The sequence below is a fragment of the Enterococcus spodopteracolus genome, from assembly GCF_030441955.1.
Lineage (GTDB): Bacteria > Bacillota > Bacilli > Lactobacillales > Enterococcaceae > Enterococcus_B > Enterococcus_B spodopteracolus.
Genome location: NZ_JARJHD010000001.1, coordinates 1 through 57,671 on the forward strand (window position 1 = coordinate 1; position 57,671 = coordinate 57,671).

At 38.0% G+C, this 57,671-nt stretch carries 52 protein-coding genes, 1 rRNA gene, 1 other RNA gene and 1 other annotated feature (1 of these 55 running past the window's edge); of the genes, 40 read left to right on the plus strand and 14 right to left on the minus strand.

Annotation, left to right across the window (positions count from 1 at the left end; translation table 11 throughout):
- Positions 1-11: 11 nt before the first annotated feature.
- The 4 genes from rrf to P3R27_RS00020 all read left to right on the plus strand — a co-directional run bounded on the left by rrf (position 12) and on the right by P3R27_RS00020 (position 5,196).
- Positions 12-127 (plus strand): 5S ribosomal RNA (rrf, locus tag P3R27_RS00005).
- A gap of 206 nt (positions 128-333) precedes the next feature.
- Positions 334-1,548, plus strand: a complete 1,215-nt coding sequence (locus P3R27_RS00010) for a metallophosphoesterase family protein (protein WP_126134361.1) — start codon at positions 334-336, stop codon at positions 1,546-1,548.
- Positions 1,545-4,268, plus strand: coding sequence for an ATP-binding protein (locus P3R27_RS00015; RefSeq protein ID WP_034690618.1), 2,724 nt, complete (start codon positions 1,545-1,547; stop codon positions 4,266-4,268). Before P3R27_RS00010 ends, P3R27_RS00015 begins: the two co-directional genes overlap by 4 nt.
- On the plus strand, positions 4,252-5,196 hold the full coding sequence (locus P3R27_RS00020) for a 3'-5' exoribonuclease YhaM family protein (RefSeq protein ID WP_034690621.1): 945 nt from the start codon (positions 4,252-4,254) through the stop codon (positions 5,194-5,196). Before P3R27_RS00015 ends, P3R27_RS00020 begins: the two co-directional genes overlap by 17 nt.
- 343 nt (positions 5,197-5,539) lie before the next feature.
- On the opposite strand, the gene P3R27_RS00025 is transcribed toward P3R27_RS00020, so the two are convergent.
- The 3 genes from P3R27_RS00025 to P3R27_RS00035 all read right to left on the minus strand — a co-directional run bounded on the left by P3R27_RS00025 (position 5,540) and on the right by P3R27_RS00035 (position 7,509).
- Positions 5,540-6,553, minus strand: a complete 1,014-nt coding sequence (locus P3R27_RS00025) for a peptidylprolyl isomerase (protein WP_301356772.1) — start codon at positions 6,551-6,553, stop codon at positions 5,540-5,542.
- A 181-nt stretch (positions 6,554-6,734) separates the two neighbouring features.
- Entirely contained in the window at positions 6,735-7,082 is a 348-nt protein-coding gene (locus P3R27_RS00030) for a YtxH domain-containing protein (protein WP_034690625.1), read from the minus strand.
- The gene (locus tag P3R27_RS00035; RefSeq protein WP_010734190.1) at positions 7,075-7,509 is read right to left on the minus strand and encodes an HIT family protein; all 435 of its coding nucleotides are present in this window, start codon (positions 7,507-7,509) and stop codon (positions 7,075-7,077) included. Before P3R27_RS00035 ends, P3R27_RS00030 begins: the two co-directional genes overlap by 8 nt.
- 135 nt (positions 7,510-7,644) lie before the next feature.
- On the opposite strand from P3R27_RS00035, the gene P3R27_RS00040 reads away from it, so the two are divergent.
- The 4 genes from P3R27_RS00040 to trmB all read left to right on the plus strand — a co-directional run bounded on the left by P3R27_RS00040 (position 7,645) and on the right by trmB (position 11,432).
- Complete coding sequence (locus tag P3R27_RS00040; protein WP_034690628.1) at positions 7,645-8,382, plus strand: ABC transporter ATP-binding protein; 738 nt, start codon at positions 7,645-7,647, stop codon at positions 8,380-8,382.
- Complete coding sequence (locus tag P3R27_RS00045; RefSeq protein ID WP_034690631.1) at positions 8,375-9,586, plus strand: ABC transporter permease; 1,212 nt, start codon at positions 8,375-8,377, stop codon at positions 9,584-9,586. The genes P3R27_RS00040 and P3R27_RS00045 overlap by 8 nt, the downstream gene beginning before the upstream one ends.
- A gap of 301 nt (positions 9,587-9,887) precedes the next feature.
- Complete coding sequence (locus P3R27_RS00050; RefSeq protein ID WP_301356774.1) at positions 9,888-10,667, plus strand: phosphotransferase family protein; 780 nt, start codon at positions 9,888-9,890, stop codon at positions 10,665-10,667.
- Positions 10,668-10,781: 114 nt separating this feature from the next.
- Positions 10,782-11,432, plus strand: a complete 651-nt coding sequence (trmB, locus tag P3R27_RS00055) for a tRNA (guanosine(46)-N7)-methyltransferase TrmB (protein WP_034690637.1) — start codon at positions 10,782-10,784, stop codon at positions 11,430-11,432.
- Between the two features lie 52 nt (positions 11,433-11,484).
- Here the strand turns inward: trmB and ade are convergent, their stop codons facing one another.
- The gene (ade, locus tag P3R27_RS00060) at positions 11,485-13,224 is read right to left on the minus strand and encodes an adenine deaminase (protein WP_034690638.1); all 1,740 of its coding nucleotides are present in this window, start codon (positions 13,222-13,224) and stop codon (positions 11,485-11,487) included.
- 130 nt (positions 13,225-13,354) lie between these two features.
- Here ade and comGA point away from each other — a divergent pair, with 130 nt between their 5' ends.
- The 9 genes from comGA (at position 13,355) to P3R27_RS00105 (ending at position 19,424) form a co-directional block, all read left to right on the plus strand.
- Positions 13,355-14,281 carry a competence type IV pilus ATPase ComGA gene (gene comGA, locus P3R27_RS00065; protein ID WP_034690640.1) on the plus strand — a complete coding sequence of 309 codons (927 nt, stop codon included), beginning with the start codon at positions 13,355-13,357 and terminating at the stop codon, positions 14,279-14,281.
- The gene (gene comGB, locus P3R27_RS00070; protein WP_034690641.1) at positions 14,238-15,287 is read left to right on the plus strand and encodes a competence type IV pilus assembly protein ComGB; all 1,050 of its coding nucleotides are present in this window, start codon (positions 14,238-14,240) and stop codon (positions 15,285-15,287) included. The genes comGA and comGB overlap by 44 nt, the downstream gene beginning before the upstream one ends.
- Positions 15,284-15,565, plus strand: a complete 282-nt coding sequence (gene comGC, locus P3R27_RS00075) for a competence type IV pilus major pilin ComGC (protein ID WP_034690642.1) — start codon at positions 15,284-15,286, stop codon at positions 15,563-15,565. The genes comGB and comGC overlap by 4 nt, the downstream gene beginning before the upstream one ends.
- Positions 15,546-16,013 carry a competence type IV pilus minor pilin ComGD gene (comGD, locus tag P3R27_RS00080; RefSeq protein WP_051536349.1) on the plus strand — a complete coding sequence of 156 codons (468 nt, stop codon included), beginning with the start codon at positions 15,546-15,548 and terminating at the stop codon, positions 16,011-16,013. The genes comGC and comGD overlap by 20 nt, the downstream gene beginning before the upstream one ends.
- A 58-nt stretch (positions 16,014-16,071) precedes the next feature.
- Positions 16,072-16,305, plus strand: a complete 234-nt coding sequence (locus P3R27_RS00085) for a hypothetical protein (RefSeq protein WP_034690645.1) — start codon at positions 16,072-16,074, stop codon at positions 16,303-16,305.
- Positions 16,289-16,714 carry a competence type IV pilus minor pilin ComGF gene (gene comGF / locus P3R27_RS00090; protein ID WP_268745035.1) on the plus strand — a complete coding sequence of 142 codons (426 nt, stop codon included), beginning with the start codon at positions 16,289-16,291 and terminating at the stop codon, positions 16,712-16,714. Before P3R27_RS00085 ends, comGF begins: the two co-directional genes overlap by 17 nt.
- Positions 16,686-17,039 (plus strand): competence type IV pilus minor pilin ComGG, encoded by a 354-nt coding sequence (comGG, locus tag P3R27_RS00095; RefSeq protein ID WP_034690647.1) that lies wholly within the window; start codon positions 16,686-16,688, stop codon positions 17,037-17,039. Before comGF ends, comGG begins: the two co-directional genes overlap by 29 nt.
- A gap of 171 nt (positions 17,040-17,210) precedes the next feature.
- Positions 17,211-18,218 (plus strand): class I SAM-dependent methyltransferase, encoded by a 1,008-nt coding sequence (locus tag P3R27_RS00100; RefSeq protein WP_034690649.1) that lies wholly within the window; start codon positions 17,211-17,213, stop codon positions 18,216-18,218.
- Between the two features lie 24 nt (positions 18,219-18,242).
- Positions 18,243-19,424 carry an acetate/propionate family kinase gene (locus P3R27_RS00105; protein ID WP_034690651.1) on the plus strand — a complete coding sequence of 394 codons (1,182 nt, stop codon included), beginning with the start codon at positions 18,243-18,245 and terminating at the stop codon, positions 19,422-19,424.
- Positions 19,425-19,658: 234 nt separating this feature from the next.
- Here the strand turns inward: P3R27_RS00105 and P3R27_RS00110 are convergent, their stop codons facing one another.
- Both P3R27_RS00110 and P3R27_RS00115 read right to left on the minus strand, forming a co-directional pair.
- On the minus strand, positions 19,659-20,642 hold the full coding sequence (locus P3R27_RS00110; protein WP_034690654.1) for a LacI family DNA-binding transcriptional regulator: 984 nt from the start codon (positions 20,640-20,642) through the stop codon (positions 19,659-19,661).
- 12 nt (positions 20,643-20,654) lie between these two features.
- The gene (locus P3R27_RS00115; RefSeq protein WP_034690655.1) at positions 20,655-22,133 is read right to left on the minus strand and encodes a sucrose-6-phosphate hydrolase; all 1,479 of its coding nucleotides are present in this window, start codon (positions 22,131-22,133) and stop codon (positions 20,655-20,657) included.
- A gap of 227 nt (positions 22,134-22,360) precedes the next feature.
- On the opposite strand from P3R27_RS00115, the gene P3R27_RS00120 reads away from it, so the two are divergent.
- The gene (locus tag P3R27_RS00120) at positions 22,361-24,313 is read left to right on the plus strand and encodes a sucrose-specific PTS transporter subunit IIBC (RefSeq protein WP_034690658.1); all 1,953 of its coding nucleotides are present in this window, start codon (positions 22,361-22,363) and stop codon (positions 24,311-24,313) included.
- 48 nt (positions 24,314-24,361) lie between these two features.
- On the opposite strand, the gene P3R27_RS00125 is transcribed toward P3R27_RS00120, so the two are convergent.
- From P3R27_RS00125 to P3R27_RS00140, 4 genes are all read right to left on the minus strand, one after another.
- A complete protein-coding gene (locus tag P3R27_RS00125; RefSeq protein ID WP_010734215.1) occupies positions 24,362-24,835 on the minus strand; it encodes a universal stress protein in 474 nt (157 codons plus the stop codon).
- Positions 24,836-24,906: 71 nt separating this feature from the next.
- The gene (locus tag P3R27_RS00130) at positions 24,907-25,194 is read right to left on the minus strand and encodes a hypothetical protein (protein ID WP_034687203.1); all 288 of its coding nucleotides are present in this window, start codon (positions 25,192-25,194) and stop codon (positions 24,907-24,909) included.
- A gap of 91 nt (positions 25,195-25,285) precedes the next feature.
- Positions 25,286-25,480: non-coding RNA, 6S RNA (gene ssrS / locus P3R27_RS00135), on the minus strand.
- A gap of 77 nt (positions 25,481-25,557) precedes the next feature.
- Positions 25,558-26,838 carry a replication-associated recombination protein A gene (locus P3R27_RS00140; RefSeq protein WP_034687200.1) on the minus strand — a complete coding sequence of 427 codons (1,281 nt, stop codon included), beginning with the start codon at positions 26,836-26,838 and terminating at the stop codon, positions 25,558-25,560.
- Between the two features lie 206 nt (positions 26,839-27,044).
- Here P3R27_RS00140 and P3R27_RS00145 point away from each other — a divergent pair, with 206 nt between their 5' ends.
- The 8 genes from P3R27_RS00145 to P3R27_RS00180 all read left to right on the plus strand — a co-directional run bounded on the left by P3R27_RS00145 (position 27,045) and on the right by P3R27_RS00180 (position 34,963).
- Entirely contained in the window at positions 27,045-27,713 is a 669-nt protein-coding gene (locus P3R27_RS00145; protein WP_034687199.1) for a DNA-3-methyladenine glycosylase, read from the plus strand.
- A complete protein-coding gene (locus P3R27_RS00150) occupies positions 27,682-28,170 on the plus strand; it encodes a DUF3013 family protein (protein WP_034687196.1) in 489 nt (162 codons plus the stop codon). Before P3R27_RS00145 ends, P3R27_RS00150 begins: the two co-directional genes overlap by 32 nt.
- Before the next feature lie 12 nt (positions 28,171-28,182).
- The gene (prmA, locus tag P3R27_RS00155) at positions 28,183-29,130 is read left to right on the plus strand and encodes a 50S ribosomal protein L11 methyltransferase (RefSeq protein WP_034687194.1); all 948 of its coding nucleotides are present in this window, start codon (positions 28,183-28,185) and stop codon (positions 29,128-29,130) included.
- On the plus strand, positions 29,131-29,892 hold the full coding sequence (locus tag P3R27_RS00160) for a 16S rRNA (uracil(1498)-N(3))-methyltransferase (RefSeq protein WP_034687192.1): 762 nt from the start codon (positions 29,131-29,133) through the stop codon (positions 29,890-29,892). It abuts the gene before it with no gap.
- Between the two features lie 229 nt (positions 29,893-30,121).
- Positions 30,122-32,335 (plus strand): RelA/SpoT family protein, encoded by a 2,214-nt coding sequence (locus P3R27_RS00165; RefSeq protein WP_034687190.1) that lies wholly within the window; start codon positions 30,122-30,124, stop codon positions 32,333-32,335.
- Between the two features lie 11 nt (positions 32,336-32,346).
- Complete coding sequence (gene dtd / locus P3R27_RS00170) at positions 32,347-32,793, plus strand: D-aminoacyl-tRNA deacylase (protein WP_034687188.1); 447 nt, start codon at positions 32,347-32,349, stop codon at positions 32,791-32,793.
- Positions 32,794-33,406: 613 nt separating this feature from the next.
- A complete protein-coding gene (locus tag P3R27_RS00175; RefSeq protein WP_034687185.1) occupies positions 33,407-34,666 on the plus strand; it encodes a cytochrome P450 in 1,260 nt (419 codons plus the stop codon).
- Positions 34,667-34,834: 168 nt separating this feature from the next.
- Positions 34,835-34,963, plus strand: a complete 129-nt coding sequence (locus P3R27_RS00180; RefSeq protein WP_235186268.1) for a DUF6290 family protein — start codon at positions 34,835-34,837, stop codon at positions 34,961-34,963.
- 157 nt (positions 34,964-35,120) lie between these two features.
- On the opposite strand, the gene P3R27_RS00185 is transcribed toward P3R27_RS00180, so the two are convergent.
- Complete coding sequence (locus P3R27_RS00185; protein WP_034687182.1) at positions 35,121-36,071, minus strand: aldo/keto reductase; 951 nt, start codon at positions 36,069-36,071, stop codon at positions 35,121-35,123.
- Positions 36,072-36,200: 129 nt separating this feature from the next.
- Positions 36,201-36,412: a binding site (T-box leader), on the plus strand.
- A 65-nt stretch (positions 36,413-36,477) separates the two neighbouring features.
- On the opposite strand from P3R27_RS00185, the gene hisS reads away from it, so the two are divergent.
- From hisS to P3R27_RS00220, 7 genes are all read left to right on the plus strand, one after another.
- Positions 36,478-37,785, plus strand: coding sequence for a histidine--tRNA ligase (gene hisS / locus P3R27_RS00190; RefSeq protein WP_034687180.1), 1,308 nt, complete (start codon positions 36,478-36,480; stop codon positions 37,783-37,785).
- Positions 37,785-39,551: an aspartate--tRNA ligase gene (gene aspS / locus P3R27_RS00195; RefSeq protein WP_034687178.1), complete on the plus strand. Its 1,767-nt coding sequence runs from the start codon at positions 37,785-37,787 to the stop codon at positions 39,549-39,551. Before hisS ends, aspS begins: the two co-directional genes overlap by 1 nt.
- A gap of 206 nt (positions 39,552-39,757) precedes the next feature.
- Positions 39,758-40,633, plus strand: coding sequence for a YitT family protein (locus P3R27_RS00200; RefSeq protein WP_010734230.1), 876 nt, complete (start codon positions 39,758-39,760; stop codon positions 40,631-40,633).
- Positions 40,634-40,882: 249 nt separating this feature from the next.
- A complete protein-coding gene (locus tag P3R27_RS00205; protein WP_051536081.1) occupies positions 40,883-41,074 on the plus strand; it encodes a hypothetical protein in 192 nt (63 codons plus the stop codon).
- A 12-nt stretch (positions 41,075-41,086) separates the two neighbouring features.
- The gene (locus P3R27_RS00210; protein ID WP_034687173.1) at positions 41,087-41,371 is read left to right on the plus strand and encodes a hypothetical protein; all 285 of its coding nucleotides are present in this window, start codon (positions 41,087-41,089) and stop codon (positions 41,369-41,371) included.
- 240 nt (positions 41,372-41,611) lie between these two features.
- Entirely contained in the window at positions 41,612-41,845 is a 234-nt protein-coding gene (locus P3R27_RS00215; RefSeq protein ID WP_235186267.1) for a hypothetical protein, read from the plus strand.
- A gap of 481 nt (positions 41,846-42,326) precedes the next feature.
- On the plus strand, positions 42,327-44,258 hold the full coding sequence (locus tag P3R27_RS00220; RefSeq protein ID WP_034687170.1) for an acyltransferase family protein: 1,932 nt from the start codon (positions 42,327-42,329) through the stop codon (positions 44,256-44,258).
- 124 nt (positions 44,259-44,382) lie between these two features.
- Here P3R27_RS00220 and P3R27_RS00225 read toward each other — a convergent pair whose 3' ends face one another.
- The gene (locus tag P3R27_RS00225) at positions 44,383-44,670 is read right to left on the minus strand and encodes a GIY-YIG nuclease family protein (RefSeq protein ID WP_034687168.1); all 288 of its coding nucleotides are present in this window, start codon (positions 44,668-44,670) and stop codon (positions 44,383-44,385) included.
- On the minus strand, positions 44,660-45,394 hold the full coding sequence (locus P3R27_RS00230; RefSeq protein WP_034687166.1) for a tRNA1(Val) (adenine(37)-N6)-methyltransferase: 735 nt from the start codon (positions 45,392-45,394) through the stop codon (positions 44,660-44,662). Before P3R27_RS00230 ends, P3R27_RS00225 begins: the two co-directional genes overlap by 11 nt.
- A 131-nt stretch (positions 45,395-45,525) precedes the next feature.
- Here P3R27_RS00230 and P3R27_RS00235 point away from each other — a divergent pair, with 131 nt between their 5' ends.
- The 4 genes from P3R27_RS00235 (at position 45,526) to P3R27_RS00250 (ending at position 53,794) form a co-directional block, all read left to right on the plus strand.
- Positions 45,526-46,161, plus strand: a complete 636-nt coding sequence (locus P3R27_RS00235) for a lysophospholipid acyltransferase family protein (protein WP_010734236.1) — start codon at positions 45,526-45,528, stop codon at positions 46,159-46,161.
- A gap of 163 nt (positions 46,162-46,324) precedes the next feature.
- Positions 46,325-47,443: an exonuclease SbcCD subunit D gene (locus P3R27_RS00240; RefSeq protein WP_034687164.1), complete on the plus strand. Its 1,119-nt coding sequence runs from the start codon at positions 46,325-46,327 to the stop codon at positions 47,441-47,443.
- A 6-nt stretch (positions 47,444-47,449) separates the two neighbouring features.
- The gene (locus P3R27_RS00245) at positions 47,450-50,581 is read left to right on the plus strand and encodes an AAA family ATPase (protein WP_034687162.1); all 3,132 of its coding nucleotides are present in this window, start codon (positions 47,450-47,452) and stop codon (positions 50,579-50,581) included.
- Positions 50,582-50,599: 18 nt separating this feature from the next.
- Positions 50,600-53,794, plus strand: coding sequence for a DEAD/DEAH box helicase (locus tag P3R27_RS00250; protein WP_034687160.1), 3,195 nt, complete (start codon positions 50,600-50,602; stop codon positions 53,792-53,794).
- Between the two features lie 136 nt (positions 53,795-53,930).
- Here P3R27_RS00250 and P3R27_RS00255 read toward each other — a convergent pair whose 3' ends face one another.
- Positions 53,931-54,653: an HAD family hydrolase gene (locus P3R27_RS00255; RefSeq protein ID WP_034687158.1), complete on the minus strand. Its 723-nt coding sequence runs from the start codon at positions 54,651-54,653 to the stop codon at positions 53,931-53,933.
- Between the two features lie 754 nt (positions 54,654-55,407).
- On the opposite strand from P3R27_RS00255, the gene spxA reads away from it, so the two are divergent.
- The 3 genes from spxA to P3R27_RS00270 all read left to right on the plus strand — a co-directional run.
- Complete coding sequence (spxA, locus tag P3R27_RS00260; RefSeq protein WP_019723016.1) at positions 55,408-55,806, plus strand: transcriptional regulator SpxA; 399 nt, start codon at positions 55,408-55,410, stop codon at positions 55,804-55,806.
- A 162-nt stretch (positions 55,807-55,968) separates the two neighbouring features.
- Entirely contained in the window at positions 55,969-56,619 is a 651-nt protein-coding gene (locus tag P3R27_RS00265) for an adaptor protein MecA (protein ID WP_034687155.1), read from the plus strand.
- A gap of 119 nt (positions 56,620-56,738) precedes the next feature.
- A protein-coding gene (locus tag P3R27_RS00270; RefSeq protein WP_126134356.1) for a competence protein CoiA crosses the window boundary here: on the plus strand, positions 56,739-57,671 show its 5' portion. It continues 63 nt past the right edge of the window; 933 of the gene's 996 nt are visible here — the first part of the coding sequence; it begins with the start codon at positions 56,739-56,741; its stop codon lies beyond the right edge, outside the window.

The following is a 57,671-nucleotide window of genomic DNA, read 5'->3' on the forward strand; positions in this document are numbered from 1 at the left end:
ATAACACCAAGTGTGGTGGCGATGGCGAGAAGGATACACCTGTAACCATGCCGAACACAGAAGTTAAGCTTCTTAGCGCCGATTGTAGTGAGGGGTTGCCCCTTGTGAGAGTAGGACGCCGCCACGCAAATGAAAACAGTTGAACGAAAGTTCAGCTGTTTTTTTTGTCTGGATGCGAACAAATTTTCGGTTTTTTGCTGAAAAAAAGCAATGGAAATGTTATGATAAATCATATATAAACAAAAAAAGCCAACAGATATCGTTCTGTTTTAGTAAAGCGACACAGACAAACTCGTATTTTATTTATCTTATATATAGGGAGGCAGTAGCTTAATGGTCAAATTTATTCATGCGGCAGATTTGCATATGGATCGTTCATTTGAAGGATTAGTGGGAATCGATGGAAAAGTTCAAAAGAAATTATTACGGGCTAATTTGACCGTACTTGAAAATATTGTGGAACAGGCAATCAAACATCAGGTTGATTTTGTTTTACTGGTAGGGGATAGCTTCCACCAGAATCGTCCTTCGCTAAAGATCCAAAAACATTTTTCGGAACAAATCAAGCGCTTAGGAGAACACAATATCTCAGTTTTTTTAACATTTGGTAATCATGATTTTTATCAAAAAGAGAGATATTGGTTTGAATTTCCCGAGAATCTTTCTTTGTTTACTTCGGAAACTGTAGAGACACTGCAAATGACGACGGATGCTGGCGAAACGATTGCACTCAGTGGTTTTAGTTACATAAAACAATGGATCACTGAGGAAAAAGTGCCTGAATTTCCCCAACGTTTTGCTGTCGACTACCATATTGGACTCTATCATGGTGAAATTGGGTCAACTCATGGGAATTATGCACCATTTCAAGCAAATCAAATGGAAGCAAAAGGCTATGACTACTGGGCATTAGGCCATATCCATGTTCCAACTAAATTAAATGAAAAAGGAACCATTCTTTATCCTGGTGCACCACAAGGACATACAAAAAAAGAAGAGTCCGCGACTTCAATCGTTTTAGTTGAACTTCAAGGAGCATCTTGTCGAACAACACCTATAAAAGTTGCAGAAGTTTATTGGAAACGTCAGCAAATTTCTCTCAGAGAAGTGAAACAAACGACGGATGTATTGAAGAAAATTCAACAAGAATTAGTTGAACCCAATAAGATGACACTCGTTGAATTTGAGATCATTGATTATGAACACTTAGATCAGGAAGTATTGGATCGTATTTATTCTGGAGAATTATTAGATTATTTGAAGGAAGAAACAAACAGGGAATTTTCGAATTTAGTTATTTGGCGTATCTCTACTTTAGAAAGAGATAACAAGGTAAAAATTTCTTTGTCTGCTTCAACATTGATGTTTGAACAACTATTCGAAAATTACCAAACAAAAGAAGATTTTCAGCATATATTACAAGAAGCCTACACAAATCAAGAGGCAATCAAAGTGTTGGATCTGTTACCGGATTTTCAAGAATCTACGATAAAAAAGGCCCAAGAAATCATTCGGCAAGACTTTTTGTTTGAGGAGGGTACTGAATGAATATTTTAAAAATCGAAATAGCAGCTTTTGGAAAGTGGCGACAGGAAACCTTTGATTTTACCTCTGGGAATCAGTTGATTTACGGTGAAAATGAAGCGGGAAAGTCAACGATTTATCAATTTATTCAAGCAATCCTTTTTGGTTTTCCATCAAAAGGGAAGAAAAAGAAAGATTACACACCGAGAGACGGTTCTGCATACGGTGGAAAATTATGGCTGAATCATCCTGTACATGGAGAAATTTATGTTGAGAGATATAAACAACAAAATAGAGGCAAATCGAAGGTCACATGTAATGGCCAAAGTGGAAGTGATGAACTCTTAGAAAAACTACTTTCACCTTTGACGAAAGAGTTATTCCAGCAAGTTTTTACATTTCAACAAGAACAACTGAGTGAACTTGCTCATTTAACAGAAAAAGAATTACATGATGCGTTGATTTCATTAGGAATCACTGGAAGTTCTCATGTCTTTCAAAAAAGACAAGAATATTATCAATCAGCTGATAAGTTGTTTAAAAGAAAAGGTCAAAAATTAGTGATTAATCAGCGACTAAATGAATGGAAACAACTACAAGAAAAGATTCATCAAAAGCAAGAGCAAGAGGCGATCTATAGTGAATGGATCATGGAGGAACAACGACTAGCAGAACAACAACAGCTCTTATTGCATGATATCGAACAAATCAATCAAAAACTTACGCTGTATCATCAACAAGAATTGAATTTCTCTTTATATGAAGAGTGGCAATCACTGAAAAAAAATATGCTAGCTGAAGTACCGAATGAATCACTAATACAAGATTTAGAAGTATTTACCAAACGTTATCAACAAATGAACGAACGTCTGGAAGAACTTGAGGCTTCGTTAGAGCGACATAGTGGGATGGATCAGCACTCTGCACGTTATTATTTTTATTTAGAACAAGAACAAGAGTTGAAAGCACTACAGCAAAAGCAATTTTCAACGGAGCAATTAATGGATGAATGGCAAAGACTGCAAGTAGAGACAAGGGAAACAGCGTCTGAATTGAAAATCTTGGAACAACGTTGGCGCTGGGATCGATTGCAACGACCACAGGAATTTATTGATGATCCAGAGTGGCGTTCTTTGTATACGATGGCGCAACAATTGAATGATGAACACAGTCAGTTAGCGATTCGTTTTGATATTGTGAAGGAACAGCAACGAACACTAGAAGCAGAGATCAATGAATTAGAACTAGCTCACCCAACGCTGATCCAAACAAGACCGATCCAAGATGTTCCAGAAAAACAATCCTTTTTCAAATTTTACGTTAGTGCGTTAGTGTTAGCTGTGATTGGTTTAATCTTACCTATGCCTGGAAAAATATTGGGGCCATTGCTTGCTTTGGGAGTGGTTGGCTATACGTTTACTCGTAGAAAATCTAAGAACACAATAGACCAAAATTTGCCAGAAATCAAAGGAAAATGGCAAGAGAAACTAGGGCAACTGGATATTGTATTGGCACAATCAGAAGAGATTACTCAAACAATCAATGAGAATAAACGAAAGCAACAAAAATTGGAACAATCAGTAGCTGATTTTGCCTATCATCACTCATTAGGAATAATGAACACGCTTGAAACGATGAAAAATGAGGGCCAAGAAGTAACAGATTATCAAAAGCTTTATGCTGTTTTCCAAAAAAAGCAACAACGAGAACGAGAGATACAGGAACAACTCTTACAGATAGACGGGGAACTTGACCTAGCAAAAGAATGGCTACCGCTCCAACATAAATCTCTCTCGGAAAAAATGGCTCTATTAACCACGTTCATCCAAGAGATGGAACAAATGAAATATGCTAGAAGTTATCAACAGAATACTTTATTGAAACAAGAAATCAATGCATTGAAAAAGAAACAAAAAATGTGGTTAGAAGAATACAAGGAACAATTTGCTAGAGCAGAACTTTCTTACCCATCAGAAGTACCGATTTTTCTACAAAAGGCGAAGCAAACAAAGCAACAACAAGCGCGTTTTGAAGAATTGGCGAATATTCTTTCTCCAATTTTTAAAACTGTCATTACTTATAGTCAGTTGCAGACTCAGATTGCTCGTGAATCCGAACGATTGCAAGAACTAAAGAGGGAAGAAGGTAGGAAGAGTGAGCAACGTCAACGTTTGCAGTTGCAAATTGAGGGATTACAACAAGACGGGACATTAGATGAATTATATCAACAGGAAAGTCTACAAAAAGCACAACTACAAACTTTATTTGAAGAGTGGGGAGGCTTAGTGATTGCTGGGACATTTTTAGGTGATCTTTCGACAGAATTAAGTGAACGGCAATTACCACAGTTACTCAAATTAGCTGGAGACTATCTAAGTATCCTAACTGATCGACAGTACCAAGAAATACAATTGAAAAACGATACATTGACATTAACAAATGGTACAGATGAGTTTCCAATTTATGAACTATCGACAGGGACAAAGGATCAGATGATTATGGCGATGCGTTTTGCATATCTTGCTTTGGAAGCGAAACGGTCGATCTGTCCAGTGATCATTGATGATGGCTGGCTACACTACGACCATAAGAGAAAATACCGTTTAGCTAAACTACTAGCTGAATTTAGCAAAACCTATCAAGTAATCTGCTTGTCTTCTGATCAAGAAATGGTAAGCTATTATCATGAGCTAGAACAATCTGTGAGAAAGTTAGAAGGTGCGAATAGTGAAAAAAATACGTGAATTAGTCGTTGATGAACAATTCGAACAATTCGTTTTGATCAAAAATGCAGATGTAAGAATCGCTAAGAATGGTAAGAAATTTATCGCTTTTACATTTCAAGATACATCAGGAACAATTGATGGCAAATATTGGGATGCATCAGAGGACGAGATCAAAAAATTTACACCGGGAACAGTTGTTTTTTTAAATGGTAAACGCGAGGTCTATCAAGGAAATCCTCAAGTTAAAATTTTGCATATGCGTTTAACAAAAGTTGAGGAACCGAGTGATCCAAGTTTGTACATGGAAAGAGCACCATTGAGAAAAGAAGAAATGGAAGAAGAAATCAACCAACTGCTATTTGAGATCACAAATGCACATTGGAATCGCATCGTGCGTTATTTACTCAATAAATACCAAAAACAATTTTTTGAATATCCAGCAGCAAAACGAAATCATCACGCATTTGCTAGTGGATTGGCTTATCATACAGTGTCGATGTTACACTTAGGTAAAGCGATTGCTGATGAATACCCTGAATTGAATCGTCCGCTACTTTATGCGGGGATTATCTTACATGATTTAGGGAAAGTAATCGAGTTGTCCGGCTCAATGGCAACAGAATACACATTAGCAGGTAATTTAGTAGGGCATTTAGTTTTAATTGATGAAGAAATAACAAAAGCTTGTTTAGCGTTGAAAATCAGTGAGGAAGAAGAAGATGTGCTGATCTTACGCCATATGGTTCTATCACATCATGGATTGTTAGAATATGGTTCGCCTGTTCGTCCTCGAATCATGGAAGCTGAAGTATTACATCAAATTGACACGATCGATGCTTCAATGCAAATGATGACTACTGCGATTCGTCAAACAGAGCCAGGGAAATATACAGATCGAATATTTGGTTTAGATAATCGTAGTTTTTATGTACCAAAACAGAAATGATGGTAATTGTTGGGTAGGTATTGAAAGATACGTAATAATGTATTGATATCATCTCACTAGTTTTAAAGAGGTCAAGACGAAAGTATTTAGCCTCGATAAATAAGACAACATCCATGAAAGTTGTTTTTCAAACTTTTGTGGATGTTGTCTTATTTCCGAAGAGAACTATGTCCCTAAACATTTTTTTATGAAACCAAAGAATGTTTTACTTTCCGTTAGCAGAGATGGATAATGAGAAATTATCGTTTTCAAAAAAGTGGTTTAGGAAGAATTTTCTCTTCCTAAACCACTTTTTAAATACTTTTTCTAGTATTTATTTTTAATGTCTAGAAGCGTCTAGTGTTTATTCGTTTGTTGATTCAGTCGTGCTTTGCTCTGTTTCAGATGCTTCAGTAGAATCAGTTGATTTTGTTTCAGAACTCTTTGTTTCTGAGTCTTCAGTTGAAGATGTGCTTGTTGTAGCTGAAGTAAATGGTGTCAAGATGTTTTGGAATGCGTCATCTTTGATTTTTACATTCGCTTCTTTTAGTTCTTCACCGATTACTTTTGTTGTAAATTCGCTGTCATTTACTTTTGCTTGAGTCGCAATTTCTTCTAATTGATCTTTGAATTTATCCATGTCGTTTCCTTTATCTTGGTTTTTCACCATTTTAACGACATAGTATTCTGTTGCGTAAGTAGAAGGATTTGTTGCAGTGATCACATCTGAGATCTCACCGTCTTTAAGTTTGAAAGCAGCTTCTTTTACTTCAGATGGAACAGTTTGTGTTTCTGAGTCAAACTTGATATTACCACCATCGTCTTTAGTTGTATCTGTTGATTTTTCTTTTGCTAGTTCTTCGAAATCTTTACCGTCATCAGCTGATTTCTTAACTTCTTTTGCTTCGTCTTCACTAGCAACTTTGATGATTTGTGCTTCTACTTCTGGATGGAATGTTTCCCACGTTTTCTTCAAGTCTTCATCTGTCAATTTCACATGAGATTCGATCCCAGCTTTAAAGACAAGATTATTACGAAGGAATTCTTTATAGCTTTCTTCTGTAAATCTAGCAGATTCTAATTGTGTTTCGAAGCTGTCACCATAAGATTCTTTTGTTTTATTATATTCAGCATCTACTTCTTTATCTGAAACTTTATCATTGTATTTGCTATTGAATACATCATAGATCACCATTTGTTGAAGTAATTGTTGGTTAGCGGATTCAGATTTTGCTTTTTCATAAAAATCAGCGACGGTGATTGTGCCGCCTTTCATGGTTACGATATCCTTGTTTGTATCCCCGCCACCAGAACAAGCTGCTAGTGTTAGAATAGCTAACGCACTTGTCGCAGCTAAAATTATTTTTTTCTTTTTCATTTAAGTTTTGCACTCCTGTAATTTATTATTGGTTTTCACATATATTACTATACCATATCCATTAGCGAATAAAAACGTTCTGACTGATAGTTTCAAACAAAATTCAAATTTTTGTCACATTCCATACATCTAGGTACATGAAAAAGACATATAGTTATCAAAAGTGCTTAATTTTTGATCATTATTGCACGTCTGTCAAGCTTTCAGGAAAATGTGCCGAAAGTTTTTCTACTTGTTCTTGGATTTGTGTAACTCGTGGTTCTGCTTGAAATTTGAAATTTTCAAGGTCTTTTTCGATTGATTCTTGAAAAGATGGGATAACAGTTTCAGCTGTTCTTTTTGTTTCAGATAACGCTTGTTTAAAATTGTTTAAACTGTTATTTAATTCGTTGGTTAATTCAGTTGCTTCATCTAATTCTGCAATCAATTTCTCTCTGGTCTCATTTCCACTACGTGGTGCAAATAATAATCCTGCTGCTGCACCGGTAACAGCACCGAATACTAATCCTTTTAGAAAATTTTTAACCATGAATCGTCACCTGCTCTTTGATTTTTTCTTGGATAGCAGTCATTTCTTCCGTTGTATAATCTGCTTGATGGTTTCCAAAGTGAATGGAGAAGTCATCTTGTTTACTATAACGCGGAATTAAATGGATATGGGAATGAAATACGGTTTGATAGGCTAGTTCTCGATTATTATTGATTATATTTAAACCTTCCATTTCCGGGAATGCTTTTTCGATGGAACGAGCGATTTTTGGGATACGGGCAAAGACATCACTGGCTAATTCTTCGTTGTAATCAAAGATATCAGTTACGTGTTCTTTAGGAATGATCAATGTGTGTCCTTTAGTTGATTGAGAGATATCTAAGAACGCATAGATTTTCTCGTCTTCATAGATTTTATAGCTAGGGATCTCTTGATTGATGATTTTACAAAAAATACAATTGTCCATATAAAAACACCTTTCTTCTATTCAAGTTTCGTTACCTCAACTTTAACATAAGTTCATGAGAATGCACGTAAAAAATAATTGGACGTGATTTGCTTCGTGGTATAATGAAGACAATATAATAGCGGAGGAAGAAATATGAGTTTAAAAATCGAACATGTTACAGGTGGCTATGGTCATTTACCTGTTTTGAAAGATATCAGTTTTAACGTTCAGCCTGGAGAAATGGTTGGGTTGATTGGTTTGAATGGAGCAGGAAAAAGTACAACGATCAAACATATTATCGGATTGCTTGAACCAACGAAAGGCAAAATCGAGATCAATCAATTATCCCTTAAAAAGGATGTAGAAAATTATCGTAAACAAATTGGTTATATTCCAGAAACACCTTCATTGTATGAAGAACTTACTTTAAAAGAACACATTGAAGTAACGGCGATGGCTTATAACATTCCAATGGATATCGCGATGAAACGGGCAGAAAAGTTGTTACACACGTTTCGATTGTCCAATCGGTTAGAGTGGTTTCCAGCGAATTTTTCAAAAGGGATGAAACAAAAAGTCATGATTTTGTGTGCTTTTTTGATTGAACCATCTTTGTATATCATTGACGAACCTTTTCTAGGGCTAGATCCGTTGGCAATCAATGCCTTGTTGGAATTAATGGTCGAGATGAAAAATGAAGGATCGGGTATTTTGATGTCTACGCATATTTTAGCTACTGCTGAAAAATATTGTGACCGTTTTGTTGTTCTTCATGAAGGAGAAATCAGAGCAGATGGCACGTTAGAAGAGTTGCAAACTGCTTTTAGAATGCCGGATACATCCCTAGATGAAATCTACATCGCATTGACGAAGGAGCAAGGTTATGAATGATTTTTTTCAAAAAAGACTAGCAAAACATCATAAAAAAATGATGAAATATTTACGCTATGTATTCAACGACCATTTTGTATTAGTCTGTTTATTTCTGATTGGAGGTCTAGGCCTCTATTATTCTAACTGGCTAAAAACACTCGAGGCTCCTTTTTCGATGGGAGGTATTATCGTCTCATTGATTTGGATGGTTTGCTTGATTGTCGGGAAAATCGCGACTTTTGCGGAGCCGGCAGATTTAGTTTTTCTTTTACCGAAAGAAAAAGAAATGAAAGGCTATTTACAACGAGCTTTTCGTTATTCTTGTATTTTTCCTATGATTTTTCTAGGATTAGTGTGTGGATTTGCGATGCCGTTAGTTGTGGTTTCAACGCAACAACCATTTTCGCTGTTTTTTGTTTATCTACTTATACTATGGAGTTTGAAGTCTAGTCATTTACAAGTGAAGCGAGCAGATTTTTATCGTATGGAAGAAACACGTAAAAACCTGTTTAAATATGGTTGGTGGTTCTCGTCATTTGGTATCTTACTTCTTTCTTTTTATGGGAGTATTTGGTTGGGCTTGATTCTTTCATCTGTTCAAGCTGGAAGCTATTATTGGTTCTTATGGAGAAATCTATCTGTTCATTTAGAATGGGAAAAAATGATCCAATTAGAAAAACAACGGTTGCACCAAATCTATCAGTTCATTAATTTGTTTACAGATGTGCCAGAGATCACCGCAAAAGTCAGAAGGCGCCGTTATCTTGATCCGATGTTACAAGGAATCAAGAAAGAAACGAAAAATACGTATCTTTATTTATTTGTTCGTCGTTTTGCTAGAGGATCAGACTTTATTGGCTTGTACGTACGTTTGACAGTGATTGGCTCGATCATTATCGCCGGAATCAACGATTTATATTTTACTTTAGGTATTGGCTCATTATTTCTATATTTGATCGGCTTTCAGTTATTACCTTTATATAGTCAGTTTCGCTATATGATCTTGGTCCAATTGTATCCTATCCCAGAGAGTCAAAAAAGTGAAGCACTCCAACGTCTTTTAACATGGTTATTGACTTTTGTTGCTGTTTTATTTGGGGGAATCGCTGCTGTTGTTCTTGATGGAAATGAGAGATGGCTACCTATCTTGGTCTATCTTGTTGTCAACGGACTCTTGATCAAATGGTACGTGCCATCGCGGATCAAGAAGATTGCGGAGTAGCATTGAGAAATCAAGCAGAAAAATTTTATTATTTTACGAGAATAGATCACAAGAATTGTGGGGAAGTCCGAAATTACTTTATGTTTTTTCGAACTTTCCTATTCTTTTCCATGGTCGAAAAAGGATGTACTAAACCTTATGAATAGGAAGAAATCACTAGGGACTTTTTTTATTTTGATAAAAGTTGGTTTTTTAGAAGGCAAAACATAGAAAAAGAACGTATATGTGCTTGACGTTCAAGACTTGGGCGACTAGAATAATAGATACTGCAAACATATAGTAGAGGACGGGAGAATGCGCGATGGAGTTTCAGTTAGACCAAGAGTGGCGATTACGCCCCATCAAAGGTGACACAGGAAAAACATACATAGGCATGCGTGATAAAGACAAAGTTTTTATCAAGAGGAATACAACGCCAATGCTCGCTGCACTCTCTCGTGAAGGCATTACGCCTAAATTAGTGTGGACTAAGCGAACAGGAGATGGCGATACCTTGACCGCACAAGAATGGCTGGAAGGCCGCTTGTTGACGCCTAGTGAGATTGGTCAAAGAAATGATGTCATTGATGTACTCTATCATCTACATCATTCAACGTCTTTAAAAACCATGCTTTCTCGAATTGGTGGTAGGATATTGATACCCCATAAAATGCTGCAATATTATGAACAAGATTTGCCTGACAGCTTAAAAAACAACCAATTTTTACAACTCGTTTATCGCTATTTGTGCCAACAAATTCCTTCGGTGGAAAAGGAAAAACTAGCGGTCGTGCATGGCGATGTCAATCATCGGAATTGGTTAGTCTGTAAAAATTATTTATATTTAGTTGATTGGGATTCAATCATGTTCGCTGATCCAGCGGTAGATATTGCGACTATTTTAGGAAATTACGTACCATTGTCTAGTTGGAATCAGTGGTTGATCAGCTATGGTATCCGACCAACAGATGAAATTTTAGAAAAATTACATTGGTATGCGGTGATGAACCTATTACAAGAAATCACACGCTACTGCAAACGTGAAGATTATCGACGAATGAATGAAGAGATTTTACAACTCAAACGAATTTTTAGTGGTTAAGCTCGGATATTCAGTTGATTTTTTTATTTTTAGGGGTAATACCAATAGCGGTTTACAATAAATTCAGTGAAATACAAGGAACAATCTTTTGTAGGAACAGAGAGGAAGAAAAAGATGCGTGTTCGCAACCGACCAAATGCAGCAGAAATGCTAGCTGCTCATCCAGAGATCGTCATCAGTGAGCCAACAAAATGGCGTAGAAAATGGAAAGAATTATTTGGCAATGACCAACCAATCCATATTGAGATCGGCATGGGAAAAGGACAGTTTATTACTGGGATGGCCAAAGCTCATCCAGAAATCAATTATATCGGGATCGAAATGCAAGTAAGTGTCGTGTCTATTGCTTTAGATAAAGTATTGGAGGAACCGTTACCTAATTTAAGATTATTGCACGTGGACGGTTCCGCTTTGACTGAGTACTTTTCAGAGAATGAGATCGATCAGATTTATTTGAATTTTTCAGATCCATGGCCTAAAAAGAGACATGAAAAACGGCGCTTGACGTATCATACATTTTTAGCTGTCGATGAAGAGATCTTAAAACCAAATGGTGAAATTCATTTCAAAACAGATAATCAAGGATTATTTGAATATTCGTTGGCTAGTTTTTCACAATACGGCATGCGACTAAAAAAAGTCTGGCTTGATCTACATCAAAGTGACTTTGACGACAATATCATGACAGAATATGAAGAGAAGTTTTCTTCTCGAGGACAACGGATCTATCGTGTAGAAGCACAGTTTGTGGATAAAACCGAATAGAAAAAAGAAGAGAGTAGGAACTGTAAGTTCTTGTCTCTTCTTTTTTATTTTTTTAGTCTTGTTGACCACAGACGGGAATCAAGTCAAATTTTGAAAAAGAGAACAGCCCCATATCAGTGATTTTCAATTCAGGAATAACTGATAACGTTAAAAATGAAAGTGTCAAGAATGGATCGAATGCTTCACTTGCGCCTAAATGATGCGCTTGGTCAGTCAAGTTCAGTAATTGCTGATTAACTGTTTCATAAGGTTCGAGTGACATCAAACCGCCAATAGGTAATGGTAAACAAGCTAATTCAGTTTGTTGATCTACAACAATCATCCCGCCGCCTTTTTTGACTAATTGTTCAGCAGCGTAGCACATATCTTCATCATTGGTTCCTACAACGACGATATTATGTGAATCGTGAGCCACAGTAGTAGCTAAGGCTCCCTTTTTTAGTTGGAATCCTTTGACAATTCCTAGACCAATATTCCCTGTAGCATGATGTCGTTCGATGACAGCAATCTTTAGTTGATCATCTGCCACTGAAGGAGTGAAAGAACCATTATCGACTTGAACTTGCTCCAATAAATCGTTGGTCAACAAACTATTTGGAATGATCTCGATGACATGAGCGGTTGTTGAATCTAAAGCCAATTTCAATGAGTTTGGATCAAATGGTGCAACTGTCATTTTTGGTAATGCATCAATCGCTGGCTGAATTTTTAATTTTATAACTTCAGGGACCAACTGTCCATCTATCACAACCGTTTCTCCTTGATGGAACACGGTATTGATCGGCAACTTTTTTAAGTCATCAGTTAAGAAAAAGTCTGCCTGATAGCCTGGCGCAACTGCTCCTAAATGTTGTAAACCAAAACATTCTGCCGCATTCAATGAAGCCATTTGGATGGCTTGTAGTGGGTCCATGCCCGCCAAGATCGCTTCACGGACAATATGATCGATGGAACCTTCTGTTACAAGATCATTGATCAATTTGTCATCAGTCACGAATAAACAGCGACGTGAATTGTCTGGTGTGATAGCAGGTAAGAGTGCCTGTAGATCTTTTGCTACGGTTCCTTCTCGAACCATCAAATACATTCCTAGCGATAAACGCTCCTCCGCTTCTTGGGCGGTCGTTGCTTCGTGGTCTGTCCGAATGCCAGCAGTTAAATAAACGTTTAAGTCGTCCCCGTTGATTCCTGCGGCGTGGCCATCGATTTTTTTGTTCGTTTGATGCATCAGCTGTAATTTATCGACAATCGTTTGCTCATTTGAAGCGACTGCCTGATAGTTCATTACTTCAGCTAGACCAAGTACTTCAGGATACTCAAGAAAAGGAGCAAGTGCTTTTGCATCTAAGACAGCGCCACTTGTTTCAAATGGTGTGACAGGCACACAAGAAGGTAGCATGATGAATATATTCATTGGTGTCTCTCTTGCATCTGCCAGCATAAATTCAAGACCCAAATTTCCGGCGACATTACCGATTTCGTGAGGATCAGTTACTACTGTTGTCACACCATGTAATAGAGAGATTTTAGCAAACTCTTTAGGTGCTAACAGAGAACTTTCGATATGCACATGACCATCGATCAGACCAGGAACTAAATACTGTCCTTTTGCATCATAGATGGTCGTACCTTCGTATTTCCCAATACCTACGATCCTTCCATCGCAGACAGCGACATCACCCTCGATGATCGTTTTCGTAAAGACGTTGACAATTTTTGCATGTTTAATAACTAAGTCAGCGGGTTGTTTTTTTCCTGCAACTGCAATGTGTTTGTTTAAGTGCGAATCCACTCTGAAACCTCCCCAAATAAATTTTTACTAGTATAACATAAATTCGGATTTAACCTATGATTTTCATTAAATTTTGTAAAAATAAACGATTCATCTTAAAAAGACGTATATTTTCTTGGAGGGCGAAGAAATGAAGATAAAAGATTTAGCAAATGAGATCATTTATGGAGGAGCTAAAAATAAAGTGCAAGATATCTATATTTTGCCATATGTAGAAGATTTTAAGGTTTATTTTCGTACAGGTAAAAGACGAACATTCCAAAAATCGATCTCCCTTGAGATTGGACAACAATTGATCGCTAGTTTTAAGTACCTGGGACAAATGGATATCGGTGAAAGAAGAAAAACACAACTAGGCTCACTGACTTATTTAGTGGACCAACGAAAGATAAGACTAAGACTCTCGTCAGTAGGTGATTATTTACAAAGAGAGAGCTTGGTCATCCGGATACTCTATGCGTTGAGCGAAAAAAGTTTGCGCTGTTTTGTTCCCAAAGACTTGCAAATTATTGAGCGGAGTACGAACAACCGTGGATTATTTTTGTTTAGTGGACCGGTCGGTTCTGGTAAAACGTCATTGATGTATCATCTTGCTCGTAGGAATGAGGAACAAGTAATTACGATCGAGGACCCAGTAGAAATTGAAGAGCCATTGTTTTTACAGTTACAAGTCAATGAAAAAATCGATCAGACTTATGATCAGCTATTAAAACTAGCCTTACGTCATCGGCCTGATTTATTGATTGTCGGTGAAATCAGAGATAAAAAGACAGCAGATGCAGCGATTCGGGCAGCGTTGACGGGCCATCGTGTATTTGCTACAGTCCATGCACGAGATCTCAAGGGTACTGTGGCAAGGATGAAAGAACTAACGAGAAACGATGGATTTGACGAATGTTTGTCCGGCGTTATCTATCAAGAGTTGTTGCCTGATTTTAATGAACAACCGACGGCATTGTGGTCTTATTGTTTTTCTGACAATGAAATCGAAAGCAAAGAATGGAGAGCTAGCTATGAAGAGGCACAAAAAAATGTTTGGCAATCCTATCCATTTTAAAAAGATGGATCACAAACAACAAACTCTTTTTATCCAAACGATCGGTGAGTTACTCTTGAATGGCTTTAGTTTACAGCAAGCAATTGATTTATTGGAATTACTGCAACTGATACCACAAGTCCATGTCCATTTTGCTAAAAGAAATCTTCAAGCTGGCGAATCTTTTCATTTTGTCCTTCAGCAATTGGGATTTAAGCAAGAGCAACTCGTACAGGTGGAACTGGCCGAAGTCCATGGAAATTTAGTCGAAACTTTAAAGGGCATCGCTGAACAACTTCAATTGATTGAACAATTTCGAAAAGAATTAAAAAAGGTCATGAGCTATCCACTGGTATTGTTGGTCTTTTTAGTCGGCATTTTAGTTAGTCTACGTGAGTTCGTCTTGCCACAATTCCTTCAGAACGACATGGTCACCACGACACATTGGGGGATTCGATTGCTTCAATCAAGTCATTGGTTATTCTTAGGTACCGTTGGTAGTAGTATTTTTTGTGGTTCAGTGATTTTTTTTCGCTTGAAAAAGTGGGAAGTTGTCAAGAGAAGTGAGTGGATCAGTAAGCAATGGATGATAGGAAAGATCTATCGTTCCTATCAATCAGCTTATCTAGCACTAGAAATAGGCAAACTATTTTATGAAGGCCTCGACTTGAAACAAATTATTCGCTGTTTGAAAGAAACTAAAGAAGGAAGTTTGGTTCAGTCTTTAGCGTATCAATTAATGGAAGGACTCGAACTAGGTATTCCTTTAGCACAACAATTTGAGCAATACCATTTTTTGACGACCGAATTTAGTCAAATCGTACTACAAGGAGAAGCCAAAGGAAATTTAGGCAAAGAATTATTGTTTTACAGTGATTTGACACGTAAAGAATTTTTTCAAAAGATCCATCGTTGGTTGCATTGGGTCCAACCAGTCCTTTTCTTAGGGATTGCTGCATTGATTTTACTGATTTATGCGGCTATCTTGTTGCCGGTATATGGAAATATCGAGGAGGTTCTAATATGAAGAATAGAAAAAGAATGGCTCGTCTAAAAGGTTTTACACTGATTGAAATGTTGATCGTCTTACTCGTCATTAGTGCGTTAGTTTTACTATTTATCCCAAATATTTCTCGTTATCGTAATCATGTCAATAAGGAAGGTCGTGAAGCAGTTATGCAACTGATTGATGCCCAAAGTGAACTTTACGCATTACAAAATGAGGGAAAGATTCCAAGTATTGATGAGCTGTTACGAGAAGGATACATCAAACAGGAACATGCCGATGTGTATCGCAAGAACTAATAAATACCTCACCGAAGCTTACACTTTAGCAGAAACGATCATTGTCTTGATTGTCTCCCTTGCTTTCTTTATCTTTCCTGTCCTCTCATTCCATTCTTTAGAAAAAGAACAATCGATCCATCGTTTTTTTGGTCAGCTAGAAAAAAGGATCGATCTCGTACAACAAAGTGCTATTATCCATCAACAAGCTACTCGTTTTTATTATGATCCAAAGCGCCATAGTCTTTTATTTGAGGTGCCTCCTTACTCATCAATGGAGTGGCAAGTGTTGCCGATCCCTGAAGCTTTGACCATCCAACGTCATGCACCGATTACTTATGCTGCGAAGACAGGGAACGAAAGCTCGTTGAAGGCGTATGAATTTTATTGGACAGAGAAGAAACAAAGAATCATTTACCAATTCCAACTAGGAGGTGGTCGTTATATTAAAAGAATCCAATCTAGCTAGCTTTGTACTCCTGGAATCATTAACCGCGCTAATGATCACAGCCATGAGTATTTATATTATGAGTTCTGGTAATTTGTTCTTGGTCCAACAAGAACAAACCAAAGACCGAGAAATTCTTCTATTGAGGACATTGTATGAAGACGTGAGAAACTATCGTAGGTATGGAGAGTTGCCGACAAGACCAACAGAGTGGGAGCAGGGAACTACAGTAATCGATATGCAAAGCCAGAGAATAAGAAAAGTTTCAATCAGTGATGGAAATGAAGTGATCGCCATTGAACGGAAGAAATAAAGTATTTGCTTTTACAATGATTGAATGTCTGATTGCATTACTTATTCTAAATACGATTCTTTTATCATTTGGTCTCTTTATTCGACAAAGCGAAAAGTTGAATACATTTTTTCAAAAAGACGAACAAACAGAATGGTTGATTTTCTTAGCTCAATTCGAAAACGAACTTGCTTCAAGTAAACGTATTTCGATCATTGAGAATCGGTTATATTATGAAAACGAGAAAACGTTCGTCATAGAAGGTTATCAGCAAATGATCAGAAAACGTGGAACTGCTGGTGGCCATCAGCCTATGCTGACAGGTGTTAAGGGTGTCCAATTCAAAGAAGAAAATCAAGTGATTTTACTGCATGTTGAATTTATGAATGGAGACAACAATTATGGTATTTGGACAAAGAAAAAAACATAAGCGGGTAAAAGGAAATGTGTTGTTTTCGACCTTGGCTCTTTTTCTATTGAGTATATTCTTCATGCAAGGATTACTTGAAAGTTATCGTCTAAAAATAGACAGTTATTTACGCATCAAAAAATATTACCAAGCAAAGATCATCAAGCAAATGTTTATGATGGAATCCAATCAGTTGGAAGAGCAAGACAAAGGGGAGTATGATTACAATGTAGGCACGGTCCAGTATACAGTCAAACAGGACCTAGTGGAGCTAGTAATAACTGTTTCACCTTTCCGATTTGAATTTAAAGAGCGAGTCATTGATACAGATAATAATACAGATTAAGAGGTTCCAAAGCAATAACCGTTCTTTTCTGTAATACAGCTGTTTTGAAGGCGTTGAATGTTCGCTATTTCACAAAGAAAAAGGATGAAAACGATTGAAATTTCAGCGATTGTTCGTTAGAATTAAACAGGTAAAATAATTGTTATAATATATCTAGAAATGAGGCGCACGATGTTACCAGAAAAAATGGAACAAGGGTTTGAGCAAAACCTGGAAGCTATTCAGCTTTTACAAAACGCATTGGGAACTTCTTTTTTAGAAGCTTATGTTGAAAATGCCGAAAATTTAAGAGACAACTATCAAGTTCGTGTAGTAGATGGTGTACCAAATGTAAAGACAACCCAACAGATCTCAGAGCTTTATCAAAAACTGAGTGAATTATCATTTGAACCGGAAGAGTGGCGTCGTTTGTCGCAGTTGCTTTTGTTAAAGGGAAGTCAAACGGAGCACTTACAAGCAAACCATCAATTGACACCAGATAGCATTGGTTTCTTGTTTGTTTTCTTGATCGAACAACTCTTCCCTGATCATAAAGAAAAAATCGGTGTCTTGGATATTTCAGCAGGAATGGGCAATTTGCTATTAACAGTTCTTTTAAACCTAAACATTGCTGGATATCATACAGAAGGTTTTGGTGTGGATATCGATGATACACTACTGTCTGTCGCGGCTTCTACAAGTGAGTTGACGCAAGCGATTGTTCAATACTTTCACCAAGATGGATTACAAGACTTATTGATCGAACCAGTTGATGTCGCTATTAGTGACTTGCCAATCGGATTTTATCCGAATGATCAAAAAGCGCAAGACTTTTTGACACGCGCGACAGAAGGTCACAGTTATGCTCATCATCTTTTATTGGAACAGGCAATGAAATACGTCAAGCCAGATGGTTTCGGTTTGTTCTTGATGCCAAGCAATTTCTTGGAGACAGAGCAAAGCGAGTACATTAAAAAATGGTTTAAAGAAGAAGGCTATCTTCAAGGTATGATCCAATTGCCGGATGAGTTGTTCCGAAATAAGCAATCACAAAAAAGTATTTTGATTTTACAGAAAAAAGGCAAACAAGCAAAACAAACCAAAGAAGTACTGCTTGTTAAACTTGATTCACTAAAAGAACCAGAGAAGGTGACGAAGTTTTTTAACGAATTTAAAAACTGGAAATCAGCTTCCTTATAACTATTTACCAAAAAGGAGAGTAACATGTCAAAAACAATTGCAATCAATGCTGGAAGTTCAAGTTTAAAATGGCAGTTATACCAAATGCCAGAAGAAACTGTAGTCGCTAAAGGAATCGTTGAAAGAATTGGATTAAATGATTCAATTTTTACAATCAAGTATGGTGAAGGCCAAAAATTTGAACAAATCTTAGATATTGATGATCATGAAGTTGCTGTAAAAATGTTATTGGATCAATTGATCGAATTAAATATTTTAGGCGCATATGATGAAATCACAGGTGTCGGACATCGTGTCGTTCACGGTGGAGAAACTTATGATGACTCTGTAGTCATTGATGAAGAAGTAATGGCACGTATCCAAGAATTAGCAGAATTTGCGCCATTGCATAATCCTGCCAACTTAATGGGAATCAAAGCATTTAAGAAAATTTTGCCAGATATCCAAAGTGTAGCTGTCTTTGATACGTCTTTCCATGCGACTATGCCGAAACACAATTACTTGTACAGCTTACCAATCGCTTACTACGAAGATTTTAAAGTGAGAAAATATGGGTTCCACGGAACAAGTCACCGTTATGTTTCTGAACGTGCGGCAGACATGTTAGGTAAACCAATCGAAGACTTAAAAATCATTACTTGTCATTTAGGAAATGGTGCTTCAATTACTGCTGTTGACGGTGGTAAATCTGTTGATACATCAATGGGCTTCACGCCATTAGCAGGTGTAACGATGGGTACTCGTTCTGGTGATATCGATCCAGCGATCTTACCTTATCTAATGGAAAAATTATCAATCGATATCAATGAAATGGTTGATATCTTAAACAAAAAATCTGGTCTTTTAGGATTAACAAATCTATCTAGTGATATGCGTGACCTTGAAAACAATTACGATAAAGAAGAAATCCGTTTGGCTTATGATGTGTTTGTTGACCGTATCCGTAAATATATCGGTGGCTATGTAACAACAATGAACGGCGTTGACGCAATCGTATTTACTGCGGGTATCGGAGAAAACGATGGTCATGTGCGTAACGAAGTGATCAAAGGTATGACATGGTTTGGCTGTGAGATCGATCCAGAATTGAATAAATTACGTGGTGAAGAGTTAGACATCTCAACAAAAGACTCAAAAGTCAAAGTGTTAGTCATCCCAACAGATGAAGAATTAATGATTGCACGTGACGTAGAACGCTTGCGTTAAGTTGCTTCAAATAAAGAAGTAATGGATGTTTGTCTGCGTGATTTGGATGACGCTAAGAAATTAGCCGGTATAATATAAGGGTTCAAAAAAAGAGTTGGACATTGTCCAGCTCTTTTTGGTTTTTTGCCTGATTTAAATCAGAGGAATGAAGCTAGAAGCGACGCCTTCAAAAAAAGTATATCTTCTAATAATAGAAAATTAGAAGATACACTTTCATTCAAGTAGCTGGTCATCCTATGTCGTGCTTCCTTGAATCAATTTCACAGGTAACACATAGTTGGATTCAAGTGGTTTCTCTGGATCTTGGATCCGTTGGAGCATTAGGTCGACTAAGATGTCAGCAATATCTGTAATTGGTTGTGCGATGGTCGAGAGCTGTGGAAAATAATTTTGAATCAATTTTGTTCCATCATACCCGATGATTTTTATTTCTTCAGGAATTTTAATGTGCAATTCTTGACAGAGATTATAGGCTAAAATAGCAGTTAAATCGTCTGTACAAAATAAAGCATCAATTGTTTTCATTTCTAAAATCCGTTTGATCTCTAAATTTTTTAAAGCTGTTGATCGGGCAGTAGAATGAAAATGAAACACGTGCGGCTCTAATTGGAATTCTTCCATAAATGCCAAATAGCCATTCAATCGTTGATTGGTCGGTGAATTTGATTCTTGGGAGCCAGTTAAGATGGCAATGTTTCTGGCACCTTTTAAATAAAGGTTTTCGGTAGCTAAGTATCCACCACGTAAATTGTCACTACTGATAATTGGAATTCCTTCTGCTAAATAGCGGTCGAAGGAGACAATGGGTAGTTCAATATTTTCGTATTCTTGGATACCCAGATTATGCGCTCCAGCAAGGATACCATCTACTTTGTTTGCAGCTAACATATTGAGGTAGTTTCGTTCTTTTTCTTTATTGTTTGCACTATCGCATAATATTGAACGGTATCCTAAATCAAATAGCTTACTTTCTAATTGTTCGACTAATTCACCAAAGAAAGGGTTGGCAACTGTAGGAAAAATCAAGCCAATCAATTGGGTGTTTTTTCCTTGAAGAGAACGAGCCAATGAATTGGGGTGATAATTCAATTCTTTCATTGCTTGATTTACTTTATCGATTGTTTTTTGGCTCAATGAGCCGTAGTTATTGATGACACGTGATACAGTGGTTGGTGAGACTCCAGCTTTTTTGGCTACATCGGTTAATTTAACAACCATTTTACTTACCCTCTATTCATTCATTTTACGTAACTTCCAAAGCGTTCCTGAGAAGGCATGGTCACATTCAATCAAGAGTGTGGTCTGTTCGCTTGAAGGGAAAATTCGGGCAGTAGCCGTTTGTTTACCGTCATTGATAAAGATTTCGACTACAGAAATATCAACAAAGATTTGTAAAGACAAAGGCTCTTGTGAAATTGTAAATTCTCTTGTGACACCATAATCTTCTGCAAATACTTCTCCTGATAAGCTACGATCTATTTTCATTTTACCATGCCTGCGATCGAAAGAGAGGATCAATCCGTTATTTCCAAGGGGATCACTACATAAATAGATTTTTCCACTTTGATTTTCTTTAAACTCTAAGTTGATTTCGTAGCGATTTTGCTCGGTATTTATCTGTGAGACTGATTGATTCAAAGAACATGGCGGATTAATTCGTAATTGCCTCATTTCTTTTACAGGACGTTGATGGAGTGTCCCATTTTCGATCGTCAACTCTTTGACGATACTTAGACAATGGGCCCAGCCAAATGGATCAGTCGGATAACTGATTTCAGGTAACCCGATCCAACTAACTGCTAAGGCACGACCATCAGGAGTGTTGAATGCTTGAGTAGCATAAAGATCAAAGCCTTCATCAAGATTTTTAAGGTTTGAAGGTTGGGTAAGTTGATTCGTTTCGATGTCATAGGCTTCTCCGATGATGTAAGCATTCGGGTATATATTTTGATACTCCAAAATAGACTGTTCTAAGCCTTGTGGACAAAAGAGCAATAGCGCTTTTCCATCAATAAATACTAAGTTAGGACACTCGATCATGAATCCCATCGATTGTTGCGTAAATTTTAAAGGACCTGCGTAAGACCAAGTGTCTAGATCGGGACTACGGTAAACTAAAATTTCCCCTTGTTTATTTTGATTTTGTGCACCCAACAATAACAAATATTCGTCTTTATAAAAAATCACTTGAGGATCTCGAAATTCTTGTGTATAGCCGTAAGGTGGCTTAGAAATCAGTGGGGTGGTTAATTTTGATAGTTCGCCATTAGGTTGCATCCATGCACCCAACTGATACGAAGTACGTATCCAATTTTTATCACGGACATTGCCTGTATAGGCCAAAAATAATTTATCTTTAACCGGAAGTGCTGAACCGGAGTAGACGCCATGACTATCATATGACGTGCTGGGTACAAGTTTCAATCCTTCCTCTTGCCAATCGACTAAATTCTTAGAAGTCAAGTGGTACCAAGATTTTAACCCATGGACAGTGCCCATCGGATAAGCTTGGTAAAATAAGTGCCATTTGCCGTTGAAAAAAGAAAAACCATTTGGGTCGTTCAACAAACCAGAAGGTGGTTGAATGTGGTAATCCAAACGCCAAGGAGAATGAGCTACTTGTTCCTTTAACAGTGTTTGATACTCTTGAGGCCACGCCTGATAAGCTTGATAACGTAGTTGACGTGTCCATTTAAAATTATTATTCATAAGTACGACTCCTTGTAAACGTATTCTATTATAGAATAGCTCGAACTAACACTAATGTCAAACGTATATCATTATTTACGTTTTTTATCATTTTTTCTAGGTATTTATTTTAAAATATAAGCTTTATTTTTGATAAACGTTTGACAATTCTAGGGCGTCGTGGCATACTCAAGCTAGGATAACGGTTACAAATAATTGATTTTTAGATTATATAGGGGGGACAAAAAGTGGATTATAAAAAAGTGGCAAAAGAAATCAATGACGCACTAGGGGAAAATAATATCCAAGCTGCCGCACATTGTGCAACTCGTTTGCGTTTAGTATTAAAAGATCAAGCGAAAGTGAATCAAAAGGCACTAGATGCCATTGATGAAGTAAAAGGAACCTTTGAAGCAAACCATCAATTCCAAATCATTATAGGCGCAGGTGATGTGAATAACGTTTACGACGAACTTATACAGCTGACCGGTACAAAAGAAGCATCGACTGACGATTTGAAAGCGGTAGCACAATCAGGGAAGAAACAGAATCCTTTTATGTCCTTGATCAAAGTACTGTCTGATATATTCGTACCAATTGTTCCTGCTTTAGTCGCAGGCGGGTTGTTGATGGCAATCAATAATGTTTTGACCGCACAAGATTTATTCGGACCACAATCAGTGATTGAGATGTATCCTAATTTAAAAGATGTGACTAGCATTATTAATTTACTGGCTTCTGCCCCATTTGCATTTCTCCCGATCCTAGTAGGTTTTTCAGCAACGCGAAGATTTGGTGGCAATCCTTATCTAGGAGCAGCAATGGCAATGGCAATGGTGATGCCGGAGCTGGTCAATGGCTATAGCGTAGCAAATGCTGTGGCAGAAGGAACAATGCCTTATTGGAATATTTTTGGGTTAAACATTGCTCAAGCAGGTTACCAAGGATCGGTCTTACCAGTTTTAGCTGTTTCATGGATTTTGGCGAATTTAGAGAAATTTTTCCATAAACGTTTACTTAATGCATTTGATTATACATTTACACCGATGTTAGCAATTATCATTACAGGTTTTTTGACATTCGTTGTGGTTGGTCCAGTGATGCAAGCAGTCGGGGACAGCTTAACAGCAGGATTGAGTTGGTTGTATCAAACAACTGGAGCAATCGGTTTAGGGATTTTTGGTTTATTCTATTCACCAATCGTGATCACTGGTCTTCATCAAAGTTTTCCAGCAATTGAAACGTCTTTATTGGCTGATGTGGCTCGAACGGGAGGAACATTTATTTTCCCAGTTGCTTCAATGGCAAATGTTGGACAGGGTGCAGCAACACTTGCCATCATGTTATTGACTAAAAATACAAAGCAAAAAAGTTTAGCAACTTCTGCTAGTATCTCTGCTTTACTAGGAATTACAGAGCCAGCAATTTTCGGTGTCAATTTAAAATTAAAGTTTCCATTTATTTGTGGAATGATTGCTGCCGGGATCTCTTCCATGTTCATTGGCTTTTTCCATGTACTTGCTATTGCTTTAGGTCCTGCCAGCGTCATCGGCTTTATTTCAATTACGCCTAATCAGATTCCTTTTTTCATGATAGGTATCCTCATCAGTTTACTCGTTGGTTTCACTACAACATATCTTTATGGAAAAAAACACGCATACCTACTTGCTAGTGAGGAACCGGAAACAGCAGATGTACCTAGTGTTGCAAAAGAAGGGGAGGAACGTGTGATAGAAGAAGTAATCGTCGCTCCTGTTTCTGGTGAACTGATATCACTGCAAGTAGTAAATGACCCTGTGTTTTCTCAAGAAATGATGGGGAAAGGAATAGCAATCAGACCAACGGAAGGACTTTTATTTGCTCCAGCCGATGGTGAACTGACTGTTATTTATGAATCGAAACATGCCTATGGGTTGAAAACGGATGCTGGTGGAGAAATTTTGATCCATATCGGTATTGATACAGTTGAATTAAATGGCCAAGGGTTTTCGACAGAATTTCAGGTAGGAGATAAGGTAAAGAAAGGCCAGCTGTTGGGAAGATTTGATCAGCAAAAGCTCCAGCAAGCCGGTTATGATGATACGGTAATGATGATTATTACCAATTCTTTATTGTATGAATCAATTACTCCTGTTACAGAAGGCACAATAGATAGCAAAGAAAGATTGCTCATGCTACGTTCAAAGACAGAATCTAACTAATAAAAAGCATTGAGAAATAAAAATTTCTCAATGCTTTTTATGAATTAATTACTTATCTTCTTTTTTTGGTAATTGATTTTCTAAGTTTGTACGTACGACTAGAACATCACATGCTGCATTGCGAATAACGTATTCTGAAACAGAACCGATAAATAGACGTTCGACTGCGTTGAGTCCAGTTGCACCTAAAAGGATCAAGTCCACTTCATGGTCTTCAGGGATTTCTTTAGCAATGATATGCTTTGGAGAACCGTATTCTACTACAGTTGTCACTTGATGTAATCCAGCTTTTTTAGCTTTCATCTCATAATCGGCTAGTGTTTGCTTGGCCATTTCTGTTGCTTGTTCTGCCAACATGCCATCAAAGGATGAAACAGTTTGGAAAGATCGTGTGTCAATGACATGAGCTAATAAAAGCTCGCTGTTATTTCTTAAAGCAACGTTTACTGCTTTTTTAAACGCTAATTCGGCTTCTTCAGAACCGTCGACCGCAACCATGATTTTTCTATATTGTTGTAACATCAGCATTCACTCCTTCAAAAAAGATACTTGGTTTACAATTCTATTGTAAAGCAAATTCAAAGAAATGAGAATTATTTACTGTCAGGTTTCGTCATTTTTTTGGCAAAACCGATGCTGAAGACAGAGGCAACAGCAATTACGATGACTAAATAGAGTAATGCAAAAAACCGATGATTGATTGCTACGACAACGAGTCCTAGAAGTCCTAAAAACGCGTAGATCGAACCGAAAATACTTAGAAAATCTTGATTCTTTTTATTCTGTTCGATAAGAACGAAAAAAATCGCTTGTTTTTTAAATAAGTAATAACTGACAAATAATAGCAATAAGGCGGCAATCGCCATCAATAAACGAATCATTGTATCCACTCCTACTTTTTCTAAAACCAATCATACCATAAAAGAGGCAGCACCGATAAATCGGTACTGCCTCTTAATAGGTAAAGAAATGGTAATCTCCGTTAATGCCGTTGTTTGTCCTGTAGTATTGATCCCGCGAATTCAAGCAGGTGGGTCCCATGGTCGTCGCATCGAACTACCAAATGATAAGGCATGTTACCAGCTGTGACACAAGACAGGTCCCAAGATATCAATAAAAATGTTCGGTCAACACACAAAGAGGACAATTCGAACATCACAGATTTCCCACTTCTATAGTAGCATATGGATTTAAAAAGAGCAATGTGGGCGCTCAATAATTTTGAACGCTTTCAATGACGGTGGTTATTGTGTTTTATTCTGCCATTCTTTAATGCGCTGATATTGTTGTCCTAAGGCTTGTTCGTACTTCCCAGTATTTTTTGGTTGATAATACTGTGTATGTTTCAGTTTATCAGGTAGATATTGTTGATCGACCCAAGCATTTTCGTAGCTATGAGGATATTGATAGTCTACACCTCGATTCAATGACTTGGCACCTTGATAATGGCTATCTTTTAAGTGATCAGGAACTTCGCCTGCCTTTCCTGCTCTTATGTCTGCAATGGCTTTATCTAATGCGGTATAGGCAGAATTGGATTTTGGTGAAAGGCAAAGATCGACGACTGCATCAGCTAAAGGAATACGACCTTCTGGTAAACCTAAACGTTCAGCAGCAAGCACAGCGTTGACTGTTCGAGCCGCAGCAGCAGGGTTGCCTAAACCAATATCTTCATAGCCAATCACCATTAGGCGACGACAAATACTTGCTAAATCCCCAGCTTCGACTAAACGCGCCAAGTAATGTAATGCAGCATCCACGTCGCTCCCACGAATGGATTTTTGAAATGCGGAGATCACATCATAGTGAGCATCCCCATTTTTATCATGCGTCAATGCTTTTCGCTGGATACACTCTTCGATAATAGCGAGGGTGAGATGAATTGTACCGTCTTCTTGTTTTTTAGTGGAACGTACAGCAAGTTCCAAACCATTAAGTGCGCTTCTCAAATCACCGTTAGTAGCACGAGATAGATGAAGCAAGGCATTTTCATCTATTTTAATCGATGATTCTCCCAAGCCATTTTCTTTATCGGACAATGCACGATGAATGGCTAATTGGATATCTTCTTCGTCTAACGGTTTTACCTCAAAGATCTGTGTCCGACTACGAATTGCTGGATTAATAGTGATGTAAGGATTTTCCGTGGTTGCCCCAATCAAGATGATACGACCGTTTTCTAAATGCGGAAGTAAAAAATCTTGCTTTGTTTTATCTAATCGATGGACTTCATCAAGTAAAAGAATCACAGTACCGCTCATTCTAGCTTCTTCGGCGACAACTTGTAGATCTTTTTTAGAATCAGTCGCGGCATTCAACATCCGAAAGGCAAAATTAGTTGAGCCAGCAATGGCACTAGCGATACTTGTCTTTCCTGTGCCGGGAGGTCCATATAAAATCATGGAAGATAACATTTCTGCATCAACCATGCGGCGAATGATTTTACCTTCCCCAACTAAATGGCGTTGGCCAACGACTTCATCGATATTTTTCGGACGCATCCGATAGGCTAATGGTTGTTGCATCAGTCTGCCTCCTTTGGATTATTCGTTCGTTTATTATAACATATCTCATAGGATAAAGGGGCGCAAAAGGCGGAGGAATAGTCAGCATAGGGAGAGAAGCTCGAAATAGGTTTCTCTAGTTCAGCAATGGCAATCGCCAACTTTCTGACCCGCTTTTTTCATAGCTTCTTTGCCTAATATTGTGTATGATAAAGGTGGTGAAGCAAATGACAAATCAAAAACAATTAGATGAACTTTTATTAAATAAAACAACGGTAGAAGTGGCAAAAGATTTACTAGGAATGTATCTGGAATATGAAACATCCAAAGGGCGCTTAGGTGGCTATATCGTAGATGCAGAAGCTTATTTAGGTCCGGAAGATCTGGCTGCTCACAGCTATGGTATGCGGCGTACGCCTCGAGTGCGTGCCATGTATGAAGAACCAGGAACGATTTATCTCTACACGATGCACACCCACTTGATTTTAAATATCATCACGCAACCTGAAGGCGTGCCACAAGGAGTGATGATCCGTGCGATTGAGCCTGTTGAAGGGGTAGAGCAAATGAGCCTGAATCGCAAAGGGAAGGCAGGCCCTGATATTAGTAATGGTCCGGGGAAATTAGTGGCAGCCTTAGGTCTATCACCAACTTTATATGGAGAGTCGATTCGTGATAGCTCGTTGCGTTTAGTTTTTGAGAAAAAACGGCTACCAAAAAAAATATTGGCGTTGCCGAGAATCGGTATACCGAATAAAGGCGAATGGACGGAAAAACCATTGCGTTTTGTCGTTGCTGGAAATCCGTATCTTTCATTACAAAAAAAGAACCAAGTCGATGCAGACTGGGGTTGGAGGAAACAAAATGAAGAAAACAACAATATTAGACTATCTTGATGCGGCTATCGAAAAGAAAATCACAGACTATGATGTGGCGTTAGATTGGGATACAAAAAATCATACGATTGAGATCGTGGTACGCTTATTTGCAGAAAATCAGGCGCATTATGAACTAGATGATGCTCAAGGAGTTGTCTCGGAAGAAGATATCATTGAATTTGAAGATGGCGTCTTATTATTCAACCCAGAAAAATCAACATTTGATGAGCAAGATTATCTGGCAATGATCCCTTATGAAGGCAAGAAAGGTTTAACAACTTCCGTAGCTGATGCACTGATCGACTACCTGAATGATGTTTTAGCACAAGGTCAAAGCGACCTTTTAGATTTTTTAGATGCAGAAGACGAATCAGCTGTCTTTGAATTGAAATGGGACAACCACGTATTCGCACGTTTAGTCGAAGAAAAACAACTAAATGGTAAAGATGTCTATTTACCTTATCCTAGCTATTAAGGAGCAACGTATATGAAATGGAATGAAGTCAAAATCGAAACGGCGAGTGAAGCGGTTGAAGCAGTCGCAAATATTTTAATGGAAGCAGGAGCGAGTGGTGTCGCGATCGAAGATTCATTGGACGTCGAAAATTTTAAATCTGATCCTTACGGAGAAATCCTAACAAAAGAAGATTTTACAACAATTGAAGAGGGGGCCATCGTGATGGCTTATTTCCCTGAAACGATTTTTTTACCGGAAATTTTACCTTTTATCAAAGAACGCGTGACAAAATTACCCAAATTTGGATTAGCAATAGGTAAGAACATTGTGACGGTGAGTGAAGTCGAAGAAAGCAATTGGGCAACGGCTTGGAAAAAATATTATCATCCGGTTCGAATCACACGGCTACTAACGGTCGTACCAAGTTGGGAAAGTTATCAAACGAATGATCCATTAGAAAAAATCATTACATTAGATCCAGGGATGGCGTTTGGAACAGGGACACATCCAACGACTTCTTTGACATTACAAGCGCTGGAGTCGACCTTGCGAGGTGGAGAAACGCTTTTAGATGTCGGTACTGGTTCCGGAGTGTTGAGCATTGCGGCGAAGCATTTAGGAGCAAAAGAAGTCTATGCGTATGATCTCGATGAAGTGGCAGTGCGTTCAGCAAAAGAAAATATGGATCTAAATAAAGTAGCAAAAGATGTGCATGTGTCAGCCAATGACCTATTAAAAGGTATCGAGATTGAGAGCGATGTGATCGTAGCTAATATTTTGGCAGATATCATTTTGTTGATGATTCCTGATGCGTGGCGTTTACTAAAACAAACTGGGACGTTGATCGTTTCTGGAATTATTGAAGAGAAGAAAGAAATGGTTCTTACGGCGATGGAAGAACAAGGTTTTGTTGTTGACCAAGTGTTCCAACAAAAAGATTGGTATGCCATTATGCTAAAAAAACCTGAGGTGGATTAAATGCAACGATATTTTCTAGATGAATCCTATCGCCCACAAGAACATTATGTATTAGAAGGTGAAGCTTACCATCATATGGTAAGAGTCATGCGTATGGCAGTGAAAGATCAGGTCTATTTAGCATTTAACGACCAAATCGCAATCATTGCAGAAATCAATGAAATAAAGGAGAATGAAGTCTTCTTAGTCGAAGTGGCGAAAGAAAGTGTTCAAAAAGAATTACCCTGCAAGATCACGATTGCTAGCGGATATCCTAAAGGGGATAAGTTGGATTGGATCGTACAAAAAGGAACAGAGCTAGGCGCTCACGGGTTTGTGGGATTTCCTGCTGCGACTTCTGTCGTTAAATGGGATGCCAAAAAACGCAAAAAGCGGCAAGAACGGTTGGTCAAGATTGCACAGGAAGCTGCGGAACAGTCGCATCGCCAAGTCGTACCGCAAGTATCTTTAATGGAGACAGAAAAGGAATTTTATGAGACGCTCAGTTTGTATGATGTCCTTCTGATTGCATATGAAGAATCAGCAAAACAAGGGGAAGCCGCTAATTTGGCCAAAATACTTCAATCTGTTTTACCAGGCACTCGGATCCTTGCAGTGTTTGGCCCAGAAGGCGGATTATCACCACAAGAAGTCGCTCATTTTGAATCACAAGGTGGCATTCTTTGTGGTCTTGGTCCAAGAATCCTACGAACAGAAACTGCCCCCTTGTATTTGTTGAGTGCCGCAAGTTTTCAACTTGAATTACAAGCACTTAGCAAGTAATAGGCGAGTTAATCGTTAGGGATAACGATCTTCTACAAAGCAAATGAATGACTTTTTCTGTTTTCTTGATCCCTCAAAGCGAAGGGAGCATTTTTCCTTTTGTACGGAATTGAAAATCATTGACACAATCGGTATAATAAGAACAATTATTTAATCCTAAGCTATAAAAAATGCTTTCTTACGAAAAAAATATCTGTTTTGATTATGAATAGAAAGGGGGATGTTTCCCATGCCAAAAGAAGAAATATTAACAGGGCCTGACGTTATTAAGATGGTTAGCCAATACATGGGACCTGAACATGTCGCTTTTGTGCAAAAAGCATGTGATTACGCGACCACTGCACATGAGGGACAATTTCGTAAATCAGGAGAACCTTATATCATCCATCCGATCCAAGTTGCAGGGATTCTTGCAGATCTACGAATGGACCCCCATACGGTTGCCACTGGTTTTTTACATGATGTGGTAGAAGATACAGAAGTAACCTTAGAAGATTTAAGAGAAGCCTTCGGGAACGACGTGGCAATGTTGGTGGACGGAGTGACGAAGTTAGGGAAAATCAAATATAAATCCCACGAAGAACAACTAGCGGAAAATCACCGCAAAATGTTATTAGCTATGGCTCAAGATTTACGTGTAATCATGGTGAAGTTAGCCGATCGTTTACATAACATGCGTACGTTAAAGCATTTGCGGGAAGATAAACAACGACGCATTGCGCAAGAAACATTGGAAATCTACGCACCGCTTGCTCATCGTTTAGGGATCAGTCGAATCAAATGGGAATTAGAGGATACGGCATTACGTTATCTTAATCCAAAGCAATATTATCGAATCGTCCACCTGATGCAGACAAAAAGAGAAGAACGTGAAAACTACGTTAGTGGGGCTGTAGAGGATATTCGTTTAGCGACGGAAGAATTAGGTATTTTTGCGGAAATCTATGGTCGTCCGAAGCACATTTATTCCATTTACCGGAAGATGAAGGATCAAAAAAAGCAGTTCAATGAAATTTACGATCTACTTGCAATTAGGGTCATCGTGGATTCGATCAAAGATTGTTATGCAGTACTAGGAGCAATCCATACGAAATGGAAACCTATGCCAGGTAGATTCAAAGATTATATCGCGATGCCTAAAGCGAATATGTATCAATCGTTGCATACGACTGTTATCGGACCAGCTGGCAACCCTGTCGAGATCCAGATCCGTACCCAAGAAATGCACGAAATCGCTGAGTTTGGGGTAGCTGCTCATTGGGCGTATAAAGAAGGAAAAGGCGAAAAAGTTGAACCTGATGGGATGACCAAACAGTTAAGTTGGTTCCATGAGATCATCGAACTGCAAGATGAAAGTTACGATGCTTCTGAATTCATGGAGGGTGTGAAAGGCGATATCTTTAGTGATAAAGTCTATGTGTTCACTCCCAAAGGCGATGTGACTGAGCTTCCTAAAGGATCAGGACCGTTAGACTTTGCTTATAGCATCCATACAGATATCGGAAACAAAACAACCGGTGCCAAAATCAATGGGAAAATGGTCCAATTAGATTACAAATTGAAGAATGGTGATATCATTGAGATTCTGACTTCGCCAAATTCATTTGGGCCAAGTCGTGATTGGCTGAAATTAGTAGCCACAAGTAAAGCGAGAAATAAAATCAAACGTTTCTTCAAGGGTCAAGATCGAGACGAAAATGTGACGAAGGGCCATGAAGCTTTAGTGAAGTGTATTACGGATCTTGGCTTTTTACCAAAGGAGATTCTTTCAAAAAATAAATTACATGACGCATTAGAACGCTTGAATTTTCAAACAGAAGAAGATATGTATGCTGCGATTGGTTATGGCGAAGTAAGTCCATTGACGATGGCTAATCGCTTGACTGAAAAAGAGCGGAAAGAACAAAAAATCGAGCAACAAAAACAAGAAGCAGAAGAGTTGATGAATCAACCTAAAAAAGAGCCTGAAAAAGTGAAGGTTCGTCATGAAGGTGGCGTCGTCATCCAAGGTGTTGAAAACTTGTTGATCCGGATCAGCCGTTGTTGTAATCCTGTACCAGGTGATGACATCGTGGGCTATATCACCAAAGGACGTGGTATCTCGATCCATCGCAAAGACTGTCCAAATGTCCAACCAGACAAACCAAATGTGGAAGAACGGTTGATTGACGTTGAATGGGAAGACACTTCAAATACGAACAAAGAGTATGATGCTGATTTAGAGATCTATGGCTATAATCGTTCTGGCATGTTAAATGACGTCTTGCAGACAGTGAATGCGATGACTAAAAATCTGAACAGTGTCGAAGCACGAACGAATAAAGACAAAATGGCGACGATCCATTTGACAGTAGGAATACGTAACTTGTCACACTTGAAAAGTATTGTCGATAAAATCAAGACCGTACCGGATGTATATAGCGTCCGCCGGATGAATGGCTAGGAGGTAGTACCTTGCGCGCAGTGATCCAACGAGTGAGTCAAGCAGCTGTGTCGATCAACGAACGAGAAGTGGGTCGTATCGATCATGGCTTGTTGATTTTGCTAGGTGTTCATGATACAGATACGCAAACAGACGTAGATTATTTGATAAAAAAAATTGCCCAGATGCGTATCTTTGAAGATGAACAAGGAAAAATGAATTTAAGTATTGAAGATGTCAAAGGAACGCTGTTGAGTATTTCTCAGTTCACTCTTTTTGCAGACACAAAAAAAGGCAATCGACCAAGTTTTATCGCAGCAGCACGTCCGGAAACAGCGATTCCTTTATACGAAGCATTTAACGAAGGGCTAAGACAACGAGGTATCACAGTTGAAACAGGAGAATTTGGTGCAGATATGGCGGTTTCTCTTGTGAATGATGGCCCAGTGACGATCATTATTGATTCTCAAAATAAATGATAAATGAATAAAAAAAGATCAGTCTGATTTTGATGGAGTTTCTCAAAATCAGTCTTTTTTTGCCTTTATCCGAGAATCCGTTTTCATTTTCTATTCATCAGGAGTATTGATATACGATAAAATGGAACATAGGAGTTGCTTGCTAATGACTAATAAAAAGCAGACAACGATAGACGAGATACTTTCCCACCGCTATGATAATGGCTTTGATTACTGGACAACGCCAGATAAAAAATTGTTCAAAGGAGCCCCTTTCACTATTTTAGAATGCCATTATATCTTTTAGATGTAAGTAGAATATCCCTTTAGAAGCTATAATTTATTTTATGATGTCTATGTTTTGTCTTTTTACAAACATGGTAGAAAAGACGTGCGGTTTAAAGGGGCATTTCACGAGTTGACTACAAAGCTAGACGAAGGAATGAGGTGAGTGACAGAGTCACAGAACGTTATAATGAAATCTTATTAGTGATGAGGAAGGCTTTTATTCAAGGTTAGGCAACGCAAGAGAAATAAATGGTATCACTTGGTTTCAAACACTTCTTTTGTCAGTTTTATTGTACAAGGAGTATCCTAATAATATCTAAAGTTATTTATTAGGAGGCAAAAAACTATGCAAGAAATCCCAGTGGTCGATATCAAAATGACCGAAATCAAAAAATACTATAATGAGGGCTACAAAATGCTCGGGAAGTTAAGAGAAGAAGCTCAATCACCTGTTGTGAAAGCAAAGATATTCAATAAGGAAGCTGTGATCATCTATGGGGAAGAGGCAGCGAAACGTTTTTATGATCCAAGAAATTTCAAACGAGAAGGTGCGATGCCTAAAATGGTCCAAAAAACATTATTTGGAAAGGACGGTGTGCAGTCTTTAGATGGCGCGGAGCATCATCACCGTAAAGCAATTTTTATGGATTTGATGACACCAGAGCGAATGGAAGACTATCATCAAATATTGGATCGAGTATTGGCACATGAATTGGAACAACAACATGGTACCTTTGAGTTATTTGACCTGAGTAAAAAAGTACTTTTTACCACCATCTGTGAATGGTCAGGAATCAACTTAGCAGATTATTCAGAAGAAGAGATCAACCAACTGGCAGATTATCAGATCTCTATGATCAGTGGGACAGTCACTTCGCCAATCGATCATTTTAAAGGTGTAGAAAATCGGAAAAAATCAGAGAAATGGGCGCAAGAGTTGTTGGAAGAAGCACGAGCAAATCCAGTAGCCGGAAAAGAAAATGTCCCCCTGTATGCTTTTGCACATGCGACTGATCTTAAGGGCAATCGCTTACCATTGGATATTGCTGCGGTAGAGTTGTTGAATATCATTCGGCCGACCGTGGCATTGACCGTCTGGGCGGTTTTGATGGGGCATGCTCTTTTCAGCCGACCAGATATCTATCAACAACTAAAAAATGATTTTAAGGAACTACAGGATCCTTTTATTCAGGAGATGCGTCGGTATTATCCATTTTTCCCAATGTTACCCGCCTTTGCTTTGCAAGATGTAGAAGTAGATGGTTATCGCATTCTTAAAGATAGTTGGGTGATTTTAGATTTGTATGGAACAAATCATGATGAACGGACAGTAGATTCACCAGAGGCATTTTTGATCAAACGGTATATTGGTAAAGCGAAAAAAATCTCTTATGAAGAAGAATACGAAATGATTGCGCAAGGTGGCGGTGATTTCCGAAGAATGCACCGATGCGCAGGCGAATGGATCACGTTGCATAGTTTACGTGTCTTTTCCGATCAATTAGTGAATCGTTTTGCCTTTTCTGTGCCAGAACAAGATTGGACGATTCCATTCAATCAATTTCCGACTTATCCGAATAGTCGAGGATTGTTATATAAAGAGTAATATGGATTTTGAGCCTGGCTTGCTTAGTGAGGGAGAGACAAAAGTAACAGTCGCTTTTATCTCTTACGTAAGAATGGATTAGGTAGTGGGAAGAGAAGTAGCCTGTTAGGCAATAGAGTCCTTCTCTCCCGATCTCGTTCTATAAAAATATACAAGAAGTGTGATGGAATGAGTGAGATTACAATTCGTGTATCAGAGGAAGAAAAATCATTTATTTTGGCAATGGCTGATTTGAAAGGACTGACAATAACGGAATTAGCCAGAACGATGATAGTAGGTAGGCTAGAAAAAAATTGACTTGGCTATCTATAATGAAGTGATGAAGGATCATCAGAAAATTGATGAAAATCTTTTGCATGATGAAATGAAAAAAGAGCTAAGGTTATGCTGAAACATCTTGTACATAATAAAAAAAACAACCACCGCATTTTCTCGCGATGGTTGTTTTTGAGTATTATTTAAACTCTCGGAATAACTGATCGATTGTTTGGACATCTTCTAAGGATAAATGGATATCCAAGGCTTTGGCATTGTCTGCGACTTGTTCGGGTTTCTTTGCACCAGGAATGACAAATGAAATCCGCGGGTGTGCGATATACCAAGCTAAAACCAATTGAGCAGTGGTTGCTTGGTACTTTTCAGCAAGCGGTTTGAGTTGATCAACCGCTGTGATGATTCGTTCATAACGTTCACCTTGAAAGTTTGGTTTGTTTTTTCTAGGATCGTCTTCAGAAAAGTGTTTTGGACTTTCTAGATCATACTTGCCAGTCAATAAACCTGAAGCAAGTGGGAAATAAGGTACAAAACCAATCTCGTTAGCATCGAGGTAAGGAAATAATTCTTTTTCCGCTGTGCGATGGATCAAACTGAATTGATCCTGTACGATATCGATATAGCCTTCTTGGTTGGCTTCTTTCAATTGCTCTAAATTGAAATTAGACACACCGATAGCACGGATTTTCCCAGTTTCTTTCAGTTCGTGTAAAGCGGCAACTGCTTCATTTTTAGGTGTTGCTTCATCTGGAAAATGGATATAAAAAATATCGATATAATCTGTTTGCAGACGCTCTAACGCTTCATCGACTGATTTCTTCAAAAATTCAGGAGAGTTATCAAATTTTTCCGGTTGATCTGGAAGATGTGCTGCTTTGGTGGCAATAATCATACGGGAACGATCATAAGCCGGTTCTTGCAAGACTTCTCCAATCAATTGTTCCGAACGACCTTCACCATAAATATAAGCAGTATCAATAAGGTTCAAGCCATTATCTAAGGCAGCTCTGACGACTTTTTTTCCAGTTTCATCCGCTAATCCTGAAAAAAGATTGTGCCCTCCGACGGCATTTGCACCTAAGCCGATTGCTTCGGCATATACTTGAGAATGACCGATTTTTACTTCTGACATTGTTCTACCTCCTTTTTTATTTAGTCTAAATCAAAAAGAAAAAAAGCTGAATCAAAAAGACTTTGAAAAGAAATCAATAAGAATCTACTTGACTTTGCGCTGTGTTTTTAGTAGGTTATAATTAATATCTAAATATCGATGAAAGAGCGAGTAAGTAACTAAATGCTTTATAAGAGAGGATCGTCGTGGCTGAGAGCGATCTAAAACAAGTAGTTTCTGAAAGACACTCTGGAGATGGACGCGTGCAAAGCCGTCCCGTAAACGAGCGTTAATCGTGAGAGGAAAGAGCAATCTTTCAAATATAGGTGGTACCGTGTATGAAATAATCATTCACCCTTGTTCATGGCGAACAAGGGTGTTTTTTGTTGGCATTGATTACATAGTGTGAAGAAAAGGAGAGAAAAAGATGAGCTTCCAAAGACCTAAAGGAACAAATGATATTTTACCTGGAGAATCTGAAAAATGGCAATTTGTTGAAGAAACTGCGCGTTTATTATTCAAAGATTATCAATATAATGAGATCCGCACGCCGATTTTTGAGCATTATGAAGTGATTGCTCGTAGCGTAGGGGATACGACTGATATCGTTTCAAAAGAAATGTATGATTTTTACGACAAGGGCGAGCGTCATGTGACGCTTCGTCCAGAAGGAACTGCACCAATCGTCCGTTCATTTGTTGAGAATAAATTATTTGGACCAGAATATACAAAACCTTACAAAACATTTTATATGGGACCAATGTTTCGTTATGAGCGTCCTCAAAAAGGTCGTTTACGTCAATTCCATCAAATCGGTGTCGAAGCATTTGGCTCAGACAATCCTGCGACGGATGTTGAAAGCATGGTGATGGCCTTAGACTTCTTCAAACAATTAGGAATCAGTCAAATCCGTTTAGTGATCAACTCTTTAGGCGATCAAGAAACGCGACAAGCGTATCGTCAAGCGTTGATCGATTACCTTGTACCGTTCGAAGCAGAATTAAGCGAAGATTCACAACGTCGTTTACATGAAAATCCATTACGTGTATTGGATAGTAAAGACAAACGTGATCAAAAATTCGTAGCAGAAGCGCCTTCGATCTTAGATTATTTAAGTGAAACAGCAAAAGCACATTTTGAAACAGTGATTGCCATGTTGGATGCGTTAGATGTACCGTATGAAATCGACAGCAATATGGTTCGTGGGTTAGATTATTATACGCATACGATTTTTGAAGTGATGAGTGACGCACCTAAAATGGGCGCACAAGCAACGATTTGTGCGGGAGGCCGTTATGACAACTTGGTCGAAGAACTAGGAGGACCAGCGACACCAGGATTTGGTTTTGCGATGGGGATCGAACGTATTTTATTAACGATGGAGGCAGAAGAAGTAGCTGTCCCTGTAATGAATACATTAGATGCCTATGTGGTGGCACTAGGCGAAGAAACAAATATCGAAGCGTTGAAAATCGTTCAAGCGATCCGTGATTTTGGTTTTTCCGCAGATCGTGATTTTATGGGACGTAAAGCCAAAGCACAATTTAAGACAGCAGACAAAGCCGATGCGAAGTTGGTCTTAGTGATTGGTGCGGATGAACTAGCAAATCAAACGATCAACGTCAAATCAATGGCTAATCGTACAGAGAAAAGCTTTGCACTAGAAGATATTTATGACCACTTTGATAAAGTCTATGATGAAATGACATTATCTACTGAACAGGAGGAAAAATGATGGCACAACGAACAGTTTACTGTGGACTGGTTTCAGAAAAGCAGTTAGGACAAACAGTTACATTAAAAGGTTGGGTACAAAAAAGACGGGACTTAGGTGGCGTGATCTTTATCGATTTACGTGATCGTGAAGGGATCGTTCAACTTGTTTTTAATCCAGAAATCAATAAAGAAGCATGGGAAATCGCAGATAAATGCCGTAGTGAATACGTCATCGAAGTGACAGGTACAGTAAAAAATCGGGATGAATTGGCAATCAATCCTAAAATGGCAACGGGTGAATTTGAGATCATCGCGGATGAAATCATTATCTTGAATCAGGCCAAAACACCACCTTTCTTGATTGAGGATGAACAAACGATTAGTGATGAGATTCGTTTGAAGTATCGCTATCTTGATTTACGTCGTCCAAAAATGACGAAAAATATCAAATTGCGCAACGACACAACGAAAGCGATCCGTCATTACTTGGATGACCATGATTTCTTGGATATTGAAACACCTTATTTGGGCAAATCAACACCAGAAGGTGCGAGAGATTACTTAGTACCTTCTCGTATCCATGCGGGGCATTTCTATGCTTTACCACAGTCACCACAGTTGTTCAAACAATTATTGATGAATGCTGGATTTGATCGTTACTATCAAATCGTTCGTTGTTTCCGTGATGAAGATTTACGTGGCGACCGTCAACCGGAATTTACACAGGTCGATATCGAAACGACGTTCTTGTCTGCTGAAGAAATCCAAACCTATACAGAAGGATTGATTGCTAAAGTGATGAAAGAGGTACGTGGTATCGAAGTCACTTTGCCATTCCCACGTATGACGTATGATGAAGCGATGAGCCGTTATGGAAGTGACAAGCCAGATACACGTTTCGACATGGAATTGATCGATTTGAGCACGGTTGTGAAAGACGTTGAATTTAAAGTTTTCCAAATGGCGCTTGAAAATGGTGGAGTGGTCAAAGCGCTGAATGCGAAAAATGCAGCAAGCAAGTATTCACGTAAAGATTTAGATAATCTTGGACAATATGCCACTCAGTTTGGCGCAAAAGGACTAGCTTGGTTAAAAGTAGAAGAAGATGGCTTGAAAGGTCCGATTGCGAAATTTATGGGCGAGGCATCTGAAGAACTGATCCATGCAACAAACGCTGAAGTTGGGGATATTTTATTATTTGGTGCAGATAAAGAAGAAATCGTTGCAGCCACTCTTGGAGCAATTCGTTCTCGCTTAGGAAAAGAATTAGACTTGATCGACGAATCAAAATTCAATTTCTTATGGGTGACAGAATGGCCACAATTTGAATATTCAGCAGAAGAAGGCCGCTATGTCTCCGCGCACCATCCGTTTACAATGCCTAAAGCATCCGATGTCGAGTTATTGGCAACTGATCCGGCAAAAGTCTACGCAGAAGCGTATGACATCGTCTTGAACGGCTATGAATTAGGCGGGGGATCGTTACGTATCCATACAAGAGAATTACAAGAAAAAGTATTAAAAACACTAGGCTTTTCTGAAGAAGAAATGGAAGAGCAATTTGGTTTCCTATTAAGTGCATTAGACTATGGCTTCCCACCACATGGAGGAATTGCCTTGGGACTTGATCGCTTTGTGATGTTGCTTGCAGGTGAGGAAAACATTCGTGAAGTGATTGCTTTCCCTAAAAATGGTAAAGCAGCTGATGTCATGAGTGATGCACCAAGCACTGTTTCTGATCTTCAATTATTTGAATTGAACATCGACGTTACAGATGTTGAATAACAAATAAGAAAGAGAAGTTATTTTCATAGGAATGCCAAGGTTGTGAAAGAGTCACTAATAAGTCGCGATTGATTCGCGCTAGTGACACTGGAGCAACCTTTTTTCTCTTATATTGGAATTTCCAATCTATTTTTCAAAGAAGTCTCTTGATTATATTCTAAAAGATCATATAATAAGGGCATACCAGATAAAGCGAGGCTTTTTTCATGAAAAAAACTTTCGAAAATTGGGCGTATCATGATTATACGACCAAACTTTCGGTGTCGATCGTCTATGCACTGATTGCTTCAGTTGCATTGAACTTTTTTTATCAACCAGGAAACATCTATTCAAGTGGGATAACCGGTCTTGCACAAATCTTAACGACGCTTTCTAAATCAGTAATTGGTTTTGAAATCCCTGTTTCAACCACATTATATTTATTGAATATCCCGTTATTTTTTTTAGCTTGGTTTAAACTTGGAAAGAAATTTACGATTTTTACATTTATCACTGTGACATTAACTTCGCTTAGTATCCATCTTTTGCCACAAACGATTCTTTCCACCGATCCGATCATTTGTGCGATATTCGGTGGTGCCGTCAATGGGGTTGGTATTGGTTTAGCATTAAAAAATGGCTTATCTTCTGGCGGATTAGATATCGTGAGTATTACGATCCGTAAAAAAACAGGTCGATCCATCGGTTCTATTTCCATTTATTTCAATGCACTGATTGTTTTCGTAGCGGGCTTGCTCTTCGGTTGGCAGTATATGTTTTATAGTGCTTTGTCGATTTTTGTGAGTGGTAAAGTGACGGATGTCGTCTATACGAAACAAAAAAAGATGCAAGTCATGATCGTGACTAAACATCCTGAAGCAGTGATTGAAGCCATCCAAAAATGTATGCGTCGTGGGATCACGATCATCAATGAAGCAGAAGGTGCGTATAAGCATGATAAACAAACAGTCTTAATGACGATCGTTACTCGCTATGAGCTTCCTTTGTTACGTGAAGCAATGAAATCTTCTGACCCGCAAGCATTTGTCAGTATTGCGGAAAATGTTCAAATTCTCGGACGTTTTTATGAAGATGGGATTTAGATTTTAGTAAAATAGTTAGATAAAACACAGTGGATAACTGATCGGTTGTCGCTGTGTTTTTTTGATCTTCTTGGCGCTAGCATACCAGAAATGATTGCTGCGATTAAGGAACTGAAAATAATCATTTATGCTAACGATATTTCAACAGGTAAAAGGCGTCTTCCTTCATAAGATTTATGAAGTATGATCATATGAACCACTTATCTGAACTTGGATAGCCACCATGCAATTCAAATTGGATTAGTAGAATTGGCTAGTGATGATGTAGTCCTAACGACGATTGGTAATTACCTTGACTATGTACCCGATCAAGAGTGGTTAGAAAAAATTCCTCCTAACTTGATTGCTAGACATATGCAAGAAGATATCTTAAAACAAGTGACAATAATTGATGATACAAAAATGATAAATGAGTGCAATAACATAACCAAAGAACTATAAAAAGATAAGATATTGGACGAAACCGAAGTTTACGATTTTACAATTAGAAAATCAAAAAGACCTTTTAGAGGCGCTCAAGAAGTTCTGAACATCATAAAAAAGCAAACTTCCTTTATTGAAGTCTTTAAATGTTATGATCAACCATTTGACTACCTACAAGCTTTAAAAAACAAAGATATTTTAGAGCATGCTGACTTTGTAAAATACTTTGTTAAAATGCAAATTGACAGATTAAACAAAGAGCTGAATCCCGTTTCTGGGAGTGACGAGCAGAATATAATTTTCTCAGAAAAATAGAAGATTCACTCAAATAGAATCTACTTCTTATTGATGAACCTGAGTCTTCTTTTGATAATATGATTTTAAACAACAGAATAAATACTGTCCTACAAGATATTTCTAAACATATTCCTGTTTTTGTCTCTACACATAATAATAGAATCGGTGCATCTAACGACAGTTCCGTTAGCAATCTGTCTGTGCAATTGAATTGTCTGGAAGTCGGCAAACGAACCTACAAAACAAGGAGAGATAATTATGAAATACTTGAAAATTGATGATAATAAAGGTTGCTTTGCAAGAGAAGAAACTTGGATTCAAATTGATCAAATCACTAAAGAGGAGATCTTCGAATTAATGTCTCTAGCCGTTTTACCCAAAGACGGTACTACATTTGAAAGGGATGGATTTTCAGAGGAAATGCTACAACCTGGAGTTCATAAAATTGAAATGGCAACACTTATTTTGAAAAAAATTAAATATATGATATGAAAGAGAACGATCATCTGTCTGCTAAAGAACAGGTGATGTTTTTTCGTAATAAGTAGGAATGAGTGATTAAAGTGATCATAGAAAAGGAGTGACAGAGTACTTGCAACTAAGGAGCATAGATGTTTGGAGTATTTACAATGTTCCGATAAGAATCAAGTAAAGTAGAATAGCTTTTATTGATTCTTTTTTGGGAGGGCCAAATTTTTAAATGGCTATTCCAGATGTTTATCCATGCTAAGAGTAGAATTCATTCCATTATTTCTCGCCCATCAACGAAAAATAATGAAACCATATCCAAGCAACAATTAGCCAACTTGTTATATTTGAAATTTTGTTAAAGTTACTTAAAAATGTGTTCTTTTTTGATGAACTATGGGATTATAGTATAAAGTGGCAACTTTTATGAAGTTTTTACTTGCTATTTTTTGGTAATGCACGTATATTACGAATGAAAAAAGTTTATGAAAAGTTGGAAGAATGAATGGAAAAACAAAAAAGATTAAAAAGTAGCCGGTATATCACGGGCTTCGATGGAATTCGTTCATTAGCGGTCATCGGAGTTATTCTATACCACCTGTTGCCAACAAGTATGAAGGGTGGTTACCTAGGTGTTCCGATATTTTTTGTCGTTTCAGGTTATCTTATCACTGATCTCTTACGACAAGAGTGGGAACAAAATGGAAAAATCAATATTTGGCAATTTTATGTTCGGCGAATGAAACGACTGTATCCTGGGCTCGTTTTTTTGCTTATTACTGCATCAGCATATATTACGCTATTCCAGCGAGGATTGTTGAATAATCTTCGGGGCGTTGTACTTAGCAGTTTATTCTATGTCAATAACTGGTGGCAGATCAATAATGGATTATCCTATTTTGATCGTTTTGCAAATGAGTCGCCATTTACCCATATTTGGTCCTTAGCAGTAGAGGCGCAGAACTATCTGATCTGGCCGATCATCTTTGTATTACTCATGGTATTTGTCCGTAAGAAAAAAAATATTTTTTATGTCATTATGGGCACAGCCATTGCTTCGGCGATTTTGATGATGGTGTTGTACTCGCCAAATGGCGATCCTACTCGTGTGTATTATGGGACAGATACTCGCTTGTTCTCGATTTGGATGGGGAGTGCATTGGCTTTTGTTTGGCCAAGTACGCGATTGAAGAAAAATATCCCTAAACAAGCAAAGAAAGTATTGAATTTAGCGGGTTTTAGTTCGTTGCTCATCTTGATCCTCTTTTTCTTTTTCTTAGATGACCATTTGAGCTTTATCTATTATGGCGGGTTCTTTTTAGTCAGTCTTTTATGTATGGTTCTTGTGGCAGTCACAGCGCATCCCGGTGCGAGCTTGAATCGCTGGTTGACGAATCCGGTCTTTAGTTGGATCGGTAAACGAAGTTATGGAATCTATTTATACCAATTTCCGGTAATGATTTTTTACGAAGCGAAAGTATCAGGTATCGCTGATCATGTGTTGCTACACACGGTCATTGAAATCACATTGATTTTATTGATCAGTGAACTGTCGTACCGCTTTATCGAACGTCCATTGGCACGCTTTGATTATAGCCAAACATTTCGCATCGTCAAAGGCTGGTTCACCAAACCTATTTTCAGTTGGAAAAAGCCATGGGTAGTCCCTGGAACCTTAGTCGTAGCGATTGCCTTAGTCGGGTTCGTCACTGCACCTAAAAATGCTGTGACAGCGGACCAAGAGCAATTACAAAAGAATATTGCTGAAAGTAAAAAACTAGCTGAAAAAAGTCAGAATAATCAAGGCAATAATGTAGCACCTATTGACCAAGCGATTTTGGATAAATATGATTTGACCAAAGCGCAAGGGGAAAAAGCCCAACAACTAGAGCTAACTGCATTTGGTGATTCAGTCATGTTAGATGCTGCGGCAGATTTAAAAGAACTATATCCGCAAGTAGTCGTAGATGGTGATGTTGGTCGTCAACTCTATACAAGCGTTCCTTATATCGAAGAATTGAAAAATCGGGATCTATTGAAAGATACGGTATTAATTGGGTTAGGAACAAATGGCTCTTTTTCTGAGGCGCAATTTGATAGCTTGATGAACGCGATCGGGGATCGTAAAGTTTACTGGGTCAATGTTCGCGTACCAACGAAGCGCTGGCAAAATGAAGTCAACACCATGCTCACAGAAATGGAAAAGAAATATGACAACATGACAGTGATTGATTGGTACGGTTATAGTAACGATCACAGTGAATGGTTCTATGATGATCAAGTCCATCCAAATCCAGATGGTATGTTGAATTATATCCATCTAGTCAGTGAAGCACTATTAGGTGGAACAAAAGAATCAGAGACAAGCAAAACGAGTGAGACTGCTTCGACTAGTACGAGTGACACTCTATCTGATAGTACTCAAGTAAGTGAATAAAAACTGAGGTTGTGACAGCAATGTTTTGACCAGATCAGTAGGATAACTCTTACAAAAAAGAATGCCTCAACGAAAATCGTTCTCCGATCTTTCGTTGAGGCATTCTTTTTCTCTAAAATTTTTTTTACTCCGTTTGATCAGGTAAAGAAAGAGAAGGATGTGTCTTCAAATAGTTTTCTTTTTGCCGGCGTGTTTGTTTTTTGAACGCGGCTTCGGCTTTTGTGGCTTCACTTCTTGTAGAGTATCCTTCTGCATGGATCATTTTTACAGGACGTCTCTTTTGCAAACGAGTGTATTTAGCGCCTGTACCATTGTTATGTTCCTGTAAACGACGAGCCAAATCGGTGGTATATCCTCCATAGAACGTATTATCTTGGCAGTGCAATACATAAAAGTAATGGTTATTCTCCATAAAGCATCTCACGGAGTTCAGGGGTATACTCACCTTGCGTATCATAGGTGAATAAAGGTGGAGAAACTTTGAAACCATCGGCTTTTCCTTGCTTGATTCCTTCAATCAATAAAATATTTGCTTCTTTGCCTACTTTAGGATAAACAAACTGAACACGTTTCGGTGCAATCTGATAGGTTTGCATAAGGGTCAAAATCTCTAAGAAACGTTCTGGGCGATGTACAAGAGCTAAGCGACCATTTGTTTTTAATAACTTGCCGGAGATTTGGATCACTTCTTCCAACGTTGTATGGATCTCATGTCGGGCAATTGCTAGATGTTCATTTGGATTTTTTTTGTTTGTAGGTAAGCCTTTAAAGTAAGGGGGGTTGCAGACGACTAAGTCACAAGAGTTGTGTCTGACAACCGATAAGCTTTCTTTTAAGTCAATCGTATGCACGGTCATTTGTTGTTCTAAATGATTCAAGGAAATGCTCCGTCGAGCCATGTCAGCTAAGCGTGGCTGTAGTTCGATTGCATCGATCTTTGCCTGTGTTTGTTTGCTTAAAAATAGCCCGACAGCACCATTCCCCGAACAAAGGTCAACGATTTGACCATTTTTTGGCGCACGAGCAAAATGAGCAAGCAATACGGCATCTAAAGAAAAGGAAAAAACTTGGGAACTTTGGATAATCTTAATATCTTTTGCATATAATTGGTCAATACGTTCATGTTCGTGAAGCATCTAATTCCCTCCAAATGAAAAAACTAATCGTATGTAGTATACTATTTTTATTCAAAAGAACCAAGAGAACTTGTCAAATCGGTCTTTTTTAGGCATACTATAGGAACGAGAAGCAAAGAAAGGAAGAGAATATGTTCTATCGATTTATGCGCGGGCTCGTGAAAGTGATCTTAGCTGTTATCAATGGCAATGCCCGCTATGAGAATAAAGAAGTCTTACCCAAAGACGAGAATTACATACTTGTTGCACCGCACCGCACTTGGTGGGACCCGTTGTATCTCGCTGTTGCTGCATCCCCTAAATCGTTTAGCTTTATGGCGAAAGAAGAATTGTTCAAAAACCCTGTTTTGCGATTCATTTTAACCCGTTCGAATGCTTTTCCAGTCAAAAGGGATAATCCGGGACCAAGTGTGATCAAGACACCTGTCAAGATTCTAAAATCAACCGATCTAGGATTGATCATGTTTCCTAGTGGGACAAGACATGCGACTGAGTTGAAAGGCGGAATGGCATTGATTGCCAAAATGGCCAAAGTAAAAATCGTTCCAGCTGTGTACCAAGGCCCGCTCACGTTAGGTGATTTATTCAAACGAAAACGTGTGATTGTTCGCTTTGGTGAACCGATCGACTTGTCAGATATCAAAAAAACTGACAAGGAAGGAATGGCAGAAATCGAGCGACGTACACAAGCTGCATTTGATAAATTAGACAAGGAAGTAAATCCTGATTTTAAATATGAGATCATAAAAAAGAATGAAACAGAATAATTGTTCTTTATTCGATGAGTGATAAAAGAAACGGATTGTCTAAGACGCCGCTTCTTTATCGCTTTTTTTGTTATAAAACCCCCTTTTTGTAAGTGATTCTAGCTGTCATGTCCTTGATGGAAGTGTTATAATAGTAAGAAGGATATTTTTTTGAGGTGATGAGATGCGTTTTTTACATACAGCAGATTGGCATATAGGAAAAAAATTGCAGGGCTACGATTTACTTAAAGAGCAAGAACATGTACTATCTGAGATTTTAACGATTGCGAAAAAGGAAAAAGTGGATGCGATCGTCATTGCAGGTGATCTCTATGATCGAAGCATCCCAGCCGTAGAAGCCGTAGAGATATTCAATCGGCTGATGATCAACTGGAACCTGAACGAAAAATTCCCGATTTTCGCTATCTCTGGAAACCATGATAGTAGTGTTCGATTATCTGCTGGCACGGAATGGTTCAGCCAAACAAAATTTTTTTTACACACCCGATTTGCTGAAGCTTTCCAACCTATCGACTATCAAAATACTCAATTTTTCTTATTGCCTTATTTTGAACCAATCTCTGCTAGAAGTTATTTTGAAGATGATACGATCCGCACGGTCCAACAAGCAATGGAAAAAGTGGTTGACCAGATGCAACTCGCTTTTGATCCTGAAAAAAAACAGGTGCTAGTCAGTCACTTTTTTGTGACTGGTAGTAAGAAATCAGATTCAGAAACAAAAATCGAAGTGGGCGGACTAGATGCGATTCCAGGTAGTTTATTGGAGCCATTTGATTATGTCGCGTTAGGACATCTCCATAATCAAGCGGCCTTGCAGCAAGAAAATGCTAGATACAGTGGTTCGCCGCTTAAATTCTCGCTTTCAGAAATCAATCAGAAAAAAGGTGTTTGGATCGTTGATCTAACTGACACCTTGGTGTTGGATTTTCAAGAAATCACACCTTTGTATGATCTCGCTGAAGTAACTGCTAGTTTTAAAGAATTATTAGATCCAAGTTTTTACCATACGATCAACCGAGAAAATTATTTGCAGATTTATTTAAAAGATCGCGCAGTTATCCCTAACATGATGAATCAACTACGAGCAATCTATCCTCGAATACTTGGTGTCGAACGTGTCAATGGACGGCATCGTTCCACAAGCAAACGACAGACACTTGAAATCAAGCAACCAAAGAAACTCGCGGAAACATTCTTTACTGAAATGGTGGATGAACCGATGACAGAACAACAAATGAGCTGGTTAGAAGAAACGTTGCAAGAACTCACAGAAACGGAATGATCAAGTATGAAACCACAGACGTTACGATTGAAAAATTTTGGCCCATTTATCGATGAAACGATTGATTTCTCAAAATTGACCCAAGCGGCCTTGTTTTTGATTACAGGAAAAACAGGGTCTGGCAAAACAACGATTTTTGATGGTATGACCTATGCGCTTTTTGGAGAAACATCTGGAAGGTTGCGGTCTGGCAAAGAGATGCGGTCATTATTTGCGACACCAGAAGACGAAACGAGTGTCTTTTTTTCGTTTGAACATCAACAGTTGCGTTATGAAGTCGAACGTAAGCCTGAACAATTGTTAGCTAAACGCAAGGGTGAAGGCATGAGAAAACAGGCGGCAAAAGTCAGTTTAACGATCTTTGATGAAAAAGGAAAAGAAATTCGACAATTAACAAAACGTAGTGAAGTTGATCAAGAAATCAAAGAACTATTGAATTTAGATGCGAAACAATTTTCACAGATCGTTTTACTGCCACAAGGAGAATTTCGGAATTTCTTGATTTCCTCTAGTAGTGAAAAAGAAACAGTTTTACGTAACTTATTTGGTACACAATTCTTTCAACGATTCACCGAACAATTGAAAGAAAAAGCCAAGAACAAGCAAAAAGAACTGGATCATTTGGAGCAAGAATTAGTCTTATTGCAAAGGCAATTTAGTTCCTATGAGGAGAAGCAACCGGCTGGTCTACAATCTTTTGAGACAGTGATCAATGAGTGGCACGAGCATCAAAATCAAATTTCAACAAGACTCGCATCAGAGCAAGAAGTATTAGAGCAACTGAAAGAAGAACAAAAAATCAGCGAGACGGATTACTACCACGGGAAAAATCAAAAATCTGCTTATGAAGAAAAGCAACAATTATTAGCAGAACAACAAATGCTCAATGAGCAACAGCAAGTGATCGAGGAGCACCAAAGGTGGATTTCTCATTATGAAGTTGCTCAGCAATTGCGCACCCCGCTTGAACGTAGCAAAGAATACCAAGAATCACTTACCACACAGGAAAGTGAAAAACAGCAACTAATTATTGCTTTCAATAAGGTGGCAAGTGATTTACAGAAATGGCAAGAACAGGCGGACGTACGAGAAAATACCGAAAAAAAAATAGCAAAAATGAGTCAAATGCTCCAAGAAAAGCAACGATTGATCCCAGTGGCTGATACTTTCAGAAAAAAACAATCGGAATTTTCCGTAATAGAAAAAAAAGTCAGTGAATTACAGCAAAAAATCCAACAACTGGCAGATCAGCAATTGATCCTTCAAGAAAGACAACAAATGAGTCAAACCGTTTTAGCAACACAAGGGGAACTACAAGAAAAACAGTTGGTTTATGAACGTTTACGTTTAGAAGGGGAACGTTACTGTGAACAACAGCAACACCTTGATCACCTTGACAAAGAACTAGTAAAAAATCATCAGTACTTTGAACAAACAACAGAGCAATTGGTAGGAAAACAACGATTACTTGAACAACAAACACACGATTTCAATCAATGTAAAAGCGACTGGGCAAAGCAACAAATTACTTATTTACAAACCCTATTGATACCTGGTGAACCTTGTCCAGTGTGTGGTGCAACGGAGCATCCATTGACACCGGATAATCGTGAATCAGTGCAAGAAAACTTAGCTGTGCTTGAAGAAAAAATGGTCCAAGCAGAACAATCGATCGAAAAAACGCATCAAGAAATTGGTCGGAAAGAAGCAGAAATCGAAAAAATCAACCAACAGCTTGCTCGTTTAAGCCAGCAACAAATGGAAACGAGTCAACAGTTGGATCAACAAGCAATTTATTTGAACACAGAGTTAAAAGACACCTTCCAAATAGATGTGCAAGAAAATATTGTTCAAGGGTTGGCGGAAATAGAGAAAACCCTCAATGCTCGTTTAAAGGAAATCAAAAAAGCAGAAGAAGCACATGTAAGGGTCATGGAAGAACTAGCCAGCAACAAAGAACAAATTGAACAGATCAAAGCGCAACAAATGCTCCATAATGAAAAAATCCAACGACTCCAAGGTGAGATGGCAGGATTGAGTCAACAATTAGTAACAGAAGACATTGATACTTTAGTAAAAGAAGCTGATCAATTAGCCAAACAGTCGAGCAAGAGCAAGCAAGAATTGGAAGAGCAAATGGCCCAAGGTGAGAAACTCCAGCAAGAATCAGCTGTTTTGACGACTAAAATCGAAACGTTGACTGAACAAATCGAAAAGACAACTGCTCAATATGGGAAAGAACAATGTAAAATCTCTAGTTTCTTGGAGCAACACACTGATTTTTCTTCGCAAGAAGCAATAGCAGCGTTGTTAAAAGAAACAGTCACATACGAAAATAGAAAAACAACGATCAAGGAGTATCAAACGAAACAGTTGGTGCTTTCCACTCGCTTAGAACAATTGGAACATGTCACCTATGATGAAAAATCCCAAGATTTGACAGTGTTGAGTGAACGAATCGAAAAAATCAAACAACACATTGAAGAGCAGCAACAATTGATCTATCACTTACAACAAGAGTATAAAACCAATCAGAAAGTGGTCATGGAATTTACTACAAGTTATCAAAATAGTCAGGAACAACTAGATGAATTGATCCAGTTGCAACAATTATCACAGACGATGAATGGTGAAAATCCTAAAAAAACAAGCATTGAACGTTATGTCTTGCAAGTTTATTTACAAGAAGTCTTGCAAGTCGCTAATGAACATTTGATACGATTGACAAAAAGCCGCTATCAGTTTGAATTAGATGAAGAAGTCGGTAGTTACCGGGGAAAGACTGGTCTGGAGATCAACGTGTACGATGATGAAGCAGGAACGACCAGAGGATCGCATACTTTATCCGGAGGCGAAAGCTTTATTGCTGCATTATCATTAGCTTTAGCCTTGGCAGAAGTGATTCAAGCGCAAGCTGGTGGGATCACGATCGAAGCATTGTTTATTGATGAAGGGTTTGGTTCACTGGATGAAGAAGCCTTGGAAATGGCGATGGAAGCATTAGAAACAGTTGAAAGCGAAGGCAGGATGATCGGGATCATCAGCCATGTACGTGAGTTGAAAGAACGTGTCTTGCAACAAATACGAATTGATACAAAAGGTAGTGGACAGAGTGAAATACGCTACCATTTTGGTTAAGAAGGGAGATTGATAACAATGAAATGGAGTATTCCGGAAAAAGTCATTGCAAGAGGGCGTCAATATTTGCAAGAAGACCGTGTGTTATCGGTTGTCCCAGATCAAGAAGACAATGTGTGGCATGCAGAGGTTTTAGGTAGTGAGCTGTATTTAGTTGATTTAGATGGTACAGCAAAAGAAATCGACTACTGTCAATGCCCATACTGGGAAGAACATCATTATTGCAAGCACACTGTTGCAGTAGAACTTTATTTACGATCGAAACAACTTTCTCGTATCATGCAGAAAGATCAAAAAATGATTGAACCAACGAAAAAGTCCAGTGAAGGAGAACTGTTGACAAAAGGATTTGCCCGATTAAAAGGGAAGACTTCTACTAAATCCTTGCAACCCTTAGTGATCGATTATCATGTCGAACAGATCGAAACCAATCAATACCATCCAGAACTGTCTATTTTGGCGGTATATCTACGTGTGGGCTTTCTAGAAACACCTAAGAAGACATACATCGTAAAAAATATTTATGAATTTTTACAGGCGTATACAGAAGAAGAAAACTATACGGTCAATAAACAGTATCAATTCCGTTTAGAGCACCGAGTTTTCCAACAAGAAGATCAACAACTAATGGATCTATTCGCAGGTATTGCACAGACGCAAACATTATTAGGCGCAAACGGTGTCTTGGTAAAAGGGAAATTAGACAAGCGTTACTTACTTTTGCCAATCGATCAGTCGAAATCTTTGTTAGAGCGTATGAATCAATCGACACGTTTGAAACTACAGATCAATGATCAAACTTATCATGGCATCCAGTTTTCAGACGATACGAAACCGCTAAGTTTTCAAGTCAAGAAGAGAGAAATACAGTATCAATTGACTGCCGTAAGTGACTTTGATTTGTACTTGTCTCACTATCAGTGGGGGATCAGACAAGGTACTATCTATCATTTGACTAAACAGCAACAGACGATCTATTTGACTTGGAAACAACTGATGAAACGTTTTGAAGAGCCAGAAGTTGCCTTTCATAAAAAAGAATTGTCTTCTTTATTTAAAGAAATTTTACCGCTTTTAGATCAGATAGGAACCGTTGCTATTGATGATGAAGTGACAGCAGAAGTCGCAGATATTCCAGTAGAGTTTGTCTTTGTTTTTAAAAAAATGAAAGGGAAAATTCAAGCAAGGATCGATTTTGTATATGGAGATGTTGTGTTCTCCACAGATGAACGACATGAAACGCTTGCTGAGCAAACTACCGAAATATTGAGAGATACGGCGCAAGAACATCGGGTTCTTGATTTGTTTCGTATGTACCGTTACCGGAAAAATAAAACGGGCTACGAACGTCCATTACCTGAAGGTGAAGCATTGTATCAGTTTTTCCGGACAGAATTAGCTGTTTTTCGTCAATTTGGAGAAGTCCGTATAGGAAAAAAATTACGGGAATTATATCTAGATGCACAAAAACACCAACCACAGATTGAAGTAGAAGAAACAGGATCATGGCTAGATATCCGCTTTGATGTGACAGGAATCAACGAGCATGAAATCGACAATGTTTTGCAGAGTTTGTTAAGAAATGATTCATTTTATACCTTAGAAAGTGGACAGGTATTGTCTTTTGATTCAGAAGAATTCCAACAAACAAGCAAAATCCTACAACAATTCAGAGATACGATCCGTTCAGACGATGGCGTTATCCAAGTGCCAAAAAATCAAGGATTGATGATCAAAGAACAATTTACAGGAAGTAATGCTAGTTTTGGCGATTCTTTCCAACAAATGACTCAAGACTTGATCGATCCTACGAATTACGAAGCCGCTTTACCAAAGAATTTACAAGCAGAGCTTAGAGACTATCAGAAGCAAGGATTCCAATGGTTGAAAATGTTAGGTCATTATCAATTTGGTGGCATTTTAGCTGATGAAATGGGTCTAGGGAAAACGTTGCAGACTATTGCTTTTCTGCTTTCGGAGAAAGAAGAAAAAGGTTCATTGGACGCCTTGATTGTAGCACCGGCGAGTTTGATCTATAACTGGCAAGCCGAAGTGAAAAAGTTTGCGCCCTCATTGAGTGTCCAAGTGATCAATGGCAATAAGAAAGAGCGAGAAACTTTGTTAGTTGAAAAAGTAGATATTCGTGTTACTTCTTATGCGAGCTTACGTCAGGATCTTTCAGAATATCAATCATCGACAATTAATTATTTAGTCTTAGATGAAGCGCAAATGGTGAAAAATAGCAGCACAAAGACTGCTCAAGCTTTACGAGAGTTGCATATTCCGCAGCGGTTTGCTTTAAGTGGGACACCAATCGAAAATAGCCTTGAAGAACTATGGTCACTATTTGCTACGATCATGCCAGGGTTCTTTCCGAATCGGACACGTTTTAGAGAATTGACGACAGATGAAATCGCGCAAATGATCCGACCTTTTGTTTTAAGACGAGATAAGCAAACAGTTCTCAAAGATTTACCAGAAAAAACTGAAATGAACCTTTATTCTGCGTTGACGGAAGAACAAAAAACAGTGTATCTTGCCTATTTGAGACAAATGCGTGAAGAAGTATCAGCTATGGATTCAGAGTCGTTCAAAAAGAATCGGATCGGCATCTTGGCAGGACTGACACGTTTACGTCAAATTTGTTGTGATCCTCGCTTGTTTGTAGAAGACTATCAAGGTGGATCAGGTAAGTTAGAACAAGTAAAAGATTTATTACTAGCAGCAAAAGAAAATAACCGTCGTGTCTTGTTATTCTCCCAATTTACAGGTATGTTGACGATCCTTCAAGAGGAGTTAGCTGAATTAGGGTTAAGTACCTTTTATTTACGAGGAAGTACAAAGGCACAAGATCGTTTAACCATGGTCGATGCTTTCAACGCGGGTGAAAAAGATGTCTTTCTTATTTCACTTAAAGCAGGAGGGACTGGGTTAAATCTAACTGGCGCAGATACAGTCATCCTTTATGATTTATGGTGGAACCCAGCGATCGAAGAACAAGCTGCTGGAAGAGCCCATCGTATTGGACAAAAAAATGTTGTTGAAGTATGGCGAATGATTGCTGAAGGAACAATCGAAGAACGAATGGATTCCTTACAGCAAGAAAAACGAGAATTGTTCCAAAAAGTAATCCAAGGAAACGAAGAACAATTGACGAAACTAACAGAAGACGATATTCGTTTGATTCTAAGTATTGGTGAAAATGACGAATAAAACGTAAAGATCATTTATTGAGTAATTACTCTCTTATACAGGAAACAGTAAATAAGCCAAGGAAGATAGCCTCGCAAATCTGCGCAGTGATCTTCCTTGGCTTTGCTTGTTTATTTATTCGCAGATGCTTATTTGATCAGACAAGCTGAGCTTCTCCTACAGCAGTTTTTATAGCGGATAGCAGTTGATCGAACTCATTGATCTCTACATCACACACCGGATGCTCGTTGACGGAACGCTTGCGGTGATTAAACCATAACGTCTGCCAATTGGCACTCTTAGCACCTAACACATCGTTTTCGTAATTATCGCCAACGTATAGGGTTTCATTAGGTGACATATTGAAAGTTTTCTCGGCTAATTGGAAGATTTCCTTTTCTGGTTTTTGAAAGCCAGTTGCTTCAGAAACTAGCATACAATCAGCAGGAATCCAATTTGTTAATTGAAGTTGATTTAATTTTTTTGTTTGATGATCAGTTGGTCCATTGGTGATGATCCCTAATGGAATATTTTTTTCTTTAAGAAAATCAAGTGTTTTTTTTACTTCAGGATGAAGAGAGATATTTGCTAGTTCCTCTTCGTAGACTTCTTGGAAAACCAAGCATTTTTCATCAGAGATAGGTGAATAACCTAGATCGATTAAGGACTGACTAATGCGGTGTGCACGCATATAATCAAGTGTCCATTCTCCAGCCATGACTTTTGGGAAATTCTCGTCGCTGTGATGGCGGAAACGGATATATAATCCATGCATATCTTCTTTTGCTACTTGAGGTACCACGCTTTGAACTGAATTCTTAAATGGTTGTTGCTGATCATACATTGTATCGTCAACATCAAATACAACTGATTTAATCAAATTATTACACGCCTTTCAATATTCTATCTTTTCACAAATCCTCGCTTATTGTATCAAAAAAAAGGTGATAAAAACGTTGAGATTTAAAGGTTTTTATTACTATATTTCTGATTACTTGACAGAATAAGGTTTGTGTATTTTAGTTTTTTTAACTAAAAATAATTAATTTTATTATAAAGAAATCAACAAATCTATTTTCCACTTCGCCAAATGGATTATAATAGTAAAAAATAAATAAAACAAAAGACAACTTGTTTTTTTAATACAGAAAAAATAAAATTAGTAAAATATAAAATAACGTTAACTAGCAAGCTGGCTAGTAGGTTTTGACTTTTCCATTGAACGCATCCGTTACTTCAATTTTATAGTCGCGTTAAAATCAACATTTTTTTAGTTTTTTTTATTTTCTAAGTTTAAAAAATTTTTTGTTATTAAATAAATAAAAAACATTACACGTGAAAAAAACGCTATCATTCTTAAAGTTTTCAAAAAGACTAGTACAGATTTTTGTGCTGTGTTATGTGTTTTTTGTATTGTAAAAGTATTTGAAAACTCTAATTTTTTTACTTAGAATTAAGTAGAAACCTTGGTTTAACTGAATATCTGTCTTAGATAACTTTCATTTTTTTTTAAAATAATTTAAAAAAAAGCTAGCTATTTAAATGTTGATTGGGTATAATAGAAACAGATGGAAGATATTCAGGATCTTCTGTTACAAAAATGTGGCTATAATCACAAAAAGGAGTGATGCACGTTGTTAACACTATATACTTCCCCAAGTTGTACTTCCTGCAGAAAGGCTCGTGCGTGGTTGCAAGAGCATCAGATTCCATTTGTAGAGCGAAATATTTTTTCAGAACCTCTTAATAGCTCTGAATTAAAAGCAATTTTACAAATGACGGAAGACGGAACAGAAGAAATTATTTCTACCCGTTCAAAAGTTTTCCAAAAATTAAACATGGATCTTGATGAGTTACCATTACAAGAACTTTTAGAGCTTGTACAAAACAATCCTGGTTTGTTACGTAGACCAATTATGATCGATAACAAACGTCTACAAGTTGGCTTTAATGAAGATGAAATTCGTCGTTTCTTACCACGAGATGTTCGTCAATTAGAATTACGTCAAGCCCAGCTAATGGCTGGTTTATAGAAAACACAGAATGAAACTTAGGAGGATGTGATGTCTTTCTAAGTTTTTTTTATTAAAAATAAATTGTATTTTTTTAGGACTTAATGATTTTTTCTTTACATTTATTCTTATTTCGCTACAATTAATCTATATGGATAGTTGGGATAAAGTGAGGTGTAGCATATGGAAATGGAACATATCAATGAGAATACGATTCGTGTAATGATTGGTCATGATGACCTAGAAGAACGTGGGGTCTCATTTTTAGATTTATTAGGTAACCACAGAGAAATTGAAAACTTTTTTTATAGTATCTTAGAAGAAGTGGATATTGAAGAGGAGTTCCAAAGTAGCGAAGCTGTCACTTTCCAAGTTTTGCCAAAAGGGGATGGCCTAGAGCTGTTTATCAGTAAGAATATGCCAGACGAAGAGATCGGTCAAAACAATGAATCGACGTTGAATAGCGCAGATGTTAGTGAGTTTCTTCAAGGTCAAATGCTTACAAATGAAGAGGAAAGCGACTTAACAGAATCAACTACTGCAAGTGAACAACGAGCAATCTTTGTATTCAATGACTTTGAGCAAGTGATCCAGCTTGCCAATGATGTTCAGTTAGAATCAGCTTGGACAGATCTATACCAATTAGAAGAACGTTATTATTTAGTTGTTCACTTTTGGATGGAAAATCTAAATCAAATCGATGTTGAAAATCAATATGCACGTATTTTAGAATTCGCTGAAAAAAGTACACGAACAGCTGAAGCATTGAATGAATACGGGCAGCAATTGATGGAACGTAATGCGCTGGAACGTATAAAATTTTATTTTGAATAAAGCATAGGATAAGCTAACATAGCGATAGTTGACATTGCTAGGTATGCTTTGTCGAGGGTCTCAACATTTGTTGAGACCTTTTTTGTTGGCGTATTTATCTAATGAAAGGAAGTGAGTCGATGCTACTCGCCAAAGACAAAGAAGGGTCTGTTTTTTTAGCAACTGATGCAACAAAAGAGTACGACTACTATTGTCCAAACTGTGGGAATCAGGTATTTTTAAAAAGAGGAATGAAGAGGATCCCCCATTTTTTCCATCATGATACTTTGGGCTGCCAAGTATTTAGTGAGGCGGAATCTGAAGAGCATCTTAATCTAAAAAGACAATGTTTCCGATGGTTGAAAAAAAGCTATCCAAGAGTAGAAATGGAAGGGTATCTATCACAACTGATGCAACGTCCGGATATCTTGGTTGGTCATCATGCGTTTGAGATCCAATGCTCTCCATTGTCTTATGAGCGAATGATCGAAAGAACGATCAATTACAAAGCAAATGGGTATGTTGTTTGGTGGCTATTAGGAATGAAATTTTTCAAAAGGAACGATCGCTTAAGATTAGAAAAAAAGTTTTGCTACTATGACGATTTACGACAGCTCCACTTTTGGCAAATCGACTGGTCTACGCAAAAGGTTTACTTATATAGTCAGATACTCACAGACTTATCGGGGGAAATCAGGTTTGAACAATCTTCTTGGTCCTTTTTCGAGAAAGAGCTATTAACAGTATTAGAAGTCGAAAGTGGCTCATTGCGAAAAATACCAAGTCCTTCTTCCGTGAAAGCAAAAGATTGGTTAGCAAAACAAATCATTCGAAAAAATAAAAAAGTATTGGGAGTACAAGAACAGTGCTATCTAAGAAAGAAGCATGTGCTTTATCTTGAATCGTGGTTCTATGAAGGAAGTGATTTCTTTTGCTTTTTTTCTGAACAAGTATTCTTTTATCGGTTGCTGTTTTCACAGATGAAATGCAAAGAGAATGATAAGAAAACAAGTTCTTTCGATAAGTGGTATCAGGAAATCAAGAAATATAAAAATGAGTGGTTATTTCCTTTG

What these genes read in the sequence shown, in the direction of transcription:
- comGC (WP_034690642.1), top strand. Translation starts at nt 15,284, where the DNA reads ATGAAGAATAGAAAAAGAATGGCTCGTCTAAAAGGTTTTACACTGATT.
- P3R27_RS00100 (WP_034690649.1), top strand. Translation starts at nt 17,211, where the DNA reads ATGTTACCAGAAAAAATGGAACAAGGGTTTGAGCAAAACCTGGAAGCT.
- P3R27_RS00225 (WP_034687168.1), bottom strand. Translation starts at nt 44,670, where the DNA reads ATGGAGAATAACCATTACTTTTATGTATTGCACTGCCAAGATAATACG.
- comGD (WP_051536349.1), top strand. Translation starts at nt 15,546, where the DNA reads ATGTGTATCGCAAGAACTAATAAATACCTCACCGAAGCTTACACTTTA.
- P3R27_RS00110 (WP_034690654.1), bottom strand. Translation starts at nt 20,642, where the DNA reads ATGGTTGTTAAATTAACCGATGTAGCCAAAAAAGCTGGAGTCTCACCA.
- P3R27_RS00265 (WP_034687155.1), top strand. Translation starts at nt 55,969, where the DNA reads ATGGAAATGGAACATATCAATGAGAATACGATTCGTGTAATGATTGGT.
- P3R27_RS00180 (WP_235186268.1), top strand. Translation starts at nt 34,835, where the DNA reads ATGAGTGAGATTACAATTCGTGTATCAGAGGAAGAAAAATCATTTATT.
- P3R27_RS00250 (WP_034687160.1), top strand. Translation starts at nt 50,600, where the DNA reads ATGAAATGGAGTATTCCGGAAAAAGTCATTGCAAGAGGGCGTCAATAT.
- trmB (WP_034690637.1), top strand. Translation starts at nt 10,782, where the DNA reads ATGCGTGTTCGCAACCGACCAAATGCAGCAGAAATGCTAGCTGCTCAT.
- P3R27_RS00115 (WP_034690655.1), bottom strand. Translation starts at nt 22,133, where the DNA reads ATGAATAATAATTTTAAATGGACACGTCAACTACGTTATCAAGCTTAT.
- P3R27_RS00175 (WP_034687185.1), top strand. Translation starts at nt 33,407, where the DNA reads ATGCAAGAAATCCCAGTGGTCGATATCAAAATGACCGAAATCAAAAAA.
- P3R27_RS00010 (WP_126134361.1), top strand. Translation starts at nt 334, where the DNA reads ATGGTCAAATTTATTCATGCGGCAGATTTGCATATGGATCGTTCATTT.
- P3R27_RS00165 (WP_034687190.1), top strand. Translation starts at nt 30,122, where the DNA reads ATGCCAAAAGAAGAAATATTAACAGGGCCTGACGTTATTAAGATGGTT.
- P3R27_RS00160 (WP_034687192.1), top strand. Translation starts at nt 29,131, where the DNA reads ATGCAACGATATTTTCTAGATGAATCCTATCGCCCACAAGAACATTAT.
- P3R27_RS00235 (WP_010734236.1), top strand. Translation starts at nt 45,526, where the DNA reads ATGTTCTATCGATTTATGCGCGGGCTCGTGAAAGTGATCTTAGCTGTT.
- P3R27_RS00085 (WP_034690645.1), top strand. Translation starts at nt 16,072, where the DNA reads ATGAGTTCTGGTAATTTGTTCTTGGTCCAACAAGAACAAACCAAAGAC.
- prmA (WP_034687194.1), top strand. Translation starts at nt 28,183, where the DNA reads ATGAAATGGAATGAAGTCAAAATCGAAACGGCGAGTGAAGCGGTTGAA.
- comGB (WP_034690641.1), top strand. Translation starts at nt 14,238, where the DNA reads ATGAAGAGGCACAAAAAAATGTTTGGCAATCCTATCCATTTTAAAAAG.
- P3R27_RS00150 (WP_034687196.1), top strand. Translation starts at nt 27,682, where the DNA reads ATGAAGAAAACAACAATATTAGACTATCTTGATGCGGCTATCGAAAAG.
- hisS (WP_034687180.1), top strand. Translation starts at nt 36,478, where the DNA reads ATGAGCTTCCAAAGACCTAAAGGAACAAATGATATTTTACCTGGAGAA.
- P3R27_RS00105 (WP_034690651.1), top strand. Translation starts at nt 18,243, where the DNA reads ATGTCAAAAACAATTGCAATCAATGCTGGAAGTTCAAGTTTAAAATGG.
- P3R27_RS00230 (WP_034687166.1), bottom strand. Translation starts at nt 45,394, where the DNA reads ATGCTTCACGAACATGAACGTATTGACCAATTATATGCAAAAGATATT.
- P3R27_RS00130 (WP_034687203.1), bottom strand. Translation starts at nt 25,194, where the DNA reads ATGATTCGTTTATTGATGGCGATTGCCGCCTTATTGCTATTATTTGTC.
- P3R27_RS00200 (WP_010734230.1), top strand. Translation starts at nt 39,758, where the DNA reads ATGAAAAAAACTTTCGAAAATTGGGCGTATCATGATTATACGACCAAA.
- P3R27_RS00125 (WP_010734215.1), bottom strand. Translation starts at nt 24,835, where the DNA reads ATGTTACAACAATATAGAAAAATCATGGTTGCGGTCGACGGTTCTGAA.
- P3R27_RS00035 (WP_010734190.1), bottom strand. Translation starts at nt 7,509, where the DNA reads ATGGACAATTGTATTTTTTGTAAAATCATCAATCAAGAGATCCCTAGC.
- P3R27_RS00025 (WP_301356772.1), bottom strand. Translation starts at nt 6,553, where the DNA reads ATGAAAAAGAAAAAAATAATTTTAGCTGCGACAAGTGCGTTAGCTATT.
- P3R27_RS00145 (WP_034687199.1), top strand. Translation starts at nt 27,045, where the DNA reads ATGACAAATCAAAAACAATTAGATGAACTTTTATTAAATAAAACAACG.
- P3R27_RS00050 (WP_301356774.1), top strand. Translation starts at nt 9,888, where the DNA reads ATGGAGTTTCAGTTAGACCAAGAGTGGCGATTACGCCCCATCAAAGGT.
- P3R27_RS00240 (WP_034687164.1), top strand. Translation starts at nt 46,325, where the DNA reads ATGCGTTTTTTACATACAGCAGATTGGCATATAGGAAAAAAATTGCAG.
- P3R27_RS00220 (WP_034687170.1), top strand. Translation starts at nt 42,327, where the DNA reads ATGGAAAAACAAAAAAGATTAAAAAGTAGCCGGTATATCACGGGCTTC.
- comGG (WP_034690647.1), top strand. Translation starts at nt 16,686, where the DNA reads ATGGTATTTGGACAAAGAAAAAAACATAAGCGGGTAAAAGGAAATGTG.
- P3R27_RS00045 (WP_034690631.1), top strand. Translation starts at nt 8,375, where the DNA reads ATGAATGATTTTTTTCAAAAAAGACTAGCAAAACATCATAAAAAAATG.
- P3R27_RS00215 (WP_235186267.1), top strand. Translation starts at nt 41,612, where the DNA reads ATGAAATACTTGAAAATTGATGATAATAAAGGTTGCTTTGCAAGAGAA.
- comGA (WP_034690640.1), top strand. Translation starts at nt 13,355, where the DNA reads ATGAAGATAAAAGATTTAGCAAATGAGATCATTTATGGAGGAGCTAAA.
- P3R27_RS00015 (WP_034690618.1), top strand. Translation starts at nt 1,545, where the DNA reads ATGAATATTTTAAAAATCGAAATAGCAGCTTTTGGAAAGTGGCGACAG.
- P3R27_RS00185 (WP_034687182.1), bottom strand. Translation starts at nt 36,071, where the DNA reads ATGTCAGAAGTAAAAATCGGTCATTCTCAAGTATATGCCGAAGCAATC.
- P3R27_RS00140 (WP_034687200.1), bottom strand. Translation starts at nt 26,838, where the DNA reads ATGCAACAACCATTAGCCTATCGGATGCGTCCGAAAAATATCGATGAA.
- P3R27_RS00030 (WP_034690625.1), bottom strand. Translation starts at nt 7,082, where the DNA reads ATGGTTAAAAATTTTCTAAAAGGATTAGTATTCGGTGCTGTTACCGGT.
- aspS (WP_034687178.1), top strand. Translation starts at nt 37,785, where the DNA reads ATGGCACAACGAACAGTTTACTGTGGACTGGTTTCAGAAAAGCAGTTA.
- P3R27_RS00040 (WP_034690628.1), top strand. Translation starts at nt 7,645, where the DNA reads ATGAGTTTAAAAATCGAACATGTTACAGGTGGCTATGGTCATTTACCT.
- P3R27_RS00245 (WP_034687162.1), top strand. Translation starts at nt 47,450, where the DNA reads ATGAAACCACAGACGTTACGATTGAAAAATTTTGGCCCATTTATCGAT.